Origin of the sequence: Streptomyces telluris (genome assembly GCF_024519335.1) — a bacterium.
Taxonomy (GTDB): domain Bacteria; phylum Actinomycetota; class Actinomycetes; order Streptomycetales; family Streptomycetaceae; genus Streptomyces; species Streptomyces telluris.
In genome coordinates, this window is record NZ_JANIID010000015.1 from 114615 (window position 1) to 171536 (window position 56922).

The following is a 56922-nucleotide window of genomic DNA, read 5'->3' on the forward strand; positions in this document are numbered from 1 at the left end:
CCGTCGCGGCCGAACACGCCCTGATCCACGCCGTACCCCGGCTGACCGCCGTGACCGTGCACACCGACCACACCCCCGTCGGCGGCGACCCGCACGCGCCGCTCGCTCACCACGGTGTGTGAAGGGCGGTTGAACGGCGTTCGACAGGATCGATGCCCAGGGTTCGACAGGATTTCGATGCCCAGGGTTCGTCAGGCTCGATGCCTGACGAGGCGGCCGCTCACAGCGTGATCAGCCGGGTGGCGTTCTCGTCGAGGATCGCGGTCGCCTGGGCGTCGGGCAGGCCCGAGTACCGGATGTAGCCCGTGGCGGCCAGGAACTGCTCGCCGGCCTGGTACGGGAAGTCGGTGCCCAGGACCAGCCGGTCGGCGCCCAGCGACTCCACGGCCGCCCACAGCGCCGGCACGTGTCCGTGTCCCACCGTGTCGTACCACATGCGGCGCGCCGCGAGGCTCGGCTTCTCCGGGATGTCCGGCGCCTCCCAGAGGTACTGGTTGTCCGCCCGGGCCAGCACCATGGGCAGCGCTCCGCCCAGGTGCGAGATCACGACCTTCAGACGGGGGTACCGGCTGGGGACGCCGGCCAGGATCAGGTGCATCACCGCGACGGTGTCCTCGACGGGGGCGCCGATCGTCCACGTCAGACGGTGGCCGGCGATCAGCGGCGACTCGGCTCCGGTCCCCGCGGGGTGTACGTAGAGGACGCTGCCGCGCCGGTCCAGTTCCGCGAAGACCGGCTCGAACGCCGGGTCCGCCACCGAGCGGCCCAGGACCGACGTCGTCGTGCACGCACCCGCCATGTTCAGCTCGTCGAGCGCTCGCGCCAGTTCCTCCAGGGCGGCGTCCGTGTGCGGGAACGGGAGTGCGGCGAACGCCCGGAACCGGTCCGGCCAGCGCTGCACCACGTCCGCGTAGAGGTCGTTGGCCGTGCGGGCGGCCCGGACGGCGTGTTCACGGTCGGTGAAGTGCGGTGACTGAGGCGTGACCGACAACACCTGGAGCGTGATGCCCGCCGCGTCCATCAGCTCGAAGCGCGCCTCCATGTCCGCGTCCGAGACGCCCGCACCGAGGCCGCGCTGCGTCGCGGTGTCGGTCTTGCCGTACCCCTGGAGCAGATCGAGGTAGGCATCCGTCCATGCGTGCGCGTGGATGTCGATCGCCATGGCGGCCCTCTCATGCCACTCAAGAAGCCCCTGGCCCCACCTGTCCACCGTAGGTGCAATCCGCTTGAACGGCGATCGGGCGCAGCTTTCCCCGCTTTCCCCGCTTTCCCCGCTTCTCCCGCTTCTCCCGCTTCTCCTGGCTCCCCCGTTTCCCCCGCAGGGCCAGTACGGCACAGACGACGGCCGTCGGGGCGGCCATCAGGAGGGTGACCGATGTGACCTCCAGGCCCGCGCCCTCGGACAGGAGGATGCCCGAGACGAGGGAGAGGACCATGTTGTTCCCGGCGTGGGCGAGGCTGACGACCCAGACGCTCTTGCTGCGTACGTACAGCCACACCAGGAGCGCCTCCTGGAACTGGAAGGAAACCGTCCAGGCCAGCAGGCCGATGAGGACGTCGGGGAATTCGATGTAGCCGACGAAGGCCAGCGGGTAGTGCCAGGACGCCCAGATGAGACCCGTGAGGACGGTGGCTTTCGCGGACCGGCCGGGGGAGAGGCGGGGACGCAGATAGCTGGTCCAGCCGAATTCCTCGCCGCCGTAGATCGGCGTCAGGAGCGGCAGGACGAGCATGAGCACGACGACGAACACCCACGCGGGCATGCCACCCGCGAAGTCGCGGAGCGGGGTGAGGTCCGGGGTCCACAGCCCCAGTGCCGCCGCCAGCGCCATGGTGGCGGCCGTCAGCGCCAAGGGGCCGAGCCAGGCCACGAGGTAATAGGGCCACGCGCTCCGCAGCCGCAGGCGCAGGCCGGAATCGGCGAAGCCCTCTTTGGTGACCCAGCGGCGCACCACGGTCGCCGCTATGGCCGGCATGAAGCCGAAAGGCAGCTGCACCAGCGGATTCACCAGCGACAGGCCGCATGCGAAACGGGCCGTGAAGACGTAGGCCCAGCTGGCCCCGAAACAGATGACGAGGAACGCCGCCACCCCTTTCCTTCTCGTCCTGCTCGTCCTGCCGGATTCCGGCAGCGACTCCTTCGATGCCATGAACGCACCCACGCTTTCCCGATGTTGCGATGTCGTCCGCGCCGTTCGTCGCGTCCGGCAACCTTCGCGGGGCAGGGGCGGCCGGCACATCCCGGTAGCGGGGGAATCCGCATCTGGCTCTTGCGGGGGAGGTTTCCGGCAGGAGGCCGGTGCGATACTCCGCGGCGTGCGCACGCTCATACCTCCGCGTTTCGCCGCGGATTCCCGAAAAGGCCGGCTCTTCAGCCGGTTCTCCAGTGGGTTCTCCAGCGGGATCTCCAGTCGGCTCGCCGACTGGTTCTCCGACTGGTTCTCCGGCTGGTTCTCCAGTTGGCTCTACGCGTTTCTCGGCGCCGCAGTCGCCGGTCTGCTGCCGCTCGTGGTGGCGGTAGCGGTGGTCGCCGTGACGCCGGCCGGCGGGCCGGGACCCGTCCGCGCGGTTCTCCTCCTGGCGCTCTGGGCGGCGCTGTGCGCGGCCGCGGGCCGTTCACGTCTCGCCCGGTCCGCGTCCGTCCGGCTCGCCAACCACCTGCTGGGCACGGCTCTTCCGGCACCCGGTTCCGAAGGCTCCGGCCGGTCGCACCGCTTGCGTACAGGAGCGTGGCTCGTCCTGCATGCGTTGCTGGGCGGGGCGTCCGTCGCCGCCTCCGGCCTCCTCCTGATGGCGGCCGTCGCCCTGCCCGCCGTATGGCTCAGGGGCGGGGACCGGATCGTTTTCTTCCTGCCCGTGGACGTGGCCGGGGGCGGGCCAGGAGCGTGGACGCTGCCGGCCGCCGCCCTGCTCCTGGCTCTCGCCTACTGCATCGGCGAGGGCATGAGTGCCCTCCTCAGACGGCTGGCCCCGCCTCTGCTCGGCCCGCTGCCGGCCGAACGGCTCGCCGCCCTCGAAGGGCAGGTGCGCGTCCTGGCCCAGCGGAACAGGCTCGCCCAGGAGTTGCACGACTCGATCGGTCACGCCCTGACCGCCTCCACCATCCAAGCCGCGGTGGCCAAGGAGCTCGTGGACACCGACCCGGCCGCCGCCCGCCGCGCCCTCACCGGCCTGGAGGAGGCTTCCCGCGCGGCCATGGACGACCTCGACCACGTCCTGGGCATCCTCCGCGAGGGCCGGGCCCCGACGTCGCCGCAGTTCTCCCTGACCGACCTGCACGCCCTGGTGGACCGGGTGCGCCGGACCGGGACGGACGTCGACGCCGACATCACCGGCGACCTGGCGGCCGTACCGGCGACCGTGTCCAGGGAGGCGTACCGGATCGTCCAGGAGGGCCTCACCAACGCGCTGCGCCACGGCGGGCGGTCGGCGCCGATCAGCCTGCGGGTGGCGGCCACGGGAGCGTGGCTGGAGATGGAGGTCGCCAACCGGATCAACCGGGCCGCCCATCCGGTGACTCACGCGCTCGCCGACCGCGCCCGCCGCCGTAGGAGGGGAGGCCAGGGCGTCACCGGTATCACCGACCGCGTGCACCTGCTCCGCGGCGGGATCTCCGTAGGCCCCGACGCCTCCGGCACCGGCTGGCTGCTCGCTGTCCGCATCCCACTACGGTCGACGTCATGACCATGATCACGACTGCGGCTGCGGCCGCGACGGCCGGAGACACCGCCGTCGGCGCTACTGCGATCTCTGCCGTCACCGTCCTCGTCGCCGACGACGAGGAACTCACCCGCACCGGCCTGCGCGCCCTGCTGTCCGCCCGGCCTGGCCTCGACGTGATCGGCGAGGCCGCCGACGGCACCCGGGCCGTGTCCCTCGCCACCGAACTCCGGCCCGATGTCGTGCTGATGGACGTACGCATGCCCGGGATCGACGGGATCGAGGCGACCCGCCGGCTGCAGGCCGTCCTCCCCGAGCCTCCCAAGGTCGTGGTGATCACCACCTTCGAGAACGACGAGTACGTCTACGACGCCTTGCGCGCCGGTGCGAGCGGCTTCGTCCTCAAGCGGGCGCCTTCGGAGCAGATCGCCCACGCCATACGTCTGGTCGCCACGACCGACTCCGTCCTCTTCCCGGACGCCGTCCGCAGGCTCGTCGCGGCGCGGCCCGCGCCCCCGGCCCGCCCCGCGCGCGGCGTCCCCGGGCTGACGGCCCGCGAGGTCGAGATCCTCCGCCTCATGGCGACGGGCCTGTCCAACCCCGACATCGCCGGCCGCCTCGTCGTCAGCCTGGAGACCGTCAAGACCCACGTGAGCAACCTGCTGGCCAAGCTGGGCGCGCGGAACCGTACGCAGGCCGTGATCCTCGCCTACGAGTACGGGTTCGTGGTCCCCGGGGCGGGAATCCCCTGGGCCTGACTCGGACTCGGACTCAGGCTCGGACTCAGACTCAGACTCAGACTCGGACTCAGACCAATTCGGGCTGAGGTTCCGGTTCCGGTTCCGATTTCGGTTGCCGCGCCGGTGCGGCCTTCGGCTCTCGGTCCCACATTCCGGTGGTCCGCACGTAGCCGTAGATCACTGAAGTCAGCGCCAGGACGAGAAGCGGTCCGAACACCCACGGATGCTCGGCCATCTCCACCGGCAGGTAGCGATAGGTCAGCAAGAGCGCAGCGAAGACCGTCGCGCCGTAGGCGACCAGCTGGATTCCTGCCCGGTCCCAGCCGCGCACCTGCGAGCGCAGCGCCGCCTCGATCGTGAGCGCGAACACCACGCCGGCAACGAGGTCCACGCCGTAGTGATAGCCGAATCCCAGCGTCGCGCTGAGCGTGGCGATCAGCCAGAACGCGCCGGCGAACCGCAGGATCAGCGGGCCCTTGCGGGAATGAATGAAGATCGCGGTGGCCCACGCCGTGTGGAGGCTGGGCATGCAGTTGCGCGGGGTGATCGCGTCGTACGGCACGGGGTGCGGGGTGGCGATCGACACCGGCGTGTGCGGCCAGAGGTTGGCCACCGCCCACTCCACGCCGCCGGTGCCGGAGGTGCCCGGGCCGTAGGCGAAGATCGGTCCGACCACCGGGAAGACCATGTAGACGGCCGGCCCGAGGAGGCCGATCACCAGAAAGGTGCGCACCAGGTGATGGCGCGGGAAGCGGCGCTCGGTCGCCACGTTGCGCAGCTGGTACAGGGCGACGACGACCGCGGCCACCGCGAGCTGCGCGTAGACCAGGTCGAGAACGTGGGTGCCGATCGGGCCGGTGGCCTCAAGGATCCGGCCTGCCACCCACGAGGGGTTGCCCAGGGCGTGATCGGCGGTCGCCAGGTACGGGTCGAGCACTTCGTGCCGGGTCTTCGCCGTGATCAGCAGCCAGGTGTCGCCGGTCTTGCGCCCGGCCACCAGGAGCAGGCCCAGGCCGACGGCCTGCAGCAGCACGATGCGTTCCCGGCCGGTGCGGCGCGTGACGGCGATGACCGCACAGCCCAGCATCACCCACAACGCGCCGTTGCCGAAGAAATGCCCCTCGGGCACCTCGGCGTCGATCGCCCACCGCACGAGCACGAAGACGGCGTCGATGCCGATCGCGGCACCGGCCGCGATGAATCTCTGCCGCCAGGTGAGCGCCACCATCATCAGTGCCAGACCGCCGTACAGCGGTCCCGGTTTGGGGGCGAATATCACCTCTCTCACCTGAGTGGTCATCGGCCCCGGCCGGCCGGTGTAGTGACGCGCGGCGATCTCCAGCGTGATGAGAAACCCGAGGGTCACCACACCCGCCGTGGCCCACAGGATCACCCGTGGTTGACGCCACGCGGCGAACGGAATTCTGCTGCTTATTCGCGAAAACACCCCGCGATACTATAGGTGTCGATCGTTTGAGCGATTTGCTGGGGTTTTGTGCCGTTGGTCAGGTGCTGAGGAGACCGTCGGGAAAGCGGAAACTCGATTGCCGCTCCGATTGCGCCGTGGGTAGCGTCACCGCCCGTGACTCCGAACCCGAAGCCGAACCCGAACCCGGCACCGATACAGGCACCGACAGAGCCGTCGACACAGGCGTCGGCGCCGACGCCGACGCCGACGCTGCGCACCGAGCGCCTCGTCCTGGCCCCTTATACCCCAGAGGACGAAGAGGCCTTCCTCGCCCTCTTCCAGGACCCGCAGGTGTCGCGCTGGATGGGTGACGGCCCCTCCAGCGAGGAGGACGACCGGGCCCTCTTCGGGCGGATCTTCACCAACGTCTACGCCCGGAACCTGTTCGACGTCTGGTCCGTGCGCCGTCCGGACGGTCGCTTGATCGGGCACGCGGAGATCAAGCCGACCGAAGAGGTCCGGGGTCACGAGATCATTTACGCCCTTGCGCCCGAGGCGTGGGGTTCCGGCCTCGGGACCGAGCTGGCGGAGGCGATCGTCGCCTACGGCTTCGACACGCTCGGACTGGCCGAGGTGCACGCCACCGTCGCCGAACCGAACAAGGCCTCGCTGGCCGTACTGGAGCGGCTCGGTTTCGAGCACGTGCGGGACATCACGGAGGACGACGGCAGCACCACGTGCGTGCTGACGCGGTGCGCCGGTGGGGTGACAATGCGCGCCGGACGGTGATCGTCGGCCGACCCTGAGGTCATGTCCTTCCGCAAGACCCCGTCAGGTGGCCGGCCCGATGACGTTCCCCGGCCTGGTGCGACCGCCGAGGCAAGCCCTCCGGGTACTCCGGGCCCTCCGGGCCCCAAGAGGCGCTACGAGCAAGCGCACGCCTGGGCCGGGACGCTGGCGGGCGTGGTGGCCCTCGGGCTCTCGATCCACAATTTCGTCGCTCTCCAGCGGGAGCCTTCCGTCGACGTCGCCCTGCCGCACATCGCCCGCGTCGCCCAGGGGAAGGACACCTGGCTCTACTTCCAGCCGACACTGTCGACGCGGGTCAAGACGGAGCGCGCCGAGGTGATCAGCCAGGTCGAACTCCACCTGCGGCCGACCGCTTCCGGCGCCGGGGAACCGGCCTTCTTCTGGGACGAGACCGGATCGTTCTCCTACGACGCCGCAGCCCACAACCTCACCTACCAGCGCGTCGCGGACCCGAGTCCCTTGCTGGTCAGCCAGAGCACCCCGCAGCAACCGCTGCTCCTCTTCAACGCGGTCGGCTGGGGCTTCGGCGAGGGCAGGTACGAGGGCACCTTGGTGCTGCGGCGGGCGAGCGGGGAGGGGCCGCTCACAAAGAGCTTTTGCATGGTCGTGTCCAAGGCCGCCGCCACGACCATGCGAAGCGCCGGGCAATACAAATTCAACGACTTCCGGGATGACGTGCCCGGGAGCGACACCCACAGGCCGGAGTCCAGGGGCTGCTACGTCTTGTCCCCGGTGTAGCCGGGATGCGACCCGAGGGCGGGGCGGGCCCGCCGCGGCTGCACGGTCAAGCACGCGGAGCTGCCGCCGGTGCCGAAGCGCTGATCCCGTCGTTGCCCGTTACTCGACGACGAGTTCGACGGGGATGTTGCCGCGGGTGGCCTTGGAGTACGGGCAGACCTGGTGGGCCTGCTCGACCAGGCGGGTTCCCGTCTCGCCGGCGAGGCTGTCCGGGAGCTCGACGCGGAGGACGACGGAGAGGCCGAAGCCGGAGTCGTCCTTGCCGATGGAGACCTCGGCGGCGACCGAGACGTCCTTCGTGTCGACCTTCGCCTCGCGGCCGACCAGGCCGAGGGCGCTGGCGAAGCAGGCCGCGTAGCCGGCGGCGAAGAGCTGCTCGGGGTTGGTGCCATTGCCGTTGCCGCCGAGCGGGGCCGGCATGGCCAGCGCGAGGTCGAGCTGCCCGTCCGAGCTCACGGCACGGCCTTCGCGGCCGTTGGCGGTGGCGACGGCGGTGTACAGCGCATTCATGGGGGTCCCCTTCGATTGGGTTCGGGCGGGTGCGGCGCCGGTTCCCCGGCCTCCGCACACGAGTAATGATTGCACACAACTAAGTTGCGCACAATTAAATGGGGGTGCGGGATACCCTGGGGGCATGACCACTCCGCCGCCCTTTCCCCTCCCGGACGACGCGGAGCTGCTCCGCCTCGATCACCAGATCTGCTTCTCGCTGAACGCCGCGGCGCGCGCCTTCGGCGGCGTCTACCGCGACGCCCTCAAGGACCTCGGTCTGACCTACCCGCAGTACCTGGCCATGCTCGTCCTCTGGGAGGAGCCCGACCCCCAGCCCGTCAAAGCCATCGGCGAACGGCTGCGGCTCGACTCCGGCACGCTCTCCCCGCTGCTCAAGCGGCTGGAGGGGGCCGGCCTGGTCGCGCGCGAGCGCAGCGCGGAGGACGAGCGCTCGGTCGTGGTCCGCCTCACGGAGGCCGGCGAAGCCCTGCGCGAGCAGGCGCTGCCCGTGCCCCGCCGGATCGTCACCGCGACCGGCCTCTCCCTCGAGGAGGCCCTCACCCTGAGGGCCCTACTGGAACGGCTCACCGGAAACCTCGACGCGGCGCAGGGCGGGGGCTGAGGGCATGGGTGGCAACGAGAGCGCGGGTTTCGTGGTTCTCGGGCGCGAGCAGCTTGTTGCACCGCTCTTCGGTGTGGACACTCCCGTGCTCACCAAGGGGGAGTGGCGCGAGGTCCGTCACTACGGCATCACCGCGCTGGGCGGTCTGCCGTTCAACGCATGGGACTGACGGGCGGCGACGTGCCATCGGCTCCCGGTGCGCCGGGCGGCAAAGCCTCGACGCCTTTCACGCGGTGAATGCGGGACGGCTCGATCAGGACGACGACGCGCTGTTCGCCCGGGACGCCCCACTCGAATCGATCGGTTCCCACGTAACGACGCGCCAGCCGGTCCATGTTCCGGTCCGCTTCCGGGCCTTCTACGAAGCGGACGGCGCGGCCGCGGATCTGTACGCGGTCGTAGGGGTCCGCCGGGTCCGCGTGGGAGAGGCACACGCGCGGCTCGCGGCGGAGGTTGCGTTCCTTGATCCGCCCGATGGACGTGTTGAACAGCAGCAAGTCCCCTTCGAGCCCCAGCCACATGGGGCTCACGTGCGGCGAGCCGTCAGGGTTGACGGTGGCGACGTACCAGATGTGCGGCGCCTCGATCCGCGTGCGGATGTCGTTCGGTATCGCGACCATGGGGTGGTAGTGCCCCGGCGTGGGGCAGGTGATGCTTCCTGTGGCTCGCCTGCGCGCTCACCCGTTGAGGTCGAGGATGTAGTTGTTGGTGATGAGGAAGGTGGTCACCATCCCCGTGCCGAAGGTGCCGGTGCCGGACTCGGTCTCCCTGGCGCCGCCGAAGGGGCCGCCACCGACGACCGTGCCGGTGCCCTGCTCCGTGGCGTTGCCGGACGCCGCGTCCGAGAGCCGCTCCAGCCGCCTGTTCACCGCGAGGTCGATGATCTCGCCGCTGCTGCCGCTGAAGATGCTGAGCCGGTCGGACGTTCTGGCCTGGTAGACCCGCCCGCTGACGGTCGCGGTTCCCGACAGCGTCAGCTGCCCGTCGTAGGACGTGGTGGGCGTCGCGCAGCGGAGGTCGCCTTTGCCGTCGACGGCTCCGTTGCTGGTGACGTTCACACGGATCGAGCCGGCGCAGTTCAGGGTCGCGGCAAGGGCGCTGCCGGTGCGGGCGGAGACGGCCGGAACGGGAGCGGCTGCCACGAGGGGGAGCGCCCCGGCGACGGCGGCCGCGGCGGCGATCAGACTGCGGGCACGGAACGGGAACATGGCAGGCCCTCCTCCGGTCTTCATGAACGTCGGAGGTGCGTACCCTCCACCCGGAAGTGTGCTCTTGCCTTGCCCTCAGGCGGAATCACTCGTTCAGGTGATGGCCGGGGTGCCCCCGCGTGCACACCATCCGCAGTGGCAGAGGCGGCGGAGACGACCGAACCGGTCAGGCGTACCCCCTCGCCACGAGGTATACGAGGAGGATCAGGACGGCCAGGACCAGGGTGGGGGCGGCGATGATTTTGGCCGTCCGTGTGAGGACTCCGGTGGCGTGGGCCGGGCCTTCCGTGTAGTGCGTTGCCGATGCCGCCGAGGAGCCCAGGCTGTTCCGGGCGATCGATACGACCACCAGCGCCAGTATCGCCGTGATCAGGGAGACGACGAGCGGACCCGTCAATCCCGTACGGCCGGCCTCGTCTTCGAGGGTCGTCCTCGGGTCGTACACCCGCGCCTCCACCGCCTGGATCGCCGCAATCGCGGCCAGGACGAGCGTGATCAGCGAGGCCACGGACAGGCCCAGGGAGACGGCCGCCAGGGCGGGGGCGCGTTGGGGGCGGGTCGGGGGCGAGGGGTGGTGTGACGGCGGCGGTCGTGGGGTGGGGCGCTGCGTGCGGCGGGGCGTTGCCCGTGAGGCGGGGCGTGCGGCGGGGGCTGCCGCGGGTCCGGCCTTGGGGGGCGTGGCCGGTTTGTGCGGGCCGGGTTTGTGAGCGTGCGGCTTCTGTCTGCCCGGCGGCTGTGCGACCGGAGTGCGCGCCGGCGTCGGCCGGTGGGCCGCAGGCGGTGGCGGGACCGGTGGTCGCGCGCGGGCGGGTGGCGGCTTGCCCGCCGTCGGCGCCCTCGGCGCAGCCGGTACCACCGCCGTCGGACTCTCCGGGGACACCGGCGCCGGCAGCACCTCCGCCTCCACGTGGACCAGCTCTTCCCCGACGGCGCCCTTCAGCACGACGTCGCCGCTGAGCCGTCCCGGCCCCGCGGAGGTGTCGACGCTGATGTCGATCCCGTCGGGGGTCGCCGCGGCCCGGAGCCAGTCCGCCTTGGGGTGCGCGGCGCAACTGCGGGCCAGCGGCGGGCCGAGGAGCCGCACTTGCTGGTGCGGCGGCGGCGCGCCCCGCGGCACCGGGCCGAAGTCCAGCCGGGTCGGGTACGGGTTGACGGTCACCTCGCTCAGGGCGCGGCCGGCCTCGTCGGCCACGGCCCGGATGTCCTTGCGCGCCATTTCCGCCAGGGCCTCGCGGGCTCCGACGGCGACGGACAGGTCCGCGTTCTCCATGCGGGCCCGCAGTTCGGCGATGGCTCCGCGGCGGGTGTAGATGTCGGGGCTGCGCATCGCGGCGTGCACGTCGTCCGGCACGGGGGAGGGGGCGATCCGGCGCCGGTGGCTGCGCGCCAGGTACAGGTCTCCCTGCATGTCGACGCTGCGGCTGGGGGTCTGGTGGGGGTTCTCCTGCCGTACGCGGTCGAAGACGTACTCGTACAGCTCGTCGAGGGAGATCCGGCCGTCCTCGTCCAGGTCGGCCTCTCCGGTGGCGAGGCCGGAGACGAGCGCGCTGGTGAACACCGAGGGCCGCGGGACGGCCGCCGTCTGCGTGAGCTCGGAGCCCTCGAAGGCGTACTCCATGGAGTTGGAGGCGGTGATGACGGCCCAGCCGCGGCCGCCGCCGAGCTTCTCGCCCGCGAAGGACTCCAGGACGTTGACGTCGCCGGCGGCGCGGGCGACCGCGCCCTGGGGGAAGGCGCCGCCGTAGCAGCAGTCCAGGAAGAGGGCGATGCTGCGGGCGCGGGTACAGGACATGCAGCGGCGTACGAAGTCGGCCGGCACGGCGGTGGAGGCCAGGCGCCGTGGCAGCGTGTTGCTGGCCGCGAAGTACAGTTCGCCGGACTCGCTCTTGAGGCCGTGGCAGGAGAAGTGGACGACGAGGGTGTCGCCCGGCCGCCGGTCGGCGAAGAAGTCGTCGAGCCGCATGCTGATGGCGTGCGAGGGCTCGTTCCGCACGATCTGGACGTCGAATCCGCCGATCCGCGGATCGCCCAGGACGCCCGCCAGCGCCTCGGCGTCCTGCGCCGGCGACATCAGCTGTCTGAGCCCTTGGTCCTGGTAGCTGTCGTTGGCGATGATCAGCGCGTACCGGGACTCCGCCGTGTCCGTCATGGCGGGGCCTCGCCGATCGGTGCCTCGCCGGCCGGGTGCGCCCTACCGGCCGGCGCCGCGCCGGGCGACGCTTCTCCGGACGGCCCCGCGCCGGGGGAGTGGCGCCGGACGAAGAGGTCGAAGGCCTCAGTGACCTGCTCGGGTGTCGCCTCGGAGAGCTCCAGGACGTCGTCGTCGAGCGTCAGCCGCATCGACGGCCGGGAATCCCGGCAACGGCCCCACCACTCCCTCACGACGTTGACGACCTCGCGCAGCGCCGTGGCGGACGTTCCCAGAGTGACCAGCAGCGCTCCCACCTGGGTGACGTCCACGGCCCGGGCGCCCGGTGGCACCTCTGCGTCGGCCGGGAGGGACGTCACGTCGTCCACGTCGAGCTGGAGCAGCTCCCGGCGGAGGTAGCCGGTCAGCTTCTCGACGTGCTCGGCTTCCGTTCCCTCCTCGGACAGGAGGATCTGCAGTCGGTTTTCCACCGTATTCGCCCCTTCGCGCCCAGTCGCAACCCAACAGTCACGCTTCCTCGCGCTCACGGCTCACAGGGGCGACGCGGAGTCGGACCGCAGTGGCTCCACGTGCCTCACTTCCAGTCTGTGATCCCTCCTACCCCGCCGCAACCAGGGTCCGTGGCCGGGCCCGCACACGGCGCACGGCACACGCCGACGTGGCCCTCACGCGCTGATCCGTGGCCCCATTTCCCGTGCCAGCGCCAGGGCCAGCGCACGGAAGATCTGTACCTCGGGGTTGCGGTCCCGGGCGCGGACGGCCAGGTAGCTGCTCTCGTGAGGAGCGTCGAGCACCGGGACGAAGACCGCGCCCGGCCACGCGTAATAGCGGGCGAACGACTTCAGGCCGGAGCCGGCCGCGCGCCCGGTGACCACGCCGGTGAGGACTTCCTGCGGCGTCAGCGCCACGTGCGGGCTGCGGCGCCGGGCCGCGCAGTCGAAGTACAGGTAGTCGGTGAAGGTGCGGGGTGTGTGCCCGGGGACCGTGAAGAACGGCAGGTCGGCGATGTCCGCGAGCAGGGCGCCGGTGTCGCGGGCGTCCGCCAGCGGCGACGACTCCGGTACCGCCACGATGCGCTGCTCGGTCGTCATGGCGTCCGCGGTGATCCGTTCGTCCGCCGGGGTGGGGCGGACGAAGGCCACGTCCACGCGGTCCTCGACGAGCGCCGAGACGTGCTCGGTGAAGTCGAGCTGCCGCAGCTCGACGGGGACGTGGGGACGGGCCCGCCGGAAGGCGTTGACCGACGCGGGAGTCAGCTCCGCCGAGCCGTGGCCCATGATGCCTACGCGGAGCGGTCGTTCGGCGGCGGGCGGGGCCTGGGCGGCCTCGGCCACGTCGTCGAGCGCGGCGTTCGCGGCGGCGAGCAGCGTACGGGCGTGACCGGCCAGCCGCTCGCCGGCGGGTGTGGGGGAGACGGGGTTGCGGTGGAGCAGGCGGGTGCCGAGGTCGCTCTCCAGCCGCCGGACGTGCTGGGTGACGGCGGGCGGGGAGAGGAAGAGCCGCGCGGCTGCCCGCGCGAAGTGTCCTTCCTCGACCACCGCCAAGAAGGACGCCAGCAGACGGAGATCCATGACGGCCACGATAGACACTCCGGCCGCCCGGTTCGCATGTGCATTCACAAATCGTGAATGCGGGCGGCGGGGGTGGGGCGGAGGCCCGTAGGACTGGCGGACGTGAGTATTCCTGTCGAGCACACCGGCCCTGGTGCTTGTGGCACCTCTGCCTCCTCTGCTACCTCTGGCGCCTCTGCCACCTCTGGCTCACGGACGCGGTCCGGTTGGATACGGACGGGCTGGATGATGACGGCCTCCGGCTGGAGCGCCAACCAGTTCTCCGCCCTGCTGGGTGCCTATCGCTCCGAGCTCGGCCTGTCCGAGTCCGCGGTCACCGGCCTGTTCGCGCTGTACGTCGTCGGACTGGTCCCGGGCTTGCTGATCGGCGGGCCGCTGGCCGACCGGCGCGGCCGCCGGCCGGTGGCGCTGACCGCCCTCGCCGTCAACCTGTTCTCCACCGGCCTCCTGATGGCTGGCTCGGCCGCCACGGTGTGGCTGCTGCCCGGCCGCTTCCTGACCGGCGTCAGCGCCGGCGCCCTGCTGGCCGCCGGAAGCGCCTGGATCAAGGAGCTCTCCTGCCCGCCCTACGTTCCGGAAGGGGCGGCCGGGGTGGCGGCCCGCCGCCCGGGCCTGTTCGTCTCGGCGGGCTTCGCCTCGGGCGGCCTGGTGGCCGCCTTGATCGCCCAATGGCTGCCGCATCCGATGGCGACGGCCTACGTTCCCCATGTCGTCCTGGCGGTACTCGCCTGGGTGCTCGCATACCGGGCACCGGAGACCCGCCGGCCGGCTGAGCGGGATGCGCGGGCTGCCGCGGGTGGTGACGGGGCTGCGGTTGACGCTGATGGTGTCGCTGCTGTCACCGCCGTCGACTGGCCCCGCTTGCGCCGCGCCGTACTGCCCCTGGCCCCCTGGGTCTTCGCCGCCCCGGCCATCGGCTTCGCCACCCTGCCCGGGCTGGTCGACGGCGGACTGACGGGCTGGCGCACCGTCTACGCAGGCCTCGCGACCGCCGTCGTCCCCGGCTGCGGCCTGCTGGTCCAGCCCCTGGCCCGCCGCCTGGCCGTACGGAACCGCTTCGCCACCGCGTCGGCCGGGCTCGGCGCGATCACCGTAGGGCTCGCCCTCGCCGTTCCCGCGGCGGCGGCAGCGCAGCCGGCGCTCGCCCTCGTCGCGGCGGCCGTCCTGGGGGCCGGTTACGGTTTCGCGCTGTCCTTCGGCCTGACCGAGGCGGCCGCGGCCGCACCGCCGACGCGGCTGGCCATGGTGACCTCGCTGTTCTGGACGGCGGCCTACCTCGGCATGCTCGTCCCGTACGCACTCACCCTGCTCTCCCGCTGGTGGAGCATGCCCGTACTCCTCGCTGCGGGAGCCGTACTGGCGGCACTGACCTGTGGCGGGTTCGCGGCCGCCGGCGCCGTAGGGCCGTCTCCTGAGCGGCGACCCGCTTGCCCGGGATCAAGCCGGGGTGATGTGTATCCCGCCCCGGCCAGTAAGTTCAGGACTTCGGCGAACAGGTCGTAGGGGCGCGGTCCGTGACGTGCCGGCGCCGCCGAGGTCGCCCCGTGGTGGGCTTCATGCCGGGGCCTGCGGGAGGCGTTCGAGGGCCATGACGGCGACGTCGTCGGTCATCGTGCCTCCCGCGTACGCGATCAGGTCGCGGTGGAGGAGCTGGACGAGGCGGTCCGGGTCGGTCTCCTGCCAGGTGGCGACGCGGTCGGCGAGGGGGTAGAAGCCTCCGTCGGCGTCCCGGGTCTCGATGACGCCGTCGGTGTAGAGCAGGAGGACGTCCCCCGCGCGGTAGGGGAACGACTCCGACTCGTAGTCGTCCTCCGTCAGGCCGCCCGCCAGGCCGAGCGGCAGCGCGGGGTCGGCCACGGTCAGGGTGGTGACCTTGCCGTCGCTCAGTACGAGCGGGGGAGGGTGCCCGCAGTTGATCAGCCGGAGCACCGGCTGGCCGTCCGGGATGTCCAGGACGGCGGCGGTGATGAAGCCCTCTCCGGGCGTCCGGTCGTCGACGGGCTCCGCCATGTCCCAGTACGTGGCGTTCTGCAGGTGCGCGACCAGCCGCGGCAGCGGGGGGTCGCGGTGGGCCGCCGCGCGGAAGGCCCCGAGCAGGGAGGCGGCGTCCCCGATGGTCGGGATGCCCTTGCCGCGGGACCGGCCGCAGCAGTACGCGCTGGGCCACCTCCGCCGTGGTTCGGCGTCTCCAGGCCGCCGTGGAAGATGCCGATCACGACCTGGGCCGTCACGGCGAGGGCCCCGATGACGGCCGTGAGCACGGGTCCGCCGATGGCCGCGCTGATCGCCGGCGCGGCGACCAGGAGGGGGCCGAGGTGGATGTCAGGGGGTGTCAGGAGGTCGACGACCATCACCAGAGCGATGAGCCCCAGCGGCACGGCGACCAGGGACCGGCTGGTGGTGTGCCACCACCGGCCGAATCCGGGCACACTGCGCTGAACGGGCATGAGTACTGCTTACCTTCTCGGTGCCCTCCCTGCACGGCTGCCACATCGGTGGCGTCGCCCGGCCGCGGCGGCGTTCGGGGTGCGTGTGTGGACGGCTCAGTTCTCCTTGGTGGCCGGGTTGCGGCGGTTGTTGCTGCTGTTGCTGTGGTTGCTTTTGCTCACGCTGCCGCCTTCCGGTTCGTCCGCCGGGTGGACGGTCTCGGCAGGCGGGTCGGCGGTGCGCCGGGCCCAGGGCAAGTAGACGGCCGCGGTGAAGACCAGTCCGACGATCCAGGAGACGTCCGCACCGCCGAGCCGGTCCGTCAGCGGACCGGTGTAGAGCTTCTGGGCCAGGAAGGGGATCTGGGCGAGCACACCGAGGGCGTAGCTGCTCAGCGCGGGGACGTTCCACCGGCCGTAGCGGCCGTCCGGGTCGTACAGCGCGGGAATGTCGACGCGCTCGCGCGAAACCAGGTAGTAGTCGGTCAGGTTGATGGCGCTCCAGGGCGTGAACACCATGAGCAGCAGCAGGACGAAGTTCTTGAAGTTGTCGAGGAAGTCCGCGCTCGCCGCGACCGCGACGACGGTGGCCGCCGCCGTGAAGGCGGTGATGTACAGCGCGCGGGCGGCCGGCGTGATCCTGGACCGGCCGTCGAACGCGGTCACCGTCGTCAGGATCGACATGAAACCGCCGTACGCGTTGAGGCAGTTGACGGTGAGCTTGCCCACCAGCACCACCAGGTAGATCAGGAAGCCGACGGCCGCCGGCCCCGCCAGCTCGCCGACGAACCCGACCTGGTCGGACAGGAAGGCCTCGCCGGCCACGGCGGCGATCAGGGCTCCCAGGCTCATGGCCCACTGCGCCCCGAGGACGCTGCCCGAGAAGGTGGACCAGAAGGCCGCCCGGGCGCTGGTGCTACGGGGCAGGTAGCGCGAATAGTCGGCCACGTAGGGGCCGAAGGTGAGCTGCCAGCCGGCGCCGAGCGAGACGGCGAGCAGGAACGTCACGGCGTCGAAGGACTGCCGTCCGACGTGCGCGCCGACGTCGTACCGGGCGAAGACGGCGACGAGGAGGTAGCCGAGACCGATGCCGCCGACGACGGTCGCCACCCGGCCCGCGAGGTGGATGAGGCGGTATCCGGCCAGGGCGACGACGGCGGTCAGCACGCCGAAGACGAGGATTCCGGGGGTCGTGCCGGGCAGGTGCAGGATCCTGCGGACGGCCTGCCCGGCCAGTACGGAGCCCGTCGCCGCGAAGCCCAGGTACATGAGGATCACCATCACGAGCGGCACCACCGCGCCGAAGACGCCGAACTGTGCGCGGCTCGAAATCATCTGGGGCACCCCGAGCCGCGGCCCCTGGGCGGAGTGCAGAGCCATCACCACCCCGCCGAGGACGTTGCCCACGAGCAGCGCCGGGATCGCCCACAGCGCGTCGGCGCCGAAGACGACCGCCAAGGCGCCGTCGACGACGGCGGTGATCTGCATGCTCGCGCCGAACCAGAGGGTGAACTGACCGTGCGGGGCGCCGTGCCGCTCGGCGTCCGGGATCACCTCGATCGTCCGGCGTTCCAGGGCGAGGGGGGATCGGGAAGGGGGTCGTGAGGGGGATCGGGAGGGGGATCGGGGCGTGGGTGGGGACGACGGCTGCTCGGACGACGACATGGGTGCCACACTCCCGGCTCGGCTCCGGCTCGCGTGATGTTGCGCAGAATCTGGCACGGGCGAAAACCGGAGTCAACGGGGCGGTCGCCGTCGTGTAATATTGCCGATGTCGCCGGGGAAACCGGGCGGAAAGCAGAACAGCAGAACAAGGGGCTATAGCTCAGTTGGTAGAGCGCCTGCATGGCATGCAGGAGGTCAGGAGTTCAATTCTCCTTAGCTCCACAGTGAACGAGAGGGAGGCCACCCGGGTCGGGTGGCCTCCCTCTTCGTCGTGCGCTCCCCGATGGAGGGAGTTTGTGCACCCGTCCGGGTGACGGGCGTTTCTCGGATCATCAGACGGCCAAGATCCTTCATGACAGCGGCACGCTGCCCTTGTCCAGTCCTACCAGCCGCGGACTGGGCAAGGGCGAGGACGGCCGGCCGAGGCGGCGGCGGGAAATCTCCAGCAAATGGGACATCGCCGTCAATCTGCGAAGCTTTCCGTATGAACTCTCGGCTCCACTTCCTTGCCGCGCGCTGGCCCGCCCTCGTGCCGGCGCTCGCCGCCGTCGTCCTGGCCCTGACCTGGGGGCGGTCACTGTCCGCCGGAACGGTGGCCCTGGTGAGCTGCTGCCTGGCCGGCGCCGTGCTCGCCGCCGTGCACCACGCGGAGGTGATCGCGCACCGGGTCGGCGAACCCTTCGGATCGCTCGTCCTCGCCGTCGCGGTGACCGTCATCGAAGTGGCCCTCATCGTCACGCTCATGGCCGACGGAGGAGACAAGAGCGCCTCCCTGGCCCGCGACACCGTCTTCGCCGCCGTCATGATCACCTGCAACGGCATCGTCGGGCTCTCCCTCCTCGTGTGCGCCCTCCGGCGCCGCGTCGCCGTCTTCAACGCGGAAGGCACCGGCGCCGCCTTCGCCACCGTGGCGACGCTCGCCGGCCTGAGCCTGGCCCTGCCGACCTTCACCACCAGCACCCCCGGCCCGCAGTTCTCCCCGGCCCAGCTCGTCTTCGCCGCCGTAGCCTCGCTCCTCCTCTACGGCCTGTTCGTGGCGACCCAGACCGTGCGGCACCGCGACTACTTCCTCCCGGTGACCGCCCAGGGCGAAGTCATCGACACCGACGACCACGCCGACCCACCCACGGCCCGGACCGCCCTGACCAGCCTCGGCCTGCTCGCCGTCGCCCTGGTATCGGTCGTCGGCCTCGCCAAGGGCGTCTCCCCGACCATCGAGTCCGGCGTGGCCGCCGCCGGCCTCCCCGCCTCCGTCGTCGGCGTCGTCATCGCCCTGCTCGTGCTGCTCCCCGAGACCATCGCCGCCCTGCGCGCCGCCCGCCGCGACCGCGTCCAGACCAGCCTCAACCTCGGCCTCGGCTCGGCCATGGCCAGCATCGGCCTCACCATCCCCGCCGTCGCGGTGGCCTCGATCTGGCTGGACGGCCCCCTCCTCCTCGGCCTCGGCGCGACGCACATGGTGCTGCTCGCCCTCACCGTCGCCGTCGGCACCCTGACGGTGATCCCGGGCCGCGCCACCCCGCTCCAGGGCGGCGTACACCTCTCGCTCCTGGCGGCTTATGTGGTGCTGGCGGTGAGTCCCTGATCCGCGGATGCGGACGCGGATGCGGGTGTGTCTGCGTCTGCGGCTGAGGGAGCGGGGACGGGGGCAGGGGCACGGCGAGGACGGCGGCCGGTCGGCGCGAATTCGATTCCAACCGGGGACGTGTCGCGCCCATCCCCGGTAATCTCATGCAGGAACGCTTCCGCATTCAGCGGCCACCGTCGGCAGAGCCGTTCGGAAATCGGCCCCTGCAGCCACGCGACTGCAGGGGCCGACCTGTCGTCCCGACGGTTCCGCATAAGGCGGAAAGAGCCGGGGAGTGAGATCCCTGCAGCCGTGCTACTGCGCACGACCACGGAGAATGCGTGCTACAAGCGCCGGTGGCGTACGCCTTGGTGAAGCCGCACCGTATTCGCGAGAATGTGTGCAGGCGCCCACGGCGTTTCCGGGGGGAACCCGTGCTTCTGCGCCTGCTGTTCTCCGACGCGCTCTGATCCTCACGGCCGGTCCCACGGAACCCCAGACGGAGGACGACATGCGGGTGCGCACCTACAAATCTCCGTACGCGGCGCGCGTTGCGGACGAAATCCTTCCGACGTGGCTGTCGTACCCGAGCGGCTGGTTCTGCTTGGGGTTCTCCCGGCAGTGGAAACCCGGAGATGTCCACACGCGCCCCTTCATGGGAACCGATGTCCCCGTCCACCGCACACGTGAGGGGAAGCTGCGGGCCGACCCGCTTCCCGTCAGGGAGGCCCATGGCATCGTGTGGGTAGGGCACACCCGGGACCGTACGCCGCCGGGGTGGGAAATCCCGTCCTTCCCCGAATCCTTCGTCAGCCCCCACACCTACTGCGCCGTCGAGATGGCAGGCCATCCTCAGGACGTGATGGAGAACTTCATCGACCACCGGCACATCATCGAGCTGCACGGTGTCGATTTTCTCGATGTCCTGACCGAGGCCAAGGCGGACGGGCCGTTCTTCTCCGTCACGTACCGGGTCGGGCGCAGCCTCCCCTTCTGCTCCACCGTCCAGGACATCCGCGTGCAGTTCATCGGGCTCGGAGCCGCGCTCATGACGATCGAGCTGTCGCGCTACCGCCTGACTGCCGCCCAGTGGCTGCTCGTGACCCCCGTCGGACCAGGACGTATCCGGTACTGGGGCGCAGCCAGCGCGACCGTCGCCCCTTCCTTCCGATTGCCGTCGCTGCCGCGTCACGGCATCGAACGTCTGGTCGGCTTTGGGATGAATCGATGGTCCCTTCGTGACAGCCGCGCCGACTGGCCCATCTATCACCACAAGGCGTACCTGCCCCACCCCCGGCTGAACAGTGAAGACGGTCCGATCGGTGCTTTCCGGCACTGGGCTCGCCAGTTCTCTTCGGATGGTTCTGATCGGTAGAGGAGAGGGCCGTGCCTGCACGCGTCATTCACTTCCCGCAGGTCAGGACCCGCCTCCCCATCTACATCAATCCCTTGGTGGAGGAAGTAGAGACCCGGCTGGCCGAGTACGTCGCCGGACATCCTGTTCTGCAGTGCCACGAGGCGAAGATTCTCCAGGACCAAGCGGCGCGCCTGGTCTGCCTGTGGGCTCCTCAGTCGGTCGACGTGGAGCGGATACTGACCGCGGCGAAGTACGTGGCCATCACATATCTGGTCGACGACCTGCTGGACGAAGGCTGGCAGGGAATCGGGACCAGGGAATCGGTGACCGCCCTGAAGCGGGTCATCGCCCGGGAGAAGGAGCCCGAGACCGCCGTGGAAGCGACGCTGGCGAGCATCACCAACCCCTTCCTGGACGGGCTGGGGAACACCTTTCGCAGCAGGATCAACACGGCACTCGGCAACTGGATCGACTCCGGTATGGACAGTTCCGTCCCTCGTCGGCTTCACCTCATGCGTGACGAGGAGTTCCTGGCCTGGCGGGTGGCTGACGTGGGGTACGAAGCGAACGTCGCGATCGCCGAATACTCCGTCGGCTGCGACGCGTCCGGATATGAGGACGTGCTTCGGCCGCTCAAGGTGAAGGCCGTTGAACACGTACTGATCGTCAACGACGTGTACTCGTACCGCAGGGAGCGGGCCCAGAACGGTGTCGCCGCCAATATTCTGACCCTCTGGACGCGACGGGACGGCATCTCGCTCCAGCAAGCGGTTTACCGGGCGTGCGACCTGGTCTACGACATCGAGAGGGAATACGTGGCGCTGGAGCGTGACATCGTCCTGAGGGAACCAGGGACGGCGCCCTACGCGGAAGCGCTGAGGATGCTGTTCCAGGGCAACCGTGCCATCCACGCATGCGGGACCCGCTACAACGGTGCCGGTTTCCGGGGGAATCTGCTGCGGGGGGCGTGGGTCCGCCTGGACTCCGATCTCTCTCACGTCCTCGCCTACGACGCCGGATCCGAAGGCGTCGGAGAGCCGGTATCGCTGAGGCTCGATGCCGTACCGGCCGCCCTCTCCGTGGGATAGAACTGGCGCGACCATTGCCGGTAGGCGTCGTCGCTCCGGCCGTCTGCGGGCTCGTCCCGCCGGCTCGGGAGGGGCACCGCGCGGTGAGAGCCCGGACGGCCGGTGCGGGCGCCGTGCAGCGTCCAGTGGTTCACGCCGCGGCCGAGAGCGCGCTCGACGCCCCGGCGGAGAGGCGCCGGGAGCCGGGTGGGGGGAAGAAGCATCGCCGCGCCACTGGCCACCCGGTACCGCACATGACCGGGATCCACGGGGGTGACGAGGACCCAGTGGGCGCCGTCCAGGCGGCGATGCGCCGACTCGGTCAGGAACAGTGCCGCGCCGAGGCCGAGGATGCGCAGGGTCACGTCCTGGAATACGGAGAAGCACGGCAGGCCGAGGCCGAGGCTGAGACGGAAAGCCGTGGAATAGACCGGGCCGCCGGTCACGGGCTCCGACAGAACATCGATGGCGTCGACGCCGTGGAGTGCCGTGAAGTGCCTGTGGCCGGCTACGTCCCTCATCAGTTCCTGGGGACGGCCGGGCCGGTCGACCACGTGGGACGCACTGGGGCTGATCACAGGCCGGGGCAGGAGAGGAAGTTCCCACGACGGCGGGGAACCGCCAGGAGAGTGCCACACCCACACGATTCCGTAGGCCTCCCGCGAAGGCAGCACGGTGAGTGATGCCTTGGGAGGCACTCCGTACGGCGTCCGCGCACAGGAACCGTCCACGGCGAATGCGAACTTGTGGAAAGGGCACACCAAGTACTCGCCGTCGACGGTGCCGCCCGCGCCCAGGTGCGCACCCAAGTGCGGGCAGTAAGGCAGGGTGGCTCGCAGCAGGCCACGCCGAGTACGGAAGACGACGATGTCGCCGCCCATGAAACGCACGGCCCTGACGTCTCCGGGCTTCCACTCCGGGGAGAACCCCACGCAGAACCAGCCGCTGGGGTACGGCAGCGGGAGAGCCGGGAGCCTGTCTGCGGGCCGGGCCGAGTGCCCGTGCCTGAAGGTCCGCATGAGCACGGCGGCCCTCCTCATCTGTCAAGGCGATGCCCGGGTCATCGCGTTGGGGCGCAGGGGACACACAGGGACGCGTAGGGACGCCACCAGCATGTTGTCCACCCTGCACGGCTCGTCAATCCCCGGTCGTGCGGTGCACGGGAGCACATCCGGCGGACTGAAAAGGCGGAGGTGCGCCGCGCACTTCCCGTGCGCGGCGCCGCAGCGAAACGGAGGAGGAACCGGGACGGTGGTGACAACCGGCAGTGTTCAGGCCCCGGGTTTGGTCCAGACCTATTGACGGTTCAACGGGGCGGTTTTAGCGTGCGACACCTTCAGTGACCTGTGGCGGGCAGCCACGGCCCGGAGGGAGCCGAGCATGATCGGTCGGATGGTGCGTCTGCTGGCGGGGGCGGCCGGGGTCTGCCTGGGGGCGGCGTTCGCAGGGCCCGTGCCCCTGCAGACGGTGCAGGTTCAGGCGCAGGTGCGGACGGAGACGCCGGTGCCGGCGGTGCGCGCGGCTGCCGCCGCGGCGAGCGGGCCGAGAGCGGACACCTGTCCCGTGCAGTCGAAACCCCCGGGCAAGGTGCTCCAGGGCTACTGGGAGAACTGGGACGGCGCGGCGAACGGCGTCCACCCGCCGTTCGGCTGGGTGCCGATCACCGACGCGCGCATCGGTGAGCACGGCTACAACGTGATCAACGCGGCGTTCCCCGTCATCCGTTCGGACGGCACCGTTCTGTGGGAGGACGGGATGGACGCGACCGTGAAGGTCGCGACGCCGGCCGAGATGTGCCGGGCCAAGGCGGCCGGGGCCACGATCCTCATGTCGATCGGCGGCGCGGCGGCGGGCATCGACCTCGGTTCCAGCACGGTCGCCGACCGGTTCGTCGAGACCGTCGTGCCGATCCTCAAGACCTACAACTTCGACGGCATAGACATCGACATCGAGACCGGTCTCACCGGCAGCGGCAACATCAACACCCTGTCCGCCTCGCAGGCCAACCTCATCCGCATCATCGACGGCGTACTCGCCCGGATGCCCTCGAACTTCGGCCTCACGATGGCGCCCGAGACGGCCTACGTCACGGGCGGCAGCGTCACGTACGGCTCGATCTGGGGCGCGTACCTGCCGATCGTGAAGAAGTACGCCGACAACGGCCGACTGTGGTGGCTGAACATGCAGTACTACAACGGCAGCATGTTCGGCTGCTCGGGGGACTCGTATTCCGCGGGGACGGTGAAGGGGTTCACGGCGCAGACGGACTGCCTGAACAAGGGGCTGGTGGTTCAGGGCACGACCATCAGGGTTCCCTACGACAAGCAGGTGCCGGGGTTGCCGGCTCAGCCTGGTGCCGGGGGCGGATACATGTCACCGGGGCTGGTGGCACAGGCGTGGAACACCTACGGCGGCGGGCTCAAGGGCCTCATGACGTGGTCCCTCAACTGGGACGGGTCGAAGGGGTGGACCTTCGGGGACAACGTCAGAAGGCTGCAGGGTCGCTGAGCCGCAGCCGCTGCGCTGCTGCGGGGTGGTCAATGACCGCGCTCGCGCCCCGGGCACAAGTCGAGGGGGTCGCACAGCAGGATCACCTGGTAGGCGTCCGGCTCGGACCCGGTGCCGTGCTCATGGTCGGCATGCGGCACGAACCGCCACTGCGAGGCCTTGACGTGCCGTGTCCGGTCCGCCCTCTCGACACGCGTGTGGAGCGTGCGGGTTCCCGGGTCGTTGGTCTCCACCAGAACCTCGTCCGTGGCGAGCGGGAAGTGATCGTGCAGGAGGCACAGGCCGAAACGGTTCAGGTTTCCGTGCTTCTCCAACACCGCCACCAGATCCCGGACGAACTCCGCGTCCCCGGGTCCCAGCCCTTCGGCTTCCTCAAATCGGGGAAGCGGCCTCTTACGGGTGGCACTCTTGGCTTCGGTCATGGCTTCTCCGTAAAGTCACCGGTGATCAGGTCATGGGAATCCATCATCAGTCGCCGATTGTTCTGCCGCCATTCGGGCAGCTCGGCCGAAGGAGTGGAGTCCTCGGCTGCTCGCTGCACGTCTGTGCATGACACGCAGAACTGACGCCTAACCTCTCCGGGGTATTCCCGTGCCGGGCCGGAGGACATGTTGAGGTGTTGATGCCAATACGGTGGTGGCGGCTGCTGCTGACACTGGCGGCCGTGGCCATGATGTGGTGCGGGTCTTCCCCTGCCGAGGCCCGGCAGGCTGCTCCTGATATCTGCCGGGCGGACCGACTGGGGGCCCGCGTCACCCATGCCGACATTCGATTCCGCCTGCACGGCCGCACCTTTGTCGAGGTGGAATCGGACATGACGGTCAAGGTGCCGACCGAAAAGTGGCCGCTTGCCCATGATTTGACACTCAGTGAGGAATCATCCAGGTATCGGACGGCGATGCGCTGTCTGCTGCGCGGACAGGACAAGAGTACCCGGAGCCAGGAATGGCGTTTCCATGAGCCACAAGTAACCGCTCGGCGTGCCTGGGTTACGGTGCAGTACGATGCGCTCGCCTGGATCGATAATGTCGGGACCGTCCGGCTCGGTCCTTGGGATATCCACGTGGATGCGAAAGAGAATTGGAAGATTCTCCTTCGGCCACCGACGACCCTGCAGAGAGCTCGTTGGGAGCACATCGGGATCGGGCTGGGCGGCCTCGATGCCGAACACATCTCTGAACCGGCATCGTCCACCGACGGGAACAGTCTGGTGTGGACCGAGAAGCCGGCCCGCGGTGTGGAGGTCGACGTGGATCCACCGTGGCAGCGCGCTTTGGCCCTTCGCAACAAGCAGTCGCTCTGGAGTACGGCAGGCATCGCCTCGTGGTGGGTGTGTGCCTCGGTCGTGATCGCACTGGCCGCGCTCCGCGTCCCGCGGCCGAATTCGCCCGGTGTGCCGGGCGGGCCGGGGGAGCACAGCAGGAGAGGGCTCGGTGGGTGCGTCGACAGCCCCACGCAGGTCGTTCTGCAATGGGCCGTGCTCAGCGCGGCAGTCGCGCTGACTGTGCTTCTGCTCATCTCGCGGCCGGTCATCCCCATCGAGCCGGAATTGCGCGCCCACATCAGCCTTGCGACGGGCCTGGCCCTGGTCCTCGTCGCCCGCCCGTGGTGTTGCACCGCGTTGTCCGCCGGCCCCGAAGGCGTCCACCGCCGGCAGGCTCGCACGGTCATCGTCGCGACTGCTTCACTGGTGGCCGCGATCGGCTCGCTGGTGGTCTTGACCTCTCAGTTCTTCGACCCGTGGGTAAGCCTGAAGACGGAGGCGCCGCCCACCGCCACCGGTCTGGTCGGGCTTGCGCTGCTGGGCCTGGCGACGCTGTGGTTGTGGCTGGCCGCGATGGTCTCATGGGCATGGCGATTCGCGAGGGAAGGAGGACTGGAGGGCAGGAAGTGGAAGAAGAAGTGGGCCAATGCGCCGGTCCGTTGTGTCGCAGTCGTCGGAGCTCTGCAGGCAGTGGCCGCCGGGGCCATGCTCGCTTGTTTCTGGTGGGCAAACGAACGTCAATGGAAACGTGCCACCTGGCTCATTGATCCATCCCATACATCTGCTCACGACATCAACGTCAGCAAGTTCCTGACGACGTTCCCGCTGACCGGTCTCACATGGCTCTATGCCTACACCTGGATGCTGACCGGCATCGCACTGGTCGCGCTGCTGCGCTATCGAGTCAAGGGGCCGAAGACTCACTCCGACCGCCGGCAGTACGAGCTCTCTCTGGGGCCGGACAAGGCGGATCTCCTGCTGACAGCAGCGGTATTTGCGTTCGTCGTGGGGTTGCGAAACGTCTCTTTCGCAGGATCGAGTGCACTGTATGGCGTCTGGCTTCCCCTGAACATTCTGTCGCTGTATGCGGTCCTTTACGTGGGGCGACGGTGGTCGGTGCTGGGTGAGGCAGAGGATCGCTTCCGCATCGAGAGGATGAACACGGAGAAGCATCGGCGTGTATTGCTGAAAAAAGCCCACAAGTACCGCAACCTGCACCACCAGCTGTACTTGGTGGACCATGGGCGCGCCGAAGGCGTCAAGCGTGAGGATTTGGAGGATCAGCTGAGCGAGCTGCGCCAGTGGCTGGTTTCCGAATACGAAGAGAGTTCTCTGCCCGACCAGATTTCCGTACTGGATGTCGCCCTGGCTTGGGGGCCGGAAGGGTACTGGTGGCGAAACGCACGGCACGCCGCGAGCCTGGCGTTCTGCTTCGGGATTCCGGCCAGCGCCGCCCTCGTCTGGCTTCTCCACCTGAAGGACTACCGGAAGTGGACACTCACACTCCATGACCCTATCGGGTTCCCGGAGATCGTGGCGAATTTCATCACCTATCAAGTGGCCTGGGCCGGTGCCGGGTTCGTCCTCGGCGCGCTGTGGCGTCTGCTGCCCGGGCGTCGCGGGCCTGTGCGCGCATTGAGCCTGACAGTCGCCTACGCCATCCCCGTCTGTCTCGGTGCGCTGCTCAGCCACATCACGGATACAGAACTCGGCTACACATTCCTGAATGTCTTGCTCATCCTCACCATCCTGACGCTCACCAGCCTTTGGATGGACACGGGGACCTTCAGTGAGGAGAGGCAGTTCTGGCCCACTCGTTTCGGTTTGCTGCTCTCGGTCTACCAGTTGAGAGGTCTCTCCGCGCAGGTCGCCTACCTTCTTGCCCAAGTCACGGTTGCCATCGGAATCTGGGTGCACTTGGCCGGGAGCGAGTCCCTGCCGCGGTAGTGCGCGGGGCGCTGTGCGCACGGGGCATCGGCGCCGGCGGTACGGCTCGCCCGTACTGGTCGGGCGTCATCCCCTTTGAGTCCGCGACGTCGTCGGCCGGTCCCGGCGTGATCTGCCCTGCCTGCCTGCCTGCATGTGTGCGTGCGGGCTGCGTGCGTGCAGCATGGCGTTCACTTTCATTCCATTGCAACGCGCAGACGGTGATCGTTGCGTTAATCGTGAGGGGCATTGCAACGAAATTTCGCCTCTGACCTGCAGTGATGATCTTTTCTCGCAACGGGCCAGTTGAAGACATCCTGAACGCAACGTAGCTTTCAGGTCATCGGAAACAATGAGTTGCAGGAGAACGCTGTGCAGAAGTTCACCACCCCCGCCCACGGCAACATCACCGCCCGCAGCCTCTGACCCCGCAGCCGACGACAGTTCCAATCCCAAGGGAAGAAGAAGATGAGTACCACTCAGGGCTACCAGGCCGCCGAACAGCTCCTCCGTCGTCCCGCCCGCCCCGGCGAGCTCGTCGTCGGTGACAAGGTCCGGCCGCAGTGGATCGATGGCGGCGCCCGGTTCTGGTACGCGGTGAGCAATGGCGTCGGCAGGCGGTTCGTGCTGGTGGACCCGGCGGCGGGTACCCGTGAGCCGGCCTTCGATCACGTCCTGCTCGCCGCCGCGCTGGCCGCCGCCTCCGGGCAGCAGGTCGACCCCGAGGCCCTGCCGTTCATAGCCGTCGAACTGGCCGGAAACACCGTGGAGTTCCACGCGTTCGGCGAGTACTGGCGCTGCCGCCTGGACGGCTACGTCTGCGAGCGGGCCGAGTTCACGCCGCCGGGCAACCCGCTGGACGTGCCGTCGCCCGACAAGAAGGTCGCGGTGTCCCAGCGGGGGCACGACCTGTGGGCGCGCTCGCTGTCCGACGGCCGCGAGTGGGCGCTGACCACCGACGGCGAGCCCGGCTACCGGTACGGATCCGGCCCGGACTGCACGAGCAACGGCACCCTGCTGCGCAAGTTCGGCCTGCCGCACCTGCCGCCCGCGGTGGCCTGGTCGCCCGACTCGACGAAGGTGCTGGCGCACCGGACCGACGAGCGCGGCGTCCGGCAGACGCACCTCGTGGAGGCCCGGCCCGCCGACGGCGGCGCCCCCCTCCTGCACACCCAGCGGTTCGCGTACCCGGGGGACGAGCAGGTGCCCCGCGCGGAGCTGGTCGTGCTGGACGTGCAGACGGGCACCGTCGTCCGCGCGCAGGCCGAGCCGCTGCTCATGCCGATGATGTCGCCGATCACGGCCAAGTGGGCGTGGTGGGCCCCGGACGGTTCGGCGGTGTACTACCTCGGCCGGCCCCGCGACCTGCGCACGCTCACGCTGTACCGGATGGATCCGGTCACCGGCGAGGTCACCACCGTGCTCAGCGAGACGGGGGACACCCGCGTGGAGCCCAACCCCTGGATGTACGAGGCGCCGATCGTACGGGTGCTGGCCGACGAGGTGCTGTGGTACTCGCAGCGGGACGGCTGGGGCCACCTGTACCGCTACGACCTGCGCACCGGCGCGCTGCTCGGGCAGGTCACCTCCGGGCAGTGGACGGTGCGGCAGATCCTGCGCGTCGACGAGGCCGAGCGGGTGGTGTACTTCACCGCCACCGGGCTGGTCGGCGAGGACCCGTACCGGCGCACGGTGTGCCGGGCCGGCCTGGACGGCTCCGGCTTCACCGAGGTCGCCGGGGTCGCGAAGGTCACGGACGACGACCTGGACCACGTCGTCACCCTGCCGGACAACCAGCAGTACTTCATCGACTCCGCGTCCACGGTCGACACCCCGCCGGTGACGACGGTCCGCGACTGGACCGGGCGCGTCCTGGTGGAGCTGGAGCGCGCCGACATCAGCAAGCTCACGGCCACCGGCTGGACGCCGCCGGAGCGGTTCCGCGTCAAGGCGGCCGACGGGGTGACGGACATCTACGGGGTGCTGTACCGGCCGCGGGGGTTCGACCCCGCCCGGCGCTACCCGGTGGTGGACAACGTCTACCCCGGTCCGCAGGTCAACCGGGTCGCCCCGTGCTTCGACCCCGGCGGGATGGGTCTCGACGCGGAACCCCTCGCGGCGCTGGGCTTCGTGGTGGTGGCGTTGGACGGGCGAGGCACCCCGGGCCGGAGCAAGTCCTTCCACGACGCCTCCTACGGTCGCTTGGCCGACGCGGGCTGCCTGGCCGACCATGCCGCGGCGCTGCGGCAGCTGGCCGGGACCCGGCCGTGGATGGACCTGGACCGGGCGGGCGTGTTCGGCCACTCCGGAGGCGGGTTCGCCGCGGCGCGGGCGATGCTGGACTTCCCCGACGTGTACAAGGCGGGAGTAGCCCTCTCCGGCTCGCACGACGCCCGCCACTTCAACGCCGGCTTCGTGGAGACCTACGACGGCGCGGACAACCCCGAGGCGTGGGCCCGTTCCTCCAGCCCGGACCTCGCGGACCGGCTGGCGGGCAAGCTCCTGCTCGTCCACGGCGACATGGACGACCAGGTCCACCCCGGCCAGACGCTGCGGCTGGCCGACCGGCTCATCGCCGCCGACAAGGACTTCGAGCTGCTCATCGTGCCGGGGGCCGAGCACACGTTCATCGACTGCCTCGCCTACGTCCGCAAGCGCTGCTGGGACTTCCTGGTGCGCGAACTGATGGGCACGCAGCCGCCCGCTTACCGTCCCGCCCCCATCGCCGTCGGCCCCGAGCTGCTGGGCGAGCTCTTCGCCTGAGCGCGGCACCCGCCGTGGCCGGGGAGGCCCGCCCCCGCCGCGGCGCGAAACCGTAAGCGGAAGATCTCGCCCCGAGCAGCGCCTATGGTTGTCGGATTCGCCGATGTTCGAATCTTGCACAGCTGAAGGGCGGTCATGCGGTGGTGCTCGCGCGTGTCGAGTTCAAGGTGCTGGGACCCCTCGCGGCCGTCGCCGACGGCCGCGTTCTCCCGCTCGGAGGGCCGAAGCAGCGGACCCTGCTCGCCATGCTGCTCGTCAACGCCAACACCGCCGTCTCCGCGGACCGGCTGTGCGACGCCGTCTGGGGCGAGGCCCCTCCGGCCTCGGCCCAGGCCAACCTCCGCAGCTACGCCGCCGTCCTGCGCAAAGTGCTCAGCCCCGCTTCCGGCCCTGCTTCCGGCCCCGCCTCCGGCCCGGGCGGCGGCACCGACCCAGGCGCCCCCGCCCCCGCCCCCGCCCCCGCGACCGCCAGCGGCGAGGACCGGCTGAGCCAGGGCAACGGCGGCTACTGCCTGCGCGTGTTCCCCGGCGAGGTGGACCTGCACCGGTTCGAGGTCCTCGTCGCCCGCGGCCGCGCCGCCCTCGGAGCGGGCGAGCACCGGCCGGCGGCCGACGCCCTGCAGGAGGCGCTGGACCTGTGGCACGGCAGCCCGTTCGAAGGGGTGGCGCACCACGACGTCCTGCTCGGCGAGGTCGCCCGGCTCGAAGAGTCACGGCTGGCCGCCTTCGAGGACTATGCCGAAGCCCGCCTCGCACTCGGCGAGCCCCGGGAGGTGGTCGGCCTCCTGAAGGCGGAGACGGCCCGCCACCCGCTGCGCGAGTCGCTGTGGGCCAAGCTGATGACCGCGCAGTACCGCTCCCAGCACCCGGGCGACGCGCTGCAGTCCTACGCTCTCGCCCGCTCCGCCCTGCGCGACGAGCTCGGCATCGAACCCGGCGACGAACTCCGCAGACTGCACCACGCGGTCCTCACCAGGGACCCGGAACTGGGCGCGCCTCCGCCCCCCGCCCCCGCCCGCCCCGCGGACCTCTGGCAGCCGACCGTCCAAGTCCCCTCCGACGACTCGGACTTCGTAGGACGGAGCGGGCTGATCGAGCGCGTGGCCGGACTGCTCAGACCCGGGCCGGGACAGCCCCGCGCCACGCCCTGCGCCGTGCCCGTCGCGATCCTCACCGGCCTGCCCGGCGTCGGCAAGACCGCCCTGGCCACCCGCCTCGCCCACCACCTGCGCAACGAGTTCCCCGACGGCCGGCTGTTCCTGCACCTCGACGGAACCCGCGGCCCCCAGCGCCCGCCCGGCGTCATCCTCGCGGACCTGCTCCTCAGCCTGGGCGTCGCCGGGTCCTCCATCCCCGAGGCCACGGAGGACCGCGCGGCGCTCTACCGTTCGCTGCTGGCCGACCGCAAGGTGCTCGTGCTCCTCGACGACGCGCGCGACGAGGCCCAGATCCGTATGCTGCTCCCCGGCACCCCGGGCAGCGCGGCCCTCGTGACCAGCCGGGCACGGCTGGCCGGGCTGACGGACGCGCGCCTGATCGACGTCGACCCCTTCGACGACGAGGAGTCGCAGGACCTGCTGCGGCGCATCGTCGGCCCGCGGCGGCTCGCGGCGGAGCCGGAGGCCACCGGGCGGATCCTCGCCGCGTGCGCCGGGCTGCCCCTGGCGCTGCGCGTCGCGGCGGCGCGGCTCGCCAGCCGCCCGGACTGGCAGGTCCGCAGGCTCGCCGACCGCCTCGCCGACGAGCGCGGCGTGCTGGCCGAGCTCACCGTGGGGGACCTCGCCGTCCGCACCTGCGTCGCCGCCAGCTACCACGGCCTGGCGCCGGACGCCGCCCGCGCCTTCCGCGCCGTCGGGCTGCTCCCCTCACCCGAGTTCCCCGGCTGGGCGCTCGCCGCCCTGCTCGACGCCGACGGCTCCGCGGGCGGCTCCGAGGACGGCTCCTCGGCGGGCTCCTGCTCCTCCGCCGTCGTGGCGGCCGACCGTGCCACGGACGCGCTCATCGACGCCAACCTCGTACAGATCGAGTCGGTCGGCGCGCACGGGCAGCCGCGCTACCGCATGCACGACCTCCTGCACGCCTACGCGGCCGAGCGCGCCGGCGCCGACGAGCCCCGGTCGTGGCGCCGGGCCGCGGTCGCCCGGGTCCTGGACGGCTGGCTCGCGCGCGTGCGCACGGCAGGGGGCCAGCTCATCCGCAGGGGCACCGGCGGGCACCGGCCCGGCGAGGCCGGCGACCTCGTCGGATGGCTGGAGAGCGAGCGGACGAACCTCGTCACCGCCGTCGGGTTCGCCGCGGGCGCCGGATACGGCCCGCAGACCGCCGGGCTCGCCGCCGCTCTGGAGGACGTGTGCCACCTGCGGAACTGGTGGGACGAGTGGGAGCAGGTCGCCCGGGTCGCACTCGACCGTGCCACGGCCGACGGCGACCCCGTCGCCGCCGCGGTCGCCCTGGGCTCCCTCGCCCGGGCCCGCGCCGTACGGGGCCGGGTCGACGACGCGATGACCCGCTACGCTTCCGCCATCGAACAGCTGGACGCGCTGGGCGAGGAGCACCACGCCGCCCGCCTGCGGATCCACCGCAGCTTCGCGATCGCGGACCGGGGCATGGCCGGGCTCGCCCACGACGACGCTGCCTCCGCCGCGGCGGTGATGAACCGGCTGGGCGACAAGCACGGCCACGTCATGGCCCTGCGCAGCCTGGCGTTCGCGCTCGCCTGCCAGGAGCGCGAAGCCGAAGCCGTCGACGCCCTCGAACCGGCGGTCGCGACCGCGGAGCGCCTCGGGCACCCGCTCGCCCTCGCCGACGTCCTGCAGCTGCTCGCCTGGGCGGAGATCGGCCACGGCCGCGCCGAACGGGCCGCCCGCCACCTGCACCGGGCCCTGGCCGAGTATCGGGCGGTGCGCCACCGTCCCGGCGAGGCGTACGCGCTGCTGGCCCTGGGGCGGATGCACACCGAGCTCGGCGGCCCCGGCCAGGCCGCGTGGGCGCTCGCCCCGCTCGACGAGGCCGCCGCCATCTTCGCCGAACTCGGCGAACGCCGCGGCGAGGCGCTCACCGCCCTGTGGCTGGGCAGCACCCACGCCGCGCTGGGGGACCCCGGGCGGGCGGTGAGTCACCTGACCACCGCGCTGACCGGCTTCCGCAGCCTGCGCATGCCGTCCTGGGCCGAGCGCGCCCAGCAGGAACTCGCCGGCCTCACACGGGACGCCTGACCCGCCGAACCCGCCGGACACGGCGGCCGGCCTCTCCGGCAACGGCTCCGTCGAGGCCGTCGCTCCGGTGACCTGCGCCACGCCGTGACGGCGCGCGCCCCTGCCCGTCGCCCTGCGACGCCTCCCTTGTGCGCTTCTCATGCGCTTCTCATGCGCCCGCCCAGCACGGTGGTGCGCAGTCCACGAAGGGAGGCGCGGTGTCCGAACCGGCCGCACCCGATATCGAACTGGCCGCCGTAGAAGTCATCCGGGAGGTCCTGTCCCACCAGCGCAGAATGCGAGACGGCGGATGCGCCGGGCGGGTCTGCCTGCGCTGTGTCAGACATCACCTGGACGCGGTGCGCGGCGCCATGGAGGCCGGACGGCGGATCGAATTCGTTCTCCCGGCCTTCCCCACGAAGTCCCCGAACCCGGCCAAGGTGCTCGGCCCGCTGCCGGACCTGGCCGAGGAACTCGCCCTGCGCTTCCTGAACTCGCTGTGCGAGCGCATCGCCGAGGTCTACCCGCCGGGAGCCGCCATCCTCATCTGCTCCGACGGGCGGGTCTTCAACGACCTGCTCGGCGTGAGCGACGAGAACGTCACCGCCTACGCGCACGCACTCGACGCGATGATCAAAAGGATCGGTGCCACCCACCTCGAACAGTTCAGCCTCGACGACGTCTACCGCGGCGCCGGGCACGAGGACATGCGCAGCATGCTCTCCGCCGGCCACGCGCCGACGCTGGACGAACTCCGCGAGGAAGTACGCGCCGGGGGCGCCCCGCTCGCCATGTACCGGGGCATCACCCGCTTCATGCTGGAGGACCTGTCCGGCCCCGGCTACACGGGAACCCGCTCCGCCCTGCAGCGCAAGTGCCGCGACCTCGCGTACCGCGTCATCCAGCGCAGCCGGGCGTGGGGCAACGTGCTGGACCGGCTCTTCCCCACGGCGATCCGCCTGTCCATCCACCCGCAGCCGTGCAGCACGGGAAAGATCGGCATCCTGCTCGCCGACACCCCCGACACCTGGCTGACGCCCTGGCACAGCGTCGCGGTCGCGTCCGGCGGGCGCTTCACCCTCATGAAGCGCGCGGAGGCCGAGGAGGCCGGCGCCGAGCTCGTCCACACCGCGGGAAGTCCCAGCCACTACGTGCTGGAACCGGCCGTCGAGCCCGCCGTCCCCCGCTCCACCGCCGTGCCCGGGCCTCCGCCCGCGCACCGCGACCCCTGGAACCAGGCCTGCGCGTAACGGCCCGGCGTACGTCCGGCGCATCCCCCTCACCTTCCTCTCACCCCCACAGGAGAGCCCCCATGACTGCTGAGCACGTGACCGCTGAGCACGTAGCCGCTGAGCACGACGCACAGACGGCCCCCACGGCCCCGGCCGACGCAGCCTCAGCCGTGGACGACGTCCTCACCGACCTGCGCTACGCGGTCGCGCCGATCGAGCCCTTCGGCCTGGCGATACAGGCGCTGGAGCCGGGCCTGCACGTCCGCGACCTGCCCGTCGCACCGCTGCGCTCCCTCGTCCGCGAGCACCACCTCGTCCTGCTGCGCGACTTCGACTCCTTCGACGGCCCGGACGAGCTCTCCGCCTACTGCGAGCGCTGGGGCGAGCCCAGCGTGTGGCCCTTCGGCACCGTGCTCGAACTCGTCGAGCAGGAGAAGCCCCAGGACCACATCTTCGACTCCAGCTACATGCCGATGCACTGGGACGGCATGTACCGCGAACAGATCCCGGAGTTCCAGGTCTTCCAGTGCGTGAACGCCCCCGGGGCGGAGAACGGCGGCGAGACCACCTTCTCCCACACCACCGCCGTGCTGGAGCGCACCGACCCGCGGACCGTCGCCCAGTGGTCGCAGGTCACCGGCACCTACCACCGCGCGATGGAGTTCTACAACAGCGTCACCGTCTCGCCGATCGTGACCACGCACCCCGTCCACGGCGCCCCGGTCATCCGCTACAACGAGCCCACCGCCGCCGGCGACGCCGGGTTCGTCAACCACCCCGACCTGCAGTTCACGGGCCTGCCCGACGACGGGATCGCCGAGATGCACCGCAGCCTGCGAGCCGCGCTGTACGACCCGGCGCACTTCTACGCCCACAGCTGGCGGACGGGCGACGTGGTCTTCGCCGACAACTACACGCTGCTGCACGGCCGGAACGCCTTCACCAGCGGCGCCCCCCGCCACCTGCGCCGCGTCCAGGTGCTCGGCACCCCGGCGCTCGACAACCCGGGGCTGGTCCGATGACCGCCGCCGGCAGCCTGATGACGGGCGACGCGTACCTGGAGAGCCTGCGCGACGGCCGCCAGGTGTATCTGAACGGGGAGCGCGTCAAGGACGTCACCCGCCACCCCGCCTTCCGCAACTCCGCCCTGTCGGTGGCCCGTCTCTACGACGCCATGCACGACCCGGCCACCTCCGGCGTCCTCACCGGCGTCGACGAGGCCACGGGCATCCGTACGCACAAGTTCTTCAAGCCCAGCCGCTCGGCGGCCGAGCTGGTGGAGGCCCGTGAGGCCATCGCCACGTGGGCGAGGATGAGCTACGGCTTCCTCGGCCGCACCCCCGAGTACAAGGCCTCCTTCATGGCCGGCCTCGGCGTCAACGCCGACTACTACGGCCAGTTCGCCGCCAACGCCACCGCCTGGTACGACGAGTTCGCCCGCAAGGCGCTCTACCTCAACCACGTCATCATCAACCCGCCCGTGGACCGCAAGCGGGCGATCCACGACATGGAGGACGTGTTCGTGCGCGCCGTGCGCGAGACGGACGCGGGCGTCGTGGTCAGCGGGGCGAAGATGCTGGCGACGGGCTCGGCCATCACCAACGCGGGCTTCGTCGCCCCCGTCGGATCGGCGGCCCTCGCGCCCGGCAAGGCCGAGGCCTTCGCCCTGGTCTTCTTCGTCCGCATGGACAACCCGGGCGTGAAGCTCGTCTGCCGCACCCCCTACGCGCAGCACGCCACGAGCCCCTTCGACGCCCCGCTCAGCAGCCGCTTCGACGAGAACGACAGCGTCCTCCTGCTCGACGAGGCGCTGATCCCCTGGGAGGACGTCCTCGTCTACCGGGACGTCAAGCGCGCCACCGGCTTCTACGCCACCTCCGGCTTCCCGAACCTGTACAACTTCCAGTCCGGCATCCGCCTGAGCGTGAAGCTGGAGCTCATGGCCGGGCTGCTCGCCCGCGGCACCCGGGCCAACGGCACCGACGAGTTCCGCGGCGTCCAGGCCGCCGTGGGCGAGGTCATCACCATGCGGGACATGGTGTGGGCCCTGACCTCGGCCATGGCCCACGACCCCGAGCCGGGCAGTGGCGGCACGGTCGTGCCCCGCCTGGAGCACGCCTCCGCGATGCGGATGTACAACGCCCAGGTGTGGGACCGCGTCCACGAGCTGTTCGAGACCACGCTCGGCGGAGCGCCCCTCGCCGTGCCCTCCAGCGCCCGCGACCTGGCCGACCCCGAACTGCGGCCGCTCATCGACCGCTTCTACCGCGGCGCGGACACCTCCGCCCTCGACCGGATCAAACTCCTCAAGCTGGTGTGGGACGCGATCGGCACCGAGTTCGGCGGCCGGCACGAGCTGTACGAGCGCAACTACTCGGGCAACGGGGAGCAGGTCCGCCTCGACGCGCTCCGCTGGGCGACCGGGCGCGGCAGCCTCGCCCGCTACGAGGCGCTCGTCCAGGACTGCCTCGACGACTACGACCTCGACGGCTGGCGCCGGGGCCCCTGGCGCGACCCCGCCCACACCGACTGAGACCGCCCCCACCGACCGAGAACGGAGCACCACCATGTGCGGCATCACCGGCTGGGTCGCCTTCGGGCGCGACCTCACGGCCGAACGGCGGACCGTGGACGCCATGACCGACACCCTGGCCCCGCGCGGGCCGGACGCCCGCGGCGTGTGGCTGGACACCCACGCCGCCCTGGGACACCGGCGGCTCGCCGTCATCGACCTGGAGCACGGCACGCAGCCCATGCGCACCCCGGAGCCCGGCCCCGGCGGCGACCGGCCCCGCGCCGTCATCTCCTACGGCGGCGAGATCTACAACTTCCGCGAGCTGCGCGAGGAACTCGTCCTCCTCGGACACCGGTTCACCACCCGCAGCGACACGGAAGTGGCCCTGCGCGCCTACCTGCAGTGGGGCACGGACTTCGCCCGCCGCCTCAACGGCATGTACTCCATCGCCATCTGGGACACCGCCCGCGAGGAGCTGCTCCTCGTACGGGACCGGCTGGGCGTCAAGCCGCTCTTCTACCACCCCACGGCCGACGGCCTGCTCTTCGGCTCCGAGCCCAAGGCCGTCCTCGCCAACCCCCTCGCCGACGCCACCGCCGGAGCGGAGGAGCTGTGCGACGCGCTGCTGTTCCTGCGCACCCCCGGACGCGTGCCCTTCCGCGGCATGCGCGAGCTGAAGCCCGGCCACCTGCTGCGGGCCGGCCGCGACGGCATCACCGAGGAGCGCTACTGGGCCCTGGAGGCCCGCCCGCACACCGACGACCTGCCCACCACCGTGGCCACCGTCCGCGAACTGCTCGACGACATCGTCCCCCGGCAGATGGTCGCGGACGTGCCCCTGGTCTCCCTGCTGTCCGGAGGGCTCGACTCCAGCACCGTCACCGCCCTCGCGGCCCGGGCGCGCGCTGCCGACGGCGACCGCCTGTCCACCTTCTCCGTCGACTTCACCGGCCACACCGAGAACTTCCGGGCCGACGCCATCCGCCCCACCCCCGACGGGCCGTACGCCCTCGAAGTCGCCCGGCACGTCGGCAGCGACCACCACGCGATCGTCCTCGACCGCACCCGCCTGCTCGACCCGGCCGTCCGCCGCACCGTCCTCGGCGCCTGGGACCTGCCGTTCAACTTCGCCGACCTCGACGTCTCCCTGTACCTGCTCTTCGCCGCCGTCCGGCAGCACGCCACGGTGGCGCTCTCCGGAGAGGGCGCGGACGAGGTCTTCGGCGGCTACCTGTGGTTCTCCGACCCCGAGGCGCGGAAGGCCGAGACCTTCCCCTGGCTCAAGCTGGGCGCCCACCGCGGCCTCGACCCGCGGTCGCTGTTCCACCCCTGGTTCGTCGACGGGATCGACCTGGCGGAGTACGAGGCCGACCTCTACCGCACGGCGCTCGCCGAGGTCCCCGTCCTCGACGGCGAGAGCGCCCAGGACCGGCGCACCCGCGAACTGGGCCACCTGACCCTGACCCGCTGGCTGCCCATCCTCCTCGACAAGAAGGACCGCATGGGCATGGCCAGCGGCCTGGAAGGGCGGGTGCCGTTCTGCGACCACCGCCTCGTCGAGTACGTCTTCAACGTCCCCTGGGAGATGAAGACCTTCAACGGCCAGGAGAAGGCACTGCTGCGGGAAGCCGCCTCCGACCTCCTTCCGCAGTCCGTGCTGCGCCGCAAGAAGGCCGCCTACCCGTCCATCCAGGACCCCGCCTACGACCGCTCCCTCATCACCGGGCTCGCCGCCGCGGCGGGCGACGCGGACGCGCCGCTCAGCCCGTTCCTCGACGGCGACGCGGTACGGCGGATGACCGCCAGGACGACCACCGGCAGCCTGTCCGAGTTCGAACGGATCCTCGTGGAATCCACGGTCCGCATGGACGACTGGCTGCGCACGTACGACGTCGAACTGACCGATGTGAAGGGAACGCACTGATGCACGCGATCGAGATCCGCGAGACCGGCGGACCCGAAGTCCAGCTCTACGTGGAGAAGCCCGACCCCGGGCAGCCCGGCGAAGGACAGATCCTCGTCGAACTCGCCGCGGCCGGAGTCAACTTCATCGACCTCTACCGGCGCGAGGGCCGCTACCCGCTGCCCGTCCCCTGCGTGCCCGGCGAAGAGGGCTCCGGCACCGTCCGCGCCGTCGGCCCCGGCGTCACCCGCTTCGCCCCCGGCGACCGCGTCGCCTGGACGACCGTGCTCGGCAGCTACGCCGAACACGTCCTCGTACCCGAGGACAAGGCCATCGTCGTCCCCGACGCCATCGACCTGCGCACGGCCGGCGGCGTGCTCGTCCACGGCATGACCGCCCACTTCCTCGCCCACGACTCCTACCCGGCCCGGGAGGGCGAGACGGTCCTCGTCCACGCCGCCGCCGGCGGCGTCGGCCTGCTGCTCACCCAGATGCTCAAGCGGCGCGGCGTCCGCGTCATCGGCACCGTGTCCACGGAGGAGAAGGAACGCACCGCCCGCGCCAACGGCGCCGACGAGGTCCTCCGCTACACCGAGACCGACGACCTGGCCGCCGAGGTCCGCGCGCTCACCGGCGGGGAGGGCGTGCACGCGGTCTACGACGGCGTCGGCGCCGCCACCTTCGACGCGAGCCTGGCCTCGCTGCGCACCCGCGGCACCCTGGTCCTCTTCGGGGGCGCCAGCGGCGCCGTGCCGCCGGTCGACGTGATGCGGCTGCTGTGGGGCGGCTCACTGACCCTGACCCGGCCCTACCTGGAGCACTTCCGGGCCACCGTCGAGGAGTTCGAACGGCGGGCCGGCGAGGTGTTCCGGGGCATCGCCGACGGCACGCTGACGTTCACCGTCGCGGGCACCTACCCCCTCGCCGAGGCGCACCGGGCACACACCGACCTGGCCTCCCGCCGCACCTCCGGAAAGCTCCTCCTCGTCCCGTAAAGGAGACCGCCCATGGGCGACATCGCCGGTGCGGGCCTGCTCTCGCACGCACCCGTCATCATGTTCCCCGAGCCCGCCCGCATCGAGGCCAACGGCGGCCGCGACTTCACCCTCGCGACCGGCCTGGAGCAGCTCCGGCGCGAGCTGACCGACCCGGCGGGACACCCGCCGGAGTACGACACCGTGGTGGTCTTCGACTCCCACTGGGCGACGACCACCGAAGCCGTCATCACCGCCCACCCGCGCCGTACCGGCCTGTTCACCTCCGACGAGATGCCGGGCGCGATCAGCCGGCTCCCGTACGACCTCCCCGGCGACCCGGAACTGGCCCACGCGGTCGCCGCGCTGGCGGAGGAGCGGAAGGTGTGGATCGCCGCCAACGACGACCCGCACCTGCCGATCCACTACGCGACGCTCAACCTCTGGACGTACCTCGGACAGGGCGCCGGCGCGGGCACGGCGGGCGGCAGACCCTGGGTGTCCGTCTCCGTCTGCCAGACGGCGACCACCGAGGACTTCCTGAACATCGGCCGGATCGTGGGGGAGGCCGTCCGCGGCCTCGACCGCAAGGTGCTGCTGCTCGCCTCGGGCGGCCTCTCCCACCGCTTCTGGCCACTGGCCGAGCTGCGCAACCGCATGGCCGGGGACCCCGCCAACATCGTCACCGCCGAGGCACGGGCGGCGGACGAACAGCGCATCGCGTGGCTGGAGGCGGGCCGGCACGACCAGGTGATCCGGACCATGCCGGAATACCTGCGGTACGCGCCCGAGGCGCGGTTCGGCCACTACCTGATGCTGGCGGGCGCGCTGGGCGGCGAGGCGTGCGCGGCGCGCGGCCGCCGGTTCGGCGCGTACGAGAACGGGATCGGGACCGGCCAGGTCCACCTCTGGTTCGACCTGCCGGCCGGCCGCGGGGGAAGGTGACGGACCGGTGCTCACCGACGAACGGCTGCTGCGGACCTGCCTGGGGCACTTCGCCACCGGCGTCACGGTGGTGACGTGCGACGTCGACGGCGCCCCGCACGGGGCCACCGTCAACGCCTTCACGGCGGTCTCGCTCGACCCCGCGCTGGTGCTGGTCTCCCTCCACCGCCGCAGCAAGGCCGGCCGGTACCTCGCCGGCGGGCCCGAGGGCAGGCCGTTCACGGTGAACGTGCTCGGCGAGGACCAGAAGGACCTCGCCGAGCACTTCGCGGGCCGGCGGGCCGCGGCACCGCCCCGGTGGGCGCCCCGCACGCCCGACGGCCTCGCACCCCGCCTCGCGGGTACGCTCGCGACCCTCGCCTGCACGCCGTGGGCCGCGTACGACGGGGGAGACCACGTGCTCGTCGTGGGCCGGGTCGAGGAGGCCGGGTACCGGGAGGGCGGCCGGCCGCTGGTCTTCTACGAAGGGCAGCTCAGGGGGTTGTAGCAGGGGGCGCAGGGGCGCGGCTCCAGGGCGGTGTCAGACCCCCTTGGCACACTGAACGGAAGATCCACCGCGAAGCGCCGAGAGGTCCCATGCTCACCACTGTCGCCGTCGAGAACTACCGGTCCCTGCGCCGGCTGATCGTCCCCCTGGACCGGCTCAACGTGATCACCGGGGCGAACGCCACCGGGAAGTCCAGCCTCTACCGGGCCCTGCGGCTGCTCGCCGACTCGGCGCGCGGGGGTGCGGTCGCGGCACTGGCGCGCGAGGGCGGGCTCGCCTCGACGCTGTGGGCGGGGGAGCGGAAGGGCAGCGGGCGCTCCCCGGCCGCCAGCCTCCGGCTCGGGTTCGCCGGGGACGAATTCGGCTACGCCGTCGACTTCGGGCACCCGATACCGACCTCCGGCAGCACGGGCGCGCCGTCCATGTTCAACCTGGACCCCGAGATCAAGCGGGAGTGCACCTGGGCAGGCCCCGTGCTGCGCCCGGCCGCACTGCTCTCCGACCGCTCCGGGCCCGCCGTGCGCACCCGCACGGCCGACGGCAGCTGGCACGACTCGGTGACCGCCGTCCGCCCCTACGACAGCATGCTCAGCGAGCTCGCCGACCCGCAGCTCGCCCCCGACCTGCTGCGGCTGCGCGAGCACATGCGCTCCTGGCGGTTCTACGACCACGTGCGCACCGACGCGCACGCCCCCGCCCGCAACGCCCGGATCGGCACCCGCACCCCGGTGCTCGGCCACGACGGATCGGACGTGGCGGCCGCCCTGCAGACCATCCGCGAGATCGGCGACCACGAGGCCCTGGACGCCGCAGTGGACGCGGCGTTCCCCGGCAGCAGGGTGGAGATCGTCAGCGAGGGCGGCCGGTTCGAGCTCAAGCTGCACCAGCGCGGCCTGCTGCGCCCGCTCGGCGCGGCCGAGCTCTCCGACGGCACCCTGCGCTATCTGCTCTGGACGGCGGCGCTGCTCACCCCGCGCCCGCCCGCGCTGCTCGTCCTCAACGAGCCGGAGTCCAGCCTCCACCCCGACCTGCTGGCCCCGCTGGCCGACCTGATCCTCACCGCGACCCGGGACACCCAGATCGTGGTCGTCACCCACGCCCCGGAGCTTGCCGACGCCCTTCGCGCCGGTGCCCGGCGCCAGCGGCTGGACGTCAACTCGATCGCCCTGGTCAAGGACGCCCACGGCCAGACGGACGTCGCGGGCCGCGAGAGCCTGCTCGACGAGCCGCTGTGGCACTGGCCCAAGCGCTGACGCCCCGCCAGGACCCGTGAGGGGCCCGGGGGGAGCCTCCGGCCGGGGAGCGGCCGGTGTCAGTCCCCGCAGCTAGAATGCGGCGTTTGTTCGATTGGGTGGGCCGCGCCGTGCCGTGGTCCCTGAGCCGTGGGGGGTACCACGTGCGGGCGAGACTGAGAGAGACCGCGGAAGAGCTGGCCGGTCTGCTGTGGCGGGAGTACATCGTCTACCGCGACCGGTCCGGTGAGGTGGTGATCCGGGGCGAGCACGTCCAGCGCTGGATCAGCCTCGCCCCCGCGGCCGGCGCCGACGAGATACTCGTCCGCGCGGGCCGCATCCTGGACGGCGGCACCACCGCCCCGGCGCGCTCGGAGGCGGTCGTGGCGCTTTCGGCGGGCACGGGCGAACTCGCCGCCACCTGCCGCCGCCTCCTCGCCGACACCGCCGCCGCCCCCGCACCCGCATCCGCACCCCCGGAGCCGGGCAGGGCGAAGGGCCGCCGCCCCGCGAAGGCCCGCTCCGGCCGCGGGAGCCGCCGCCACACCGGCCTGGGCTCCTGGGTGGTGATCGCCTGCGTGCTCGGCGTACTCGGGCTCTGCGCCTACCGGGTCGTGGTGCCGTAGACCCGTGGGGCGCCGGTGACCGTGCTCGCGGCCGTCGTCGGCGCGGTGGCCCGGCCGAGGTGAGGGAGCGGCCGGGCGTCGCGGCGGGTGCGGCCGCCGCCCGCGCGGCCCGGGCCGTACGCGGAGCCGCCACGAGGAACCCGTAGGCACTCTGGCGTCGCTGCTGCCCCCGGCTCTACCGTGGCCCCGGTGGGCACATTCGGAACAGTGCTTGCCATGAGCGCTTGTCATGAACTTGCCAACTCAAGAGGTGAGCCGTGTTCCTGCGCCGCAGACGCGTCCGTCGACTGCGCCGACTCAGCGTCGTCGCCCTCCTCCTCGGCGTCGTGGCCGCCGTCGCCGCGGGCCCCGCCCGGGCGACGCCCGATGCCCGGTCCAGCAAGCCGCACCCCCTCGTCCAGCCGATCGATCCGCAGCACTGGCGCAACCCCGACGACATGACCTGGGCCGAGTACCGGTCGGTCCCCGGCACGAACTGGGCCGACCCCGACCGCAAGCCCACGCAGCGCAAGTTCAAGGGGGCCCTGGTCCTCCTGGACTACCCCGACGAGGAGTTCTCCGTCAGCAAGCCGGCCGGCGCCGCGCGGTTCGGCAACCCGCTGCCCGCCGCGTCCGGCATCCCCCGGGCGCAGGTCCCGAAGTTCTACGAGGACTTCCTCAACAAGCCCGGTGCGCTCAACCACGGCCACACCATCAACGAGTACTGGATGGAGGACTCCGGCGGCCGCATGGGCGTCGCGCTGACCTCCTTCGGCGTGTACCGCATGCCGTGGAAGTCCTACCAGTACGGCATCGAGCCCGGCATGAATCCCGGCGCGTGCCCCGTGGGCGACACCTGCGGCAAGGACATCCGCGCCGACGGCAAACGGGCCTGGACCGACGAGGTGGGCGCCGACAAGGCCGGCGAGTTCGACTTCGTCTTCTACCTCACCGCCGGCGTGGACGAGTCCTCCGCCTGGCAGGAGTTCGGGCAGATGAAGTTCCGCTCCGAACGGGACGTGCCGGCCGCCTGGGGGCCGCCGTCGCCCATCGCCTCCGGCCTCAACTCCGCCAGGACCCGCTACGTGCCCTGGACGTCCTGGCAGGCGGCCGCCCGCATCTGGCCCAACGCGGCGAACGGCTCCTCCACGCAGGCCGAGAGCTCCGGCATGGCCACGTTCGCCCATGAACTCAGCCACATCCTGGGCATCGGCGACAACTACAACAACCCCTACGGGACCCCGCTCAGCCGCGCCTACACCGGCATCTGGGGCATGCTCTCCCGCGGTTCGTTCAACGGCCCCGGCGGGCCGCACACCCGCTGGCAGATACCCGCCACCGCCGGTGGCTCCATGGGCGCCCAGCACGTCCTGCGGGACAAGATGAAGCTCGGCATCGTCGACGAGAAGAACGTCCTGCGCCTGGACCGCGACGCCCTCAAGGACTCCGGGCTCGTCGTCGCCCGCGTCACCGCACGCTCGGCCCCGCCCGGCGAGAAGGGCCTCACCGGCGTCAACATCACCATGGGCCGCGACCTGTCCCCGGCCTGCGACCGCACCACCGACCCCCTGTGCGACGGCGGCGGCTACGACAACTACACCGTCGAGGTCGTCGACCGCATGGGCATGGACTCCTTCACCCCGGACAGCGGCGTCCTGCTCAGCAAGACCAAGAACGCGGACCGGGCCCCGTTCGCCTGGGTCGTCGACGCGCACCCCGAGGACATCGGGCTGCTGGACTTCACCCGCCCCGACGGCACCCCGCAGAAGATCACCATCGGGGACTACCGGCAGCTCAGCGACGCGCTCTTCCACGCGGGCGCCGACTCCGGCAGCTCCTACGAGTACGTCGACGAGGCCAACCGGCTGCACTTCTACGTCCTGAACGTGCGGCGCGACGCCACCGGCGTGCTCTCCTACGACATCGGCGTCAAGTCCCTCGACGGCTCGGGGCCGCAGGCCCGCGGGCTCGCGCTCGGCCGCGGCACGGTCAAGAGCGACCCGGCCAAGGGACGGGCCGTGTGCACCTTCGCCCTCGCCAACACCGGCAAGGCCGCCCCGCAGAGCGATCCCACGCTGTCCTCCGACGTCTACCGGCTGTCCGCCACCGCCTCCGGGCGCGGCTGGTCCGCCTGGCTCCCCAACCGCCTGACCACGGCGGTCTCCGGCTCCTCGGTGCCCGTCGACGTCGCCGTCACGGCCGGCTCGGGCGCCGACCGGAAGGGCACCGTCACCCTCACCGCACGCTCGGAGAGCGACGCGAACAGGACGGCCAGGGCCACGTGCTCGCTGACGAAGCCGGGCAGGTCCACCTGATCAGGCGAAATCTCCCCTGAAAGGGGACCTGCCTGCCGGGCGCCCGGTCTACTGAAGCCGATCAACCGCACAGGAGCGTGCGGTGACTTCGGCAAGGGGAAGTGATGAGGAAGATTGCGACCGTGTTCGCCGCCCTGGCCTTCGGGTTCGTCGCGGCGACGCCCGCGAACGCGGCGGTGCACAGCCAGTGCGGCAAGTACATCTGTGTGATGACGGCACATCACAACCGCTTCGTCCAGGACATCACGGTGCGGACCAAGGACGGCCTGCCCGGGACGCTGCGGTCCTACTGGGGCAACTTCCACTCGCCGAAGGTCAACGCGGCATCCCACCGGTGGGAAGTGGGCTACGAGCAGGCGCAGTCGAAGCTCGTGTGCGGCGGGCTGGAGCGTGACGGCCGCAGCATCGAGGACGGCATCTGCGTGACGATCTGACCCTGCCCCTCAGCAGGCCGCGGCCGCGGACGACGGTGGCCCGCCCGGATCCGGTGCACGGAACCCGGGCGGGCCACCGGTGCGTGCAGCGGCGGCGGGGCCGTTCGGCCGGACGTCCGGGGACCGTTGGGCCCGCGCGGAGGCGGGGCGCGCGGAGAGAGGGTGGGTACGCGCCGCGGACAGCACGACGCCGGCGCCGGCCGATCCCGTACTCACCCGGAGGAAGCACGCCATGCCCCGTACCGTCATCGCCGGACTGGACGGCTCGCCCGAATCGCTCGCCGCCGCCGAGTGGGCCGCACGCGAGGCCCGGCTGCGCGGGCTGCCGCTGACGCTGCTGCACGCGCTGGAGGACTGGTCGCCCACCTACGGCCTCGCGGCGCTGAGCGGAGTGGAGTTCGACCCCGCGAGCTGGGCGGGCTCCCTCCTCACGGAGGTGTCCGGGCAGCTGGGCGGGGACCACCCCGGCCTGGAGATCCGCACGGAGCAGCTGGAGGGGAGGCCCGTCGAGCGGCTCGTGTCCGCCGCGAAGGATGCCGAGGTGCTGGTGCTCGGCTCCCGGGGGCTCGGCGCCCTGAGCGGCTTCCTGACGGGGTCGGTGTCGATGTCGGTCCTCGCCCGCGCCGAGCGGCCGGTCGTGCTCGTACGGGCGGGGGAGCGGGCAGGGCAAGAGCAGGAGGTGCACGGCCGGGAGGGGTACGGCGAGGAGGCGGGCGACGAGGAAGCGCACGGCGACGTGGTCCTCGGCGTGGACCTCGCCCGTCCGTGTGACGAGCTGTTCGCCTACGCCTTCGAGGCGGCCGCGGCCCGCGGTGCCCGCCTGCGGGTCGTGCACGGCTGGAGCCTGCCGCCCCTGTTCGGCTACGACCCGGCCGCGGTCGACCCGGGGCACATCGCCGGCCTGGCCACGCGCGAGTCGGCGGCACTCACCGACGCACTGCGGCCCTGGTGCGGCAAGTACCCCGGTGTCCCGGTCGACGAGCAGTGCGTGGTGGGCCGTCCCGGCGAGCACCTGACCGAGGCCTCCGCCACCGCCTGCCTGGTGGTCGTGGGCCGCCGCCCGCGCCGCTCGGTCATCGGCGCGCGCCTCGGCCCCGTCACGCACGCCGTGCTGCACCACGCCGCCGCCCCCGTCGCGGTCGTCCCGCACAACTGACGTGCAGGGATCCGCACAGGGCCGTGCTGTCCGGACGGAGTCACTCGTCCGTGTGGCCGCGGCCTCCGGTCCCTGCCACAGTGGCGGACAGGCCGGACAGTGGCCACAAGGAGAAACCGTCACCCGCCCCATGGAGGCCCTGTGTCCGGCGTGATCACCGTTGGCGTGGACGGAAGCGAGCACGGCAAAGCCGCCGCGGACTGGGCCGCCGCCGAGGCGGAGCGCCGGGGCATGGAGCTGCGCCTCGTCCACGCCTGGGTGTGGCAGCCGCTGGACCTGCCCGTCACCGCGGACACCGAGGTGCAGCAGCGCTGGGCCGAGACGCTGCTGCGCGAGGCCCGGGCCCGGGTGACCGCCCGGTCCCCCGGGGTGCCGGTGACGGCCCGGCTCCTGCCCGCCGACCCGGTCCCCGCCCTGGTCGCGGAGGCGACCGAGGCCGACATGCTCGTGCTCGGCTCGCGCGGGCACGGGGCGCTGATCGGCTATCTGATCGGGTCCATCGCCCTGCACGTGCTGCGGCAGGCCCGGGGGCCGGTCGTGCTCGTGCGCAGCCAGGGCGGCCCGGACGGCGACCGCGGGGAGCCGGTGGCCGGGCCCGGAGAGGCGGTCGCCGCTCCCGTTTCCGATGCGGACGAGGTCGTGGTGGGTGTGCCCGGGGCGGAGGAGGAGGCCGGGGCCGTCCTGGAGTTCGCCTTCGCGGCGGCGGCCGCGAGGGGCGCGAGCCTGCGCGCCGTTCGCGCCTGGTCGATTCCCCCGGTGTTCGCCTGGAGCCCGGCGTCCATGCGGCTGGCCGACGAGGCCGGCGGCCTCGAACCGCTGGAGAGGAAGCGGCTGGCCGACGCCCTCCAGCCGTGGCGCGAACGCCACCCGCAGGTCCCGGTCGTCGAGCACGTCGAACTGGGGAGCGCGGCCCAGGTACTGCTCTCCGCCTGCGGACGCGCCGCCCTCCTGGTCGTCGGGCGGCACGCCTCCGGGCCGCACGTCCCCCAGCGGATCGGCCATGTGGCCCATGCGGCCCTGCACCACGCCCCGTGCCCGGTGGCGGTCGTCCCGCAGCCCTGAGGCGGGTGCGGGACCATCCGGCCGGGCGTCAGGCGAGGACGGACGCCAGGAGCTCGGCGGCCTTGCGGACGAGCGCGTCGTCCCCCGCCGCCTTGGGCTCGTGCTTGGTCGTCAGGACGGAGACGACGACCGGCGCCTTCTCCGGGGTCCGGACGACGCCCACGTCGTTGCTGGTGCCGTAGCTCCCGGAGCCGGTCTTGTCCGCGACGGTCCAGCCCTTGAAGCCGGCGCGGAACTTCTGGTCACTGGTGGTGTTGGCGAGCAGCCATCCGGTCAGCCGCTTGCGGTCCGCCGCGTCCAGGGCGTTGCCGAGGACGAGCTGCGCGTAGGTCCGGCCGATGGCACGAGGGGTCGTGGTGTCGGTGATCCGGTCCGGCTCCGCCGAGTTCAGGTCCGGCTCCCACCGGTCGAGCCGGGTGGTGCCGTCGCCGACCGAGCGGCAGAAGCGGGTGACGGCGGTCGGGCCTCCCAGCTCGGTGAGCAGGAGGTTCGCCGCGGCGTTGTCGCTGTACGAGATGGCGGCGCCGCAGAGCTCCTCGACGGTCATGCCGTTGGCGACGTTCTTCGCCTCGCCGGTGATCTTGTCGTAGCCGGAGGCCTTGGCGTACTCGGCGGTGTAGTGGATGCGCTTGGCGAGGAACGTGCCGTCGTGGTCGAGGTCCCGCAGGACCGCCGCGACGGCGAGCGTCTTGAACGTCGAGCACATGGGGAAGCGCTCGTCGGGGCGGTGGACGACGGTCTTGCCGGTGACCATGTTGCGGGCGAACACCCCGAGGCGCGCGGAGTGCTCGCGCTCCAGCGCGCGCAGCTGACGGGAGATCCGGTCCCCGGCGGGCGTCGATGCGTAGGCCGTCCCGCCCGTGGCCATGGCGGCGGCGAGCGCCGTGCCGGCACCGAGGGAGAGAACCGTGCGGCGGGAGGGCTGTGCACCTATGCTCTTCAAGATCGTATTCTCCTTGTGTCCTGCATGGCGTGACTTGCACGGCCTGGTCGACAGTCAATACGCCACTGGTGGTGCGGTTGGTTCCACTTCCGTGTGATCCCACCTCATTGGTCTCGCTTGTACGCGCTTATGCGTACTTGTGCACACGGAGGAGCGCGCGGTGCGGCATTCTTGGAGCCGAGGGTTACGCGGTCTGCCCGTCGTCGCGGCGGCGCTGCTCGTCGCCGCGGGATCGTCGTCCACGAGCGGCGCCGCGGCCCGCGCCGTGCCCAGGCCCACGGGGCAGCAGGCCGCTCATTGCCGCGCGCTGCACGCGGAGCTGCCCACCACCCTGGCCGGGCTGGAGCGGGGAACACCCCGTCCCGTCTCGCAGTTCACCGCGGCCTGGGGCCACCCGGCGGTCCTGCTGCGCTGCGGGATACCGCGCCCCGAAGTCCTGACAGGTCCGGGCAGGCGCTCCTCGCCGAGCTGACTGTGGTCATCGGTGCGACCATCCCCGAAGGGTATGTCTAACCCTGGACTTGACGTCGAGGGCTATGGGGTGGCCGAGGCTTCAGAACCACGGAGCCGCCGCCTCCCGCAGCGCTCTGACCGCCTCTGCCAGCGACGCCGCCGAAGCCAGGGCCCCGCTCACCGCGTACACCGCCCGCTGGATCCGGCCCCGCGCCGGTTCGTCCGTCGCCGGCAGCGGCAGCGCGTCGTCCACCTCGTCCAGTGCGGACCGCGCCGCGTGCAGCGCGGGTGACGGCAGGGGCGCGCTGCCGGCGGGCAGGGACGCGAGCTGGGCGCGCAGGGCCTCCACGGCCTGCCGCAGCTCCCGTACCTCGGCCGGCTCCGCGTCCCGGCCACCGGACCCCGCCGCATGGTGGACGTACTCCGCCCGGGTGTGGTCGCCGGTCTGCGCGTTGCCGCTGAAGGTGCCGTGGATGACGATGCCGCGCGGGTGCTCCCGGGGCGCGTCCCCGTTGCCGTCCCGCTGAGTGGAGGTCATCGCGTCAACTCCCTGAAGAAGCGCCGCCGGGGCTCGGACCGACGTGCGGCTGGGGTGTGGTGACGGTCTGGTGCGTGGCGTTCGCGCCGTCACCCGTCTGGACGTTCCCGGTGACCGTTCCGTGCACGTGCACCGAGCGATCGAAGACGACGTTGGCGCGCGCGTCGTACTCGTCCGTGCGGTACCCCGCGTCCCGCAGGCTGCCGCGCACGGCCGTCAGCGTGCGGGTCTTGATGCTCTTGAGGAACCGCTGGGCGTCCATCTCCTGGAACAGCTGCTGGTATTCGGGCTCCGCGGCCAGCTCCCGGACCGAGTACCGGGGCCCGTGGTCGACCACGCGGTCGGTGCGGCACATCCGCCCGTACCAGGCCCGGCTCCGCGCGGTGCGCACGGCCGTCCGCGGGACGGCGACGAGGTCGCGCGGGGCGTCCCCGGCGAGCCGGAAGGCGGCCACCAGTGCGTCGCCCACCAGGGAGAGCCAGTCCGAGACGTCGGACGGTGGCATCACCTTGTCGATCCCGTGGTACGTGCGGGCGATCGGCGGCAGCAGGAAGGCCCGGGACTCCAGGAACAGCAGACCGCCCTGCAGCTGCACTCGGCTGAAGACGGTGAGGACGACCTCGTCCTCCCAGCTGCCCACCCGGGTCGTCAGGTAGTGCCGCAGCCGTTCCTCGGCGGCCAGGTCCAGGCTGTCCGGCCACCACGTCGGGGGAGCCGGCACGCCCGGCGCGAGCCGCAGCCGTTCGGCGGCCGCGCGCCGGGCGAACGGCGCCATGCGCGCGAACGCCGTGCCGGGCCCGGTGCCGCTCCAGTCCGCGGCCGGGCCCAGTCTCAGACCGCCCTTCATCACGTAGTCGTCCACGTGGATGCCGTGCAGCCGGTCGCCCGGGTAGTCCCCGCCCGCGCCGAGCCGCAGGAGTTCGGCCCGGATGCGCGCGTGCACCGCGGGGACGGTGAAACCGGCGGCGTCCGGCGCCGCACCGGGGCCCGCGGGCGCGGCCCCGGGCTGCGCGAAGCGGAGCGTGGGCACGGTCGCGTTCCTCCGGGGGATCAGCTCGATCGCGAAGGACCAGGAGTCCACCTCGACCCCCGCCCCCACGAAGGGCGCGTAGTCGCTGTAGATGACGTCGGGGTCGGCCTGCTGGCGCCGCAGCTGGGCGACGCGGGCCGCCGCGGAACCCTGCCCGTCGGGGTGTTCCGGGGCCCGGCCGGTGGCCAGGAGGTGCAGCAGGGACGTCCGGAGGTACGCGTCCACGGCCGCGATCAGCGTCCAGAGGGCGTAGACCAGGAGCACGGCCGGGAGATGGGGCCGCACGACGTCCTCCAGCACAGGGCCGATCCCGCTCAGGAGCCGGACGCCGAGGAACGCGACGACCGCCAGCACGATGAGCCCGGTCAGCAGGCGGGCGACCGGGCCGGACCGGTCGCGCCCGGCCGCGCCGGCGCCGCGCTCCGTGGCCCCCGCCATCGCGCGGGCCGCGAGCCGGAAGAGGCCCACGACCAGCACCAGGCCGACGCACAGGAACACGCCCGCCGCGTCGACCGGGAGCAGCAGCACCGGCACGGCGATCATCAGCGCCCCGCGGAGCGTGGCCCGGCGCCGTGCCACGAAGCACTCCTTGAGCACGGCCGCGAGGTCCACCCCGTAGGCGGGCGGAGGGACGCGGTAGGGGTTCTCGGCGAGCTCCGCGATCACCGCGTCGCGGAAGTCACGGTCGAGGTGGGCCGCGCCGCGCAGATAGGCGGTGGCATGCCCGGGACGGCTGCCCGCTTGCGCCTCGATGAGCTGGCGGAGCGGGCTCTGGGGATCCTGCTGGCTCATCGTCGGAAGAACCTTCCGTCAGGGCGGACAGTGAGGGAGGGCAAGGGGCGGACGCAGAGGGGCCGGTCGGACCGTCAGATACGGATGTGGTCGCGCACCGGCAGCCCGTACCGGACGGCGATCGGCGCCCACCTCCGCAGGAACTCCTGTTTGGCCTGCGTCGCGAGGCCGCTGCTCGCCACCCCGCGGTCGTAGTCGGAGCCGTGGGGGACGCGGCCGGGGGAGCAGCCCGCGGCGTCGTGCGCCCACCGGGCGAACGCGCGGTCGGCCTCCGCCGAGCGCCGCCAGGCGGTCCGCAGCTCCTCCGCCGCGGCGCGCCCGCCCCCGATCTCCTCCACGGCGATCCGGGACAGGTCCTCGACCAGCCCGTCGCGCCGGACAGCCGCCGCGTTCAGATCGGATCGCGCCGCTGCGACGGCCGCACCGGAGGCACACGATTCGACGGCGTTGACCGCGTCGGTGACCTTCTCGCGGTCCGCCGCGCTCTTCGTCAGCAGGGCATCCAGGGCCGCGGCCGGGGCCCGTCCCGTTGCGTACGGTTCCGATGAGGGCGATGAGGACTGCGGGCCCTCCGGCTGCGCCGCACTCTGCATCGCGCTCTGCGCCGCCGACGAGGCCGACGGGCGGCCGGGCGAGGACTCCTGGCCGGCCGGCGAGCCCGGGAAGAAGGCCTTGACCACGACCAGGGCGACCACCGCCGAGGTCACCGCCCCGACGGCGGCCAGCAGGACGAACCTCCGTGACGCGGAGGACCCGCGGGCACCCGGCGGCACAGGACCGCCGCCGTTCGCCGTGCCCCCGGCCCGGCCGGAACCCCCGGATGCCGGTACCCAACCGCCCGCGCCCCGGCGAGCCTCGCTGTCCCAGCGCATCGGTGCGCCGTCGTCGCCCTCGGCCATACCGTTCCCCCGTCGCTCTTCCGCACTGTCGTGCGGTCGGCGCACACTGTCAACTCCCGGGGAAACACGGCAGACCGGCCTCCGGAAACACGGCAGACCGGCCTCCTGTCGTCGTCCCGTCACCGCCGGCGCAGCACCGTTCCCAGGACGCGCTCCAGCGGGAAGTAGCCGACCTCCCGCGAGTCGAAGCTCACCCTGCCGTTGTCGCCGAGGAGGATCACCTTGCCCGGCGGCACGCGCTGCTCGGGCGCCGTGGCCAGGGCGGGGACGCAGTCGAGCGGGACGAGGTCGCCGGGGAGCGCGGCCACGCGTTTGATCAGCCAGTCGCGGCCGTGCACGCCGGCCGCGCCCGCCCCGGCGCCCACCGGAGGCCGGGGCCATGTGCCGCCGCCCGCCGGCCGCTCGGCCACCACGACCCGGCCCACGGCCGGCCGCGGGCCGCGCCGGACCAGGACGCGGTCGCCGTCCCGGAAGGCCGGCGCCATGCTCGTGCCGCGGACGGTGACCACGACCAGGCCGCGCGTCAGGCACACGGCTGCACCCAGCGCCGCGCCCAGCGCCGCGCCCGCCGCGACCGCGGCCGCACCGCGCAGCCGCCCCGACAGCACGGGCCCGGCCCTCACCGGGGCTCCCCGGTGAACGCGGGCTCGCTCCCGGCGCCGTCGGCGTCAGCGCCGGTGCCGCCGTCGGCATCGGCCCGGTAGCCGGCGGCCTGGAGGGCGAACAGGCGCGCGTAGCGGCCGCCGGAGCCGATCAGCTCGGCGTGCGGGCCCTGCTCCACGACGCGGCCGTCCTCCAGGACGGCGATGACGTCGGCGTCGCGCACCGCGCCCAGGCGGTGGGAGATGAGGAGGCTGGTCCGCTCGCCGCGGTGCCGCCGCAGCGCCGTGTGGATCTCGTGCTCCGCCTCGGCGTCGAGCCCCGCCGACGGCTCGTCGAGGATCATCAGGTCGCGCTGGTCCCGCAGGAACGCGCGCGCGAGCGCGAGCCGCTGCCGCTGGCCGCCGGAAAGGACCACACCCGTCTCCGGGTTGTCCTTGTCGGACTCCATGAAGAACCTCCGCGACAGCAGCGTGTCGTACCCGTACGGCAGGCCGGCGAGCTTGGCGTGGATGCCGGCGCGCTCCGCGGCCGCCTCGATCCGCGGGCGGTCGCCGAGCGCCGCGAGGTCGCCGAGGGCGATGTTCTCCGCCGCCGTCATGTCGTAGTGCATGTAGTCCTGGAAGACCGCGCCGATGCGCCGCCGCAGCTCCGCCACGTCGACCGTGCGGATGTCCACGCCGTCCCACAGGATCGCGCCGCGCTCGGGATCGTAGAACCGGCACAGCAGCTTCACCAGCGTGGACTTGCCGGCGCCGTTGAGCCCGACGAGGGCCAGCACCTCGCCCTGGCGCAGCCGCAGACTGGCGCCTTGCAGCACCCACGGGTGCTCCTCGGAGTACCGGAACCACACATCGCGCAGCTCGATGCCGTGGGTCAGCGGCGGCAGCGCGACCGGCTGCCGGGGCACGGGCAGGTCCGGGCCGGCCCCCGCGACCACGAGGTAGTGGTCGAACATCAGCAAGGCCTGGTGCGAACGGGCCACTTCGCTCGCCAGGGTGGCCAGCGCGCCCTGGATGCCCGCCACCGCGGCCACGAACATGACGACGTCGCCCGCCGACAGGGTGCCGGCGTGCGCGGCGGCCACCGCCCACAGCAGTCCGCCGCCGGAGACGAGCGCGGCCAGCAGCCCCAGCCCGGACTGGACGACGGCCTCCCGCCGGTCCACCGCGCGCTTGGCGGCGTCGGCCGTACGCCGGTCGGCCAGCATCCGCCCCCGCAGGAACGCGCCGATGCCGAAGAGCCGTATCTCCTTGGCCGCTTCGACGCTCGACAGCAGCTCGCTGTAGAACATCTGCCGGCGCTCGACCGGGCCGACGTCCCACAGCGTGCGCGCCTTGCGCCGCGCCATGGCGACCTCGGACACCAGCGTGGGCACAGCGGCACCCAGCACCAGGGCGGTCATCCACGGGCTCAGCAGGGAGAGGGAGCCCAGGAACCCGCCGATGGTGAGGGTGCTGCGGGCGATGCCGACGGCCCCGTCGACGGCCTGGTTGGGCGTGCCGCCGCCGGAGCTCTGCGCGAGCCGCAGCCGGTCCAGGAAGCGCGGGTCCTCGAAGCGCCCCAGGCCGGCGAAGCCCTCCACGGCCGTGAACAGCCGGTCGTCGGCGACCAGTCCGACCCTGCGGTCGAGCTCGCGCCTCAGGTACTGACTGATCTGCGGCACCACCGCGATGACCGTCCCGGCCGCGGCGAGCCCCGCGCCCAGGCCCACCAGCCTGCCGAGGGAGGCGTCCGAGCCCAGCCCGTCGAGCATCAGCTTGGTCAGCCAGGCGGTGACCACGGGGAGGGCGCCCGCCATCAGCGTCAGCACCAGGTAGCAGGCGAGGGCCGCGGGAGCCGCGCTCGCCACCAGGGCGGCGGCCGCGGCGATCCGCCGGGCGGTGGCCGGGAGGCCGCCGGAGGGCGCGGGCGGCGGGCCGGCGGCGCCGGCAGGGCCGGTGCCCGGGCCGGCCGGTGCCCCGGGGGAGGGTACGGGGCCCGGCCCAGGGCCCGGGCCGGGTGCGGAGCCCGGGCCCGGCCCGGGTGCCGCCCGCCGCCGGCCGTGGTCCTGCCCGTTCATGCGGCGACGACGGGGGAATCCAGGTTCACGTTGTTGCGCGCGATCACGGGCCTGCCTGCGCCGTCCGAGGCGACCTCGAGCAACGTCGGGAACCCCATGATCTGGAAGGCGTCGGTCAGGACGGGCTCGCTGCCCTGCACCACGACGCGGGCGACCGGGCTCAGCTCGGCGACCTGCCCCTTGGCCCGCTCGGGCGTGCCGACCACCACGGCCAGCACCTGCTTGCGGCCGCCGGGCACCGTCCGCGCGTACTGCGCGAACTTCGGCAGCATCTCGTGGCACGGGCCGCAGCTGGGGGAGAAGAACGCCACCAGGGTGTCGCCCGACAGCGACTCGCGGGTCAGCACCTCGCCGTCGACGGAGACGGCCCGGAACTCGCCCACCTCTTCGCCGACCTTGATGACGGGCGGTCTGCCGGGCGCGTTGCCGTCGGCCATCTTGGACAGCATCGCGGTGTGGTCCCGCAGCCGCTTGATCACCCCCAGGGTGAGGATCAGGTCCAGCGTACAGAGCAGTCCCACCAGGACCACCGCCGCGATCAGGACGGGCATGGAAGTCGTCTCCTCTGGGATCACTTGGAGTCGGTCCGGAGCCGGCTCGGAGCCGGTCGGGAGCCGGGCCGGGACCGGTTCGGAATCGGCCGGGAGTCAGCCGCAACCACCGGCCGCGGGGCGGGGCCCGGGGCCCCGCCGACGGGCCGGAACAGATCGAGGATGTCGTCGAGCGCGGCGACCAGCCCGCCCAGGAGCAGGCCGCCGAGCACCGCTACGGCGGTGCCGCCCGGGGCGGTCGCCCCGGGCGCGGCGACGGCCGCCGCGCCGGTGACCGCCGCGGCCGTGAGGGCGAGGTTGCGCACGATGTGTCCCGGCCCCAGCGGGCTCGCCGAGGCGCCGAAACACCGGCAGGGCGTGCGCACTCCCCGCCGTACGGAGACCGCGATGGCGGCCGTGAAGACCGTCAGCAGCCCCGCCGCGGTCACCAGTCCCGCCACCGTGGCGGCCGTCACCGGCACGGCGAGGCTCACGCACACCGCGCACTCGGCGGCCACCACGGCCCGGGCCACCGACCGGGCCCGGCGTGAGGGCATGATCCGCATGCCCTCCACCGAGACCACGAACCGGTCGAACGCTTTTCGCCCCGCTGACTTGCCGAGGGACGAGGCGAAGAAGACCACGCCGATCAGACAGTGGATTCCGATCGCCAGATAGCCCACCTGGTGTTCCTCCTCCGGCTGTCGTCGTGGCGTTCCCGGTCGGGGCGGTTCGTCATCGCCGGCCGGCTCTTTCAACCGGTCGGCAGGAGAATGCCGTTCTCAGCGCCGTTCCCGGCACTGGTCTCCTTGCTGTTCTCGGTGCAGTGCCGGCGGTCGTCAGCACTGACAGACGATCGTCGGGCAGCCGTTGGAGTTGCAGCAGGCCCAGCAGGGTGCGTTGTAGCCGCACTTGCCGCTGCACTGCCAGCAGGCGGGGTAGTTGCGGCAGGCCAGGAGCTCGGCCGCCGCGGCATCGATCTCGGGCACGAACTTCCCGAGCAGGCGACTGCCGAGCTCGGTGAGCTTTGCGTACATCGACACACTCCTCACGTGATCAGAACATGACCCGGCTTGACCG

51 protein-coding genes and 1 tRNA gene (1 of these 52 cut by a window edge) are annotated in these 56922 nt (G+C 71.9%); 30 read left to right on the top strand and 22 right to left on the bottom strand.

The genetic code is table 11. From position 1 onward, the window contains the following. Window positions 1-122, top strand: partial view of a cation diffusion facilitator family transporter gene (locus NQU55_RS18065; RefSeq protein WP_168092614.1) — the 3' portion only. The gene continues 961 nt to the left of window position 1, outside the view; the window shows 122 of its 1083 coding nt (coding positions 962-1083); its start codon lies beyond the left edge, outside the window; it ends in the stop codon at window positions 120-122. Window positions 123-220: 98 nt separating this feature from the next. Here the strand turns inward: NQU55_RS18065 and NQU55_RS18070 are convergent, their stop codons facing one another. Both NQU55_RS18070 and NQU55_RS18075 read right to left on the bottom strand, forming a co-directional pair. Beyond that, the gene (locus NQU55_RS18070; RefSeq protein ID WP_168097058.1) at window positions 221-1162 is read right to left on the bottom strand and encodes an amidohydrolase family protein; all 942 of its coding nucleotides are present in this window, start codon (window positions 1160-1162) and stop codon (window positions 221-223) included. A gap of 19 nt (window positions 1163-1181) precedes the next feature. After that, window positions 1182-2150 (bottom strand): CPBP family intramembrane glutamic endopeptidase, encoded by a 969-nt coding sequence (locus tag NQU55_RS18075; RefSeq protein ID WP_256790840.1) that lies wholly within the window; start codon window positions 2148-2150, stop codon window positions 1182-1184. A 166-nt stretch (window positions 2151-2316) separates the two neighbouring features. Here NQU55_RS18075 and NQU55_RS36835 point away from each other — a divergent pair, with 166 nt between their 5' ends. Together NQU55_RS36835 and NQU55_RS18085 are read left to right on the top strand one after the other, a co-directional pair. Beyond that, window positions 2317-3684: a sensor histidine kinase gene (locus tag NQU55_RS36835; RefSeq protein WP_256790841.1), complete on the top strand. Its 1368-nt coding sequence runs from the start codon at window positions 2317-2319 to the stop codon at window positions 3682-3684. Continuing rightward, window positions 3681-4418, top strand: a complete 738-nt coding sequence (locus NQU55_RS18085; RefSeq protein ID WP_240976504.1) for a response regulator transcription factor — start codon at window positions 3681-3683, stop codon at window positions 4416-4418. Before NQU55_RS36835 ends, NQU55_RS18085 begins: the two co-directional genes overlap by 4 nt. Before the next feature lie 49 nt (window positions 4419-4467). Here NQU55_RS18085 and NQU55_RS18090 read toward each other — a convergent pair whose 3' ends face one another. Further along, a complete protein-coding gene (locus tag NQU55_RS18090; protein ID WP_256790850.1) occupies window positions 4468-5790 on the bottom strand; it encodes a phosphatase PAP2 family protein in 1323 nt (440 codons plus the stop codon). A 231-nt stretch (window positions 5791-6021) separates the two neighbouring features. Between NQU55_RS18090 and NQU55_RS18095 the strand changes: the two genes are divergently transcribed. Both NQU55_RS18095 and NQU55_RS18100 read left to right on the top strand, forming a co-directional pair. Continuing rightward, entirely contained in the window at window positions 6022-6597 is a 576-nt protein-coding gene (locus NQU55_RS18095; protein WP_168093902.1) for a GNAT family N-acetyltransferase, read from the top strand. 174 nt (window positions 6598-6771) lie between these two features. Beyond that, window positions 6772-7356 (top strand): hypothetical protein, encoded by a 585-nt coding sequence (locus NQU55_RS18100; RefSeq protein ID WP_168093892.1) that lies wholly within the window; start codon window positions 6772-6774, stop codon window positions 7354-7356. A 99-nt stretch (window positions 7357-7455) separates the two neighbouring features. Here NQU55_RS18100 and NQU55_RS18105 read toward each other — a convergent pair whose 3' ends face one another. Next, the gene (locus NQU55_RS18105) at window positions 7456-7866 is read right to left on the bottom strand and encodes an organic hydroperoxide resistance protein (RefSeq protein WP_168093893.1); all 411 of its coding nucleotides are present in this window, start codon (window positions 7864-7866) and stop codon (window positions 7456-7458) included. Window positions 7867-7990: 124 nt separating this feature from the next. Between NQU55_RS18105 and NQU55_RS18110 the strand changes: the two genes are divergently transcribed. Beyond that, window positions 7991-8470, top strand: a complete 480-nt coding sequence (locus NQU55_RS18110) for a MarR family winged helix-turn-helix transcriptional regulator (RefSeq protein ID WP_168093894.1) — start codon at window positions 7991-7993, stop codon at window positions 8468-8470. 4 nt (window positions 8471-8474) lie between these two features. After that, on the top strand, window positions 8475-8639 hold the full coding sequence (locus tag NQU55_RS18115) for a hypothetical protein (RefSeq protein ID WP_168093890.1): 165 nt from the start codon (window positions 8475-8477) through the stop codon (window positions 8637-8639). Here the strand turns inward: NQU55_RS18115 and NQU55_RS18120 are convergent. From NQU55_RS18120 to NQU55_RS18140, 5 genes are all read right to left on the bottom strand, one after another. Further along, window positions 8623-9090 (bottom strand): PPOX class F420-dependent oxidoreductase, encoded by a 468-nt coding sequence (locus NQU55_RS18120; RefSeq protein ID WP_168093895.1) that lies wholly within the window; start codon window positions 9088-9090, stop codon window positions 8623-8625. The genes NQU55_RS18115 and NQU55_RS18120 overlap by 17 nt on opposite strands. Window positions 9091-9147: 57 nt before the next feature. Then, the gene (locus NQU55_RS18125; RefSeq protein ID WP_168093896.1) at window positions 9148-9678 is read right to left on the bottom strand and encodes a hypothetical protein; all 531 of its coding nucleotides are present in this window, start codon (window positions 9676-9678) and stop codon (window positions 9148-9150) included. A 166-nt stretch (window positions 9679-9844) separates the two neighbouring features. Next, entirely contained in the window at window positions 9845-11827 is a 1983-nt protein-coding gene (locus NQU55_RS18130; RefSeq protein ID WP_168093897.1) for a caspase family protein, read from the bottom strand. Next, window positions 11824-12297: a hypothetical protein gene (locus tag NQU55_RS18135; RefSeq protein ID WP_206329545.1), complete on the bottom strand. Its 474-nt coding sequence runs from the start codon at window positions 12295-12297 to the stop codon at window positions 11824-11826. The genes NQU55_RS18130 and NQU55_RS18135 overlap by 4 nt, the downstream gene beginning before the upstream one ends. A gap of 195 nt (window positions 12298-12492) precedes the next feature. Continuing rightward, window positions 12493-13398 carry a LysR family transcriptional regulator gene (locus tag NQU55_RS18140; protein WP_168093898.1) on the bottom strand — a complete coding sequence of 302 codons (906 nt, stop codon included), beginning with the start codon at window positions 13396-13398 and terminating at the stop codon, window positions 12493-12495. A 225-nt stretch (window positions 13399-13623) separates the two neighbouring features. Here NQU55_RS18140 and NQU55_RS18145 point away from each other — a divergent pair, with 225 nt between their 5' ends. Beyond that, on the top strand, window positions 13624-14901 hold the full coding sequence (locus NQU55_RS18145; RefSeq protein WP_256790842.1) for an MFS transporter: 1278 nt from the start codon (window positions 13624-13626) through the stop codon (window positions 14899-14901). Window positions 14902-14952: 51 nt separating this feature from the next. Here the strand turns inward: NQU55_RS18145 and NQU55_RS18150 are convergent, their stop codons facing one another. Beyond that, a complete protein-coding gene (locus NQU55_RS18150; RefSeq protein ID WP_308402250.1) occupies window positions 14953-15522 on the bottom strand; it encodes a PP2C family protein-serine/threonine phosphatase in 570 nt (189 codons plus the stop codon). A 419-nt stretch (window positions 15523-15941) separates the two neighbouring features. Next, the gene (locus tag NQU55_RS18155; protein ID WP_256790843.1) at window positions 15942-17378 is read right to left on the bottom strand and encodes a purine-cytosine permease family protein; all 1437 of its coding nucleotides are present in this window, start codon (window positions 17376-17378) and stop codon (window positions 15942-15944) included. Window positions 17379-17638: 260 nt separating this feature from the next. Here NQU55_RS18155 and NQU55_RS18160 point away from each other — a divergent pair. The 4 genes from NQU55_RS18160 (at window position 17639) to NQU55_RS18175 (ending at window position 21501) form a co-directional block, all read left to right on the top strand. After that, window positions 17639-17711, top strand: a tRNA-Ala gene (locus NQU55_RS18160). Between the two features lie 262 nt (window positions 17712-17973). Continuing rightward, window positions 17974-19074 (top strand): calcium:cation antiporter, encoded by a 1101-nt coding sequence (locus NQU55_RS18165; RefSeq protein ID WP_168096025.1) that lies wholly within the window; start codon window positions 17974-17976, stop codon window positions 19072-19074. Between the two features lie 493 nt (window positions 19075-19567). Further along, window positions 19568-20431: a hypothetical protein gene (locus tag NQU55_RS18170; protein WP_168096024.1), complete on the top strand. Its 864-nt coding sequence runs from the start codon at window positions 19568-19570 to the stop codon at window positions 20429-20431. A gap of 11 nt (window positions 20432-20442) precedes the next feature. Then, complete coding sequence (locus NQU55_RS18175) at window positions 20443-21501, top strand: terpene synthase family protein (protein ID WP_168096023.1); 1059 nt, start codon at window positions 20443-20445, stop codon at window positions 21499-21501. Here NQU55_RS18175 and NQU55_RS18180 read toward each other — a convergent pair. Further along, entirely contained in the window at window positions 21420-22520 is a 1101-nt protein-coding gene (locus tag NQU55_RS18180) for a Rieske (2Fe-2S) protein (RefSeq protein WP_308402249.1), read from the bottom strand. The two genes, NQU55_RS18175 and NQU55_RS18180, sit on opposite strands and share 82 nt — an antisense overlap. Before the next feature lie 340 nt (window positions 22521-22860). Here NQU55_RS18180 and NQU55_RS18185 point away from each other — a divergent pair, with 340 nt between their 5' ends. Then, entirely contained in the window at window positions 22861-23988 is a 1128-nt protein-coding gene (locus NQU55_RS18185; RefSeq protein WP_256790844.1) for a chitinase, read from the top strand. 29 nt (window positions 23989-24017) lie between these two features. Here the strand turns inward: NQU55_RS18185 and NQU55_RS18190 are convergent, their stop codons facing one another. Then, entirely contained in the window at window positions 24018-24410 is a 393-nt protein-coding gene (locus NQU55_RS18190) for a hypothetical protein (protein ID WP_168092496.1), read from the bottom strand. A 248-nt stretch (window positions 24411-24658) separates the two neighbouring features. Here NQU55_RS18190 and NQU55_RS18195 point away from each other — a divergent pair, with 248 nt between their 5' ends. The 16 genes from NQU55_RS18195 to NQU55_RS18275 all read left to right on the top strand — a co-directional run bounded on the left by NQU55_RS18195 (window position 24659) and on the right by NQU55_RS18275 (window position 47995). After that, window positions 24659-27199 (top strand): DUF6185 family protein, encoded by a 2541-nt coding sequence (locus NQU55_RS18195; protein WP_240976301.1) that lies wholly within the window; start codon window positions 24659-24661, stop codon window positions 27197-27199. 447 nt (window positions 27200-27646) lie between these two features. Further along, window positions 27647-29941 (top strand): S9 family peptidase, encoded by a 2295-nt coding sequence (locus NQU55_RS18200; RefSeq protein WP_168092495.1) that lies wholly within the window; start codon window positions 27647-27649, stop codon window positions 29939-29941. Between the two features lie 140 nt (window positions 29942-30081). Beyond that, complete coding sequence (locus NQU55_RS18205) at window positions 30082-33156, top strand: AfsR/SARP family transcriptional regulator (protein WP_168092494.1); 3075 nt, start codon at window positions 30082-30084, stop codon at window positions 33154-33156. Window positions 33157-33353: 197 nt separating this feature from the next. Further along, entirely contained in the window at window positions 33354-34385 is a 1032-nt protein-coding gene (locus tag NQU55_RS18210) for an L-tyrosine/L-tryptophan isonitrile synthase family protein (RefSeq protein WP_206329233.1), read from the top strand. Between the two features lie 62 nt (window positions 34386-34447). Continuing rightward, window positions 34448-35389 (top strand): TauD/TfdA dioxygenase family protein, encoded by a 942-nt coding sequence (locus tag NQU55_RS18220; protein WP_168092493.1) that lies wholly within the window; start codon window positions 34448-34450, stop codon window positions 35387-35389. Beyond that, window positions 35386-36900: a 4-hydroxyphenylacetate 3-hydroxylase family protein gene (locus tag NQU55_RS18225; RefSeq protein ID WP_168092492.1), complete on the top strand. Its 1515-nt coding sequence runs from the start codon at window positions 35386-35388 to the stop codon at window positions 36898-36900. Before NQU55_RS18220 ends, NQU55_RS18225 begins: the two co-directional genes overlap by 4 nt. A gap of 34 nt (window positions 36901-36934) precedes the next feature. After that, entirely contained in the window at window positions 36935-38806 is a 1872-nt protein-coding gene (gene asnB / locus NQU55_RS18230; protein ID WP_168092491.1) for an asparagine synthase (glutamine-hydrolyzing), read from the top strand. After that, entirely contained in the window at window positions 38806-39780 is a 975-nt protein-coding gene (locus NQU55_RS18235) for a quinone oxidoreductase family protein (protein WP_168092490.1), read from the top strand. The genes asnB and NQU55_RS18235 overlap by 1 nt, the downstream gene beginning before the upstream one ends. Before the next feature lie 12 nt (window positions 39781-39792). Next, entirely contained in the window at window positions 39793-40704 is a 912-nt protein-coding gene (locus NQU55_RS18240) for a DODA-type extradiol aromatic ring-opening family dioxygenase (protein WP_168092489.1), read from the top strand. Between the two features lie 7 nt (window positions 40705-40711). Further along, complete coding sequence (locus NQU55_RS18245) at window positions 40712-41191, top strand: flavin reductase family protein (RefSeq protein ID WP_168092488.1); 480 nt, start codon at window positions 40712-40714, stop codon at window positions 41189-41191. An 89-nt stretch (window positions 41192-41280) separates the two neighbouring features. Then, window positions 41281-42444, top strand: coding sequence for an AAA family ATPase (locus tag NQU55_RS18250; RefSeq protein WP_168092487.1), 1164 nt, complete (start codon window positions 41281-41283; stop codon window positions 42442-42444). Between the two features lie 185 nt (window positions 42445-42629). After that, a complete protein-coding gene (locus tag NQU55_RS18255) occupies window positions 42630-43049 on the top strand; it encodes a hypothetical protein (RefSeq protein ID WP_206329235.1) in 420 nt (139 codons plus the stop codon). Window positions 43050-43306: 257 nt separating this feature from the next. After that, window positions 43307-45343, top strand: a complete 2037-nt coding sequence (locus NQU55_RS18260; protein WP_256790845.1) for a M6 family metalloprotease domain-containing protein — start codon at window positions 43307-43309, stop codon at window positions 45341-45343. A gap of 104 nt (window positions 45344-45447) precedes the next feature. Further along, window positions 45448-45777, top strand: a complete 330-nt coding sequence (locus NQU55_RS18265) for a hypothetical protein (protein WP_168091085.1) — start codon at window positions 45448-45450, stop codon at window positions 45775-45777. A gap of 232 nt (window positions 45778-46009) precedes the next feature. After that, window positions 46010-46933: a universal stress protein gene (locus tag NQU55_RS18270; RefSeq protein ID WP_168091084.1), complete on the top strand. Its 924-nt coding sequence runs from the start codon at window positions 46010-46012 to the stop codon at window positions 46931-46933. A gap of 141 nt (window positions 46934-47074) precedes the next feature. Then, window positions 47075-47995, top strand: coding sequence for a universal stress protein (locus tag NQU55_RS18275; protein ID WP_168091083.1), 921 nt, complete (start codon window positions 47075-47077; stop codon window positions 47993-47995). Between the two features lie 28 nt (window positions 47996-48023). On the opposite strand, the gene bla is transcribed toward NQU55_RS18275, so the two are convergent. Continuing rightward, window positions 48024-48863, bottom strand: a complete 840-nt coding sequence (gene bla, locus NQU55_RS18280) for a class A beta-lactamase (protein WP_168091106.1) — start codon at window positions 48861-48863, stop codon at window positions 48024-48026. Between the two features lie 235 nt (window positions 48864-49098). Here bla and NQU55_RS18285 point away from each other — a divergent pair, with 235 nt between their 5' ends. Further along, window positions 49099-49410 (top strand): DUF3515 family protein, encoded by a 312-nt coding sequence (locus tag NQU55_RS18285; protein ID WP_256790846.1) that lies wholly within the window; start codon window positions 49099-49101, stop codon window positions 49408-49410. Between the two features lie 81 nt (window positions 49411-49491). Here the strand turns inward: NQU55_RS18285 and NQU55_RS18290 are convergent, their stop codons facing one another. From NQU55_RS18290 to NQU55_RS18325, 8 genes are all read right to left on the bottom strand, one after another. Further along, window positions 49492-49929: a DUF5955 family protein gene (locus NQU55_RS18290; RefSeq protein ID WP_168091082.1), complete on the bottom strand. Its 438-nt coding sequence runs from the start codon at window positions 49927-49929 to the stop codon at window positions 49492-49494. A gap of 4 nt (window positions 49930-49933) precedes the next feature. Beyond that, the gene (locus tag NQU55_RS18295; RefSeq protein ID WP_168091081.1) at window positions 49934-51751 is read right to left on the bottom strand and encodes an AbeC-like domain-containing protein; all 1818 of its coding nucleotides are present in this window, start codon (window positions 51749-51751) and stop codon (window positions 49934-49936) included. A gap of 74 nt (window positions 51752-51825) precedes the next feature. Further along, entirely contained in the window at window positions 51826-52458 is a 633-nt protein-coding gene (locus NQU55_RS18300) for a hypothetical protein (RefSeq protein WP_256790847.1), read from the bottom strand. Window positions 52459-52769: 311 nt separating this feature from the next. Continuing rightward, entirely contained in the window at window positions 52770-53273 is a 504-nt protein-coding gene (locus tag NQU55_RS18305; protein ID WP_168091079.1) for a S26 family signal peptidase, read from the bottom strand. Further along, window positions 53270-55312: an ABC transporter ATP-binding protein gene (locus tag NQU55_RS18310; RefSeq protein WP_168091078.1), complete on the bottom strand. Its 2043-nt coding sequence runs from the start codon at window positions 55310-55312 to the stop codon at window positions 53270-53272. The genes NQU55_RS18305 and NQU55_RS18310 overlap by 4 nt, the downstream gene beginning before the upstream one ends. Then, the gene (locus NQU55_RS18315; RefSeq protein WP_256790848.1) at window positions 55309-55863 is read right to left on the bottom strand and encodes a TlpA family protein disulfide reductase; all 555 of its coding nucleotides are present in this window, start codon (window positions 55861-55863) and stop codon (window positions 55309-55311) included. Before NQU55_RS18315 ends, NQU55_RS18310 begins: the two co-directional genes overlap by 4 nt. 20 nt (window positions 55864-55883) lie before the next feature. Then, window positions 55884-56525, bottom strand: a complete 642-nt coding sequence (locus tag NQU55_RS18320) for a MauE/DoxX family redox-associated membrane protein (protein WP_168096654.1) — start codon at window positions 56523-56525, stop codon at window positions 55884-55886. Between the two features lie 156 nt (window positions 56526-56681). Then, on the bottom strand, window positions 56682-56879 hold the full coding sequence (locus NQU55_RS18325) for a hypothetical protein (RefSeq protein ID WP_058043136.1): 198 nt from the start codon (window positions 56877-56879) through the stop codon (window positions 56682-56684). Between the last annotated feature and the right edge of the window lie 43 nt (window positions 56880-56922).

What these genes read in the sequence shown, in the direction of transcription:
- NQU55_RS18070 (WP_168097058.1), bottom strand. Translation starts at nt 1,162, where the DNA reads ATGGCGATCGACATCCACGCGCACGCATGGACGGATGCCTACCTCGAT.
- NQU55_RS18075 (WP_256790840.1), bottom strand. Translation starts at nt 2,150, where the DNA reads ATGGCATCGAAGGAGTCGCTGCCGGAATCCGGCAGGACGAGCAGGACG.
- NQU55_RS18085 (WP_240976504.1), top strand. Translation starts at nt 3,681, where the DNA reads ATGACCATGATCACGACTGCGGCTGCGGCCGCGACGGCCGGAGACACC.
- NQU55_RS18105 (WP_168093893.1), bottom strand. Translation starts at nt 7,866, where the DNA reads ATGAATGCGCTGTACACCGCCGTCGCCACCGCCAACGGCCGCGAAGGC.
- NQU55_RS18110 (WP_168093894.1), top strand. Translation starts at nt 7,991, where the DNA reads ATGACCACTCCGCCGCCCTTTCCCCTCCCGGACGACGCGGAGCTGCTC.
- NQU55_RS18115 (WP_168093890.1), top strand. Translation starts at nt 8,475, where the DNA reads ATGGGTGGCAACGAGAGCGCGGGTTTCGTGGTTCTCGGGCGCGAGCAG.
- NQU55_RS18120 (WP_168093895.1), bottom strand. Translation starts at nt 9,090, where the DNA reads ATGGTCGCGATACCGAACGACATCCGCACGCGGATCGAGGCGCCGCAC.
- NQU55_RS18125 (WP_168093896.1), bottom strand. Translation starts at nt 9,678, where the DNA reads ATGTTCCCGTTCCGTGCCCGCAGTCTGATCGCCGCCGCGGCCGCCGTC.
- NQU55_RS18130 (WP_168093897.1), bottom strand. Translation starts at nt 11,827, where the DNA reads ATGACGGACACGGCGGAGTCCCGGTACGCGCTGATCATCGCCAACGAC.
- NQU55_RS18140 (WP_168093898.1), bottom strand. Translation starts at nt 13,398, where the DNA reads ATGGATCTCCGTCTGCTGGCGTCCTTCTTGGCGGTGGTCGAGGAAGGA.
- NQU55_RS18145 (WP_256790842.1), top strand. Translation starts at nt 13,624, where the DNA reads ATGATGACGGCCTCCGGCTGGAGCGCCAACCAGTTCTCCGCCCTGCTG.
- NQU55_RS18165 (WP_168096025.1), top strand. Translation starts at nt 17,974, where the DNA reads ATGAACTCTCGGCTCCACTTCCTTGCCGCGCGCTGGCCCGCCCTCGTG.
- NQU55_RS18170 (WP_168096024.1), top strand. Translation starts at nt 19,568, where the DNA reads ATGCGGGTGCGCACCTACAAATCTCCGTACGCGGCGCGCGTTGCGGAC.
- NQU55_RS18180 (WP_308402249.1), bottom strand. Translation starts at nt 22,520, where the DNA reads ATGAGGAGGGCCGCCGTGCTCATGCGGACCTTCAGGCACGGGCACTCG.
- NQU55_RS18185 (WP_256790844.1), top strand. Translation starts at nt 22,861, where the DNA reads ATGATCGGTCGGATGGTGCGTCTGCTGGCGGGGGCGGCCGGGGTCTGC.
- NQU55_RS18190 (WP_168092496.1), bottom strand. Translation starts at nt 24,410, where the DNA reads ATGACCGAAGCCAAGAGTGCCACCCGTAAGAGGCCGCTTCCCCGATTT.
- NQU55_RS18195 (WP_240976301.1), top strand. Translation starts at nt 24,659, where the DNA reads ATGATGTGGTGCGGGTCTTCCCCTGCCGAGGCCCGGCAGGCTGCTCCT.
- NQU55_RS18200 (WP_168092495.1), top strand. Translation starts at nt 27,647, where the DNA reads ATGAGTACCACTCAGGGCTACCAGGCCGCCGAACAGCTCCTCCGTCGT.
- NQU55_RS18220 (WP_168092493.1), top strand. Translation starts at nt 34,448, where the DNA reads ATGACTGCTGAGCACGTGACCGCTGAGCACGTAGCCGCTGAGCACGAC.
- NQU55_RS18225 (WP_168092492.1), top strand. Translation starts at nt 35,386, where the DNA reads ATGACCGCCGCCGGCAGCCTGATGACGGGCGACGCGTACCTGGAGAGC.
- asnB (WP_168092491.1), top strand. Translation starts at nt 36,935, where the DNA reads ATGTGCGGCATCACCGGCTGGGTCGCCTTCGGGCGCGACCTCACGGCC.
- NQU55_RS18235 (WP_168092490.1), top strand. Translation starts at nt 38,806, where the DNA reads ATGCACGCGATCGAGATCCGCGAGACCGGCGGACCCGAAGTCCAGCTC.
- NQU55_RS18240 (WP_168092489.1), top strand. Translation starts at nt 39,793, where the DNA reads ATGGGCGACATCGCCGGTGCGGGCCTGCTCTCGCACGCACCCGTCATC.
- NQU55_RS18250 (WP_168092487.1), top strand. Translation starts at nt 41,281, where the DNA reads ATGCTCACCACTGTCGCCGTCGAGAACTACCGGTCCCTGCGCCGGCTG.
- NQU55_RS18265 (WP_168091085.1), top strand. Translation starts at nt 45,448, where the DNA reads ATGAGGAAGATTGCGACCGTGTTCGCCGCCCTGGCCTTCGGGTTCGTC.
- NQU55_RS18270 (WP_168091084.1), top strand. Translation starts at nt 46,010, where the DNA reads ATGCCCCGTACCGTCATCGCCGGACTGGACGGCTCGCCCGAATCGCTC.
- bla (WP_168091106.1), bottom strand. Translation starts at nt 48,863, where the DNA reads ATGGCCACGGGCGGGACGGCCTACGCATCGACGCCCGCCGGGGACCGG.
- NQU55_RS18290 (WP_168091082.1), bottom strand. Translation starts at nt 49,929, where the DNA reads ATGACCTCCACTCAGCGGGACGGCAACGGGGACGCGCCCCGGGAGCAC.
- NQU55_RS18295 (WP_168091081.1), bottom strand. Translation starts at nt 51,751, where the DNA reads ATGAGCCAGCAGGATCCCCAGAGCCCGCTCCGCCAGCTCATCGAGGCG.
- NQU55_RS18310 (WP_168091078.1), bottom strand. Translation starts at nt 55,312, where the DNA reads ATGAACGGGCAGGACCACGGCCGGCGGCGGGCGGCACCCGGGCCGGGC.
- NQU55_RS18315 (WP_256790848.1), bottom strand. Translation starts at nt 55,863, where the DNA reads ATGCCCGTCCTGATCGCGGCGGTGGTCCTGGTGGGACTGCTCTGTACG.
- NQU55_RS18325 (WP_058043136.1), bottom strand. Translation starts at nt 56,879, where the DNA reads ATGTACGCAAAGCTCACCGAGCTCGGCAGTCGCCTGCTCGGGAAGTTC.